This window comes from Photorhabdus kayaii, assembly GCF_025384895.1.
Lineage (GTDB): Bacteria > Pseudomonadota > Gammaproteobacteria > Enterobacterales > Enterobacteriaceae > Photorhabdus > Photorhabdus kayaii.
The window spans coordinates 1-55,940 of record NZ_JAJAFZ010000029.1 but is presented as its reverse complement, the minus strand read 5'-3'; the positions used below and the strand labels follow the sequence as shown (position 1 = coordinate 55,940).

Sequence of the window (55,940 nt, the reverse complement as noted above, 5' to 3'; positions counted from 1 at the left end):
ATCCAGTTGTTGTGTGATTTAGCCACATTGAAACTGGAACCCGGCAGTTTTGTGGACTGGCATTTGCGTCAACTGCACAGTGATGTGCTCTACTCGGTTGAAACAGCTCGGGGACAGGGCTATATCTATTGTCTGATTGAACATCAGTCCACTCCTGACCCGCTGATGGCCTGGCGGCTGATGCATTATGCCATGTCAGCTATGGCGGCTCACCTGAAAAAAGGCCATACTGAACTCCCGTTGGTGGCACCTCTGCTGTTTTATCATGGTGAGATTCGGCCGTATCCTTACTCAAACCGGTGGCTGGATTGTTTTACGCTCCCCGAACAGGCGGCTCGCTTATACCGTCAGGCGTTTCCGTTGGTGGACGTCAGTGTGCTCAGCGATGAAGAGATCCTGACGCATAAAGGGGTAGCCCTGATGGAGCTGGTGCAAAAACATATTCGCTGCCGGGATATGCAGGAATGGCTCCTCCAATTGGTGGAACTGTTGAATGCAGGGTATAATACAACCGAGCAGCGCAATGTGGTGTTACGCTATATTTTACTGAATGGACATACGCTGGATCTCTCACATTTTGTCCATCAACTGATTGAACAATCTCCGGAGCATGAAACGATGTTGATGACTATTGCAGAACAGCTTGAACAAAAAGGGCGCGAGCAAGGTATCAAGCAAGGTATTGAACTAGGCCGAGAAGAAGGCCGAGAAGAAGGTAAACTGGAAACGGCTCGTGCCTTATTACGGCATGGCGTGAGTTTGGACATTATTGTCACTAGTACCGGACTGAGCCGGGATAAAATTGAAATGTTAAAGCATTAAATTAATCTTCTCTTTCACAGTAAAATGCCGATATTCAAGATCGGCATTTTTGTTCTTATTCAGGATGATGGCTATACAAGGGACTTTTACGTTTTCCCGGCGAAGCTGAAACCGGTCAGACTGAAGTAACAATCTCCGGAGCATGAAACGATGTTGATGACTATTGCAGAACAGCTTGAACAAAAAGGGCGCGTGCAAGGTATCAAGCAAGGTATTGAACTAGGCCGAGAGGAAGGCCGAGAGGAAGGTCGAGAAGAAGGTAAACTGGAAACGGCTCGTGCCTTATTACGGCATGGCGTGAGTTTGAACATTATTGTCACCAGTACCGGACTGAGCCGGGATAAAATTGAAGCGTTAAAGCATTAAATTAATCTTCTCTTTTATAGCAAAATGCCGATATTCAAGATCGGCATTTTTGTTCTTATTAATAGCGTTTTGAAAGGCAGTAGGAAAAGGTTAATAAGGAAAAATAAGAAATATTATTATTCATGATAAAAGCAAAAACCTCGTTATTTTTAACGAGGTTTGTCAGCGGTTTGGAAGCCTCTAATGAGGCTTCTCGGTAGAGTTTTATTATCTTCTACCTTCATATTTACCGACATGATAATTTGATCCACAATTATCTAATTTTTTTATACCTTTAAAGTACCATGTAATCCCATTCTCTGTATATTTATTAGAAAAAGAAGATTGACCACCATTTTTAACAACATATTTAGTATATATACGCGTGCTATCGTTATAGGATATAGGTGAATTATAACAGTTGCTCCAATTAATATCTACGTTTGCTGATGCAACCCCAATTCCTCCAGTTAATGCAATACCTGATACTAATGCTCCGACTACCAATAATTTCTTGAACATAAAAATACCCTCTTTAATAGTTTTATAATTTGCATGATTTAATAACTTGCACATTAAGTGTATCGCTTTTATAAAATTTGTCAAAATTTTGAAGTTAAAAATATTTATTTTAATCTTGTTAATGTTAGGATTTTATTTTATAAAATAGGAAAGTATTTACTGAGGAATATAAAGCCATATGTAATAATACATGCTAAATCATCACATGGATTATATTTCAGTTTTAAAATCTGCTTATATTTTTCATTTTAGATTAGAAATCTAACTTCTTATTTACAAAAGCTCCTCCCTCAATATTAAGAGTCCTCTGTCAATTAGACAGTTTCTAAAAGGCACAACTAAACGGACAGAAAGGGCATTTCGCCCCTTCTGCTGCTTCTCGTGTGACCTTTAAGAGATCAGTGATGACGTCAGCATAGCCTGCGAAGCTGGACGGATTTGCGGTAGGTGGTCGCGGGCACCACCGGTATCAGGGAACGAAGCCATAGCCCCACTCAGCTTCACCAGGCTCGGCCCCTCTGTGTCCGGGACAGCGACAACGGCATGGGTTGTGATGACGGGTTGCTTGCTGGCCCAAGACAGTTCCATCAGACCTTCCTTGGTGTAATTCCATTGGGTAAATCCCTCGACCAGGTGGTCCACGTTGATCACCGACGAGGAACCTTCCAGCTCGATTTGCAGATGCCGATGGGACATAGCCTGACTGTCAAATACCTGACGCACTATCAGGGCCGTTCCGTTGCTGGAATCGGTTAACATCAAGTCGTCATCGTGGCGGTTCACCAGGATGCTTTCCGGATCAACCAACGGTAGGATCAGGCGGTCTAAGGCTTGGCCCTGGTCGTCGTTATCGATGACTATCGTACGGTAATGGGACCATATCGCCCGGCTGAGGCGGTAGGTATCGCTATCGGTGCCGCCATGCAGTACCACGCTGTCGACACCATCAATGAGCGGTGGCGTCAGATCGTCCTTGCTGTCCTCTACAACCCCGCCTTGAAGTAGAAGGGAAGAACCGATACGCTCCACGCTTGTGAACCTATTGAGCATCTGTGCACTGCCGTCCTTGATTTGGTACAGAGCTTGAGTCATCGGGCTGTACACATATGCCGTCTTTTCACCAGCGGCGATCCCCACAAAGCGCAGATTGTTCGAGACAGGGATTCCATTACCCCAAAATACCTGACCGCTGTCGATATCGAACCAGCCTAGTTCCTTGTTGTCCTGCAAGGTCAGTGTCCCTTTGGCCTGCCACTGGTCGGCGAGTTTGGTGAGCGCCTGTGGCAGTTGGGCTTGGTTGTTCTGCCGCCAGTCTTTGTCAACGCCAACTAACTGCAACTCGCCGTTATTGGTTCGTAGTAAGATCTCGCCCTTGACCGTGATCAGACGTATGCCGGTATCGACCTGTCGCGCTTCCTTGAGATGCAACTTAGGTGTCAACTCACTGGCAGTAGGAAGTCGCGCCGAGGCGCTAAGTATCAGATTGGCGCCGCCAAAAGCCGTGGTCAACGCCTTTTCGGTCATGGCTAGTTGACGATACAACTTGCCGCTTTCGGGCTCGAAAAGCAGTGCTGAGGGGCTATCCATTTCGAATCCCAGCAACTGCAACGATTTGCCCTGTAGTGCCGCTGAAGCCACCACCACTTGGCCGTTGTGGTACCACACTGGCAGTAGGTTTTTGCCGTCGGTGCCCTTGATCCCGAACACTGCCAGAGTGGTGCTGCCGTCGGTAATGTTAGCCAGATCTTGCCACCAGTGGGTACGCCCCTTGAGCCAATGCTCATTAACCGCTTCATAGTTAAGCTGTCCCTGCGCATCGAGCCGGGCCACACGCCCATCCTCGGTGATGGCGAGCAGGCTACCATTCAGGTTGACCAGATTAGCCAACGCTGGCGTGCTGATGCGTAATGCGCTGGGATGATTGGCATTGAGAACAGTCTGGCCGGGACCTTCCTGACGGAACAGAGCTTTCTGTTCCTTGCTGTAGAAGAAGAACACTTCCGTACCAGTGGGGAGGGGAATGCTGCCCGCCAACACGAGATCGGCCGGGATCGGCCAGGCACTGCGGGCCTGTTCGTGCGCTTCAAAATGCAAGGTCTGATCCGCCGGTGGCGCCAGATTCGGCTTGATCAGCATCAGCGTCCCATTGCCGGTGCGTATCCAGTAGCGATGCGCTACGCCAGCCGCATCCACGCCGAACACTGTGACCAGCGCCGCACTGGTCGGTTGTATCAGCCGTGCGCCCAGCGTATACGTCGGAGTTTCACGTTGAATGCTATCGTTCTCGTAGCCTTGGAGTATAGTTTTGAGCTCATCACTATGCAGGCCGGTACGGGCCGAAAGCTGGAGGAGCGCATCATCACCCACCGCACTGACCAACTCCATTCGGTCACCGAGGAGCCGATAGCTCAGTTCAGCTTCCTTCCCTTTTAGCTGATAACGGCGCGCCAGATAGACCGCATTCCCCTCTTGCCATAGCCGACAGATCTGGCCTGCACTCTGGTTGAACCAAGGCTCAAACTGAGCGTCGACCTGTCCCGTGGCGATGTCTACCCGCCATGCCGCCGCATTATCGGCGTCGTAGAAATAGGCATGGTCGCCCATCACTGCACCCAGTTGTGCATGCCTGGCTTGTTTGTGGGGGGTGTCGGTGAACAGCATGCGGTCTTTGGCTACGTCGTAGAACGCCCGGCCGACATTTCGCTCGTTGTATCTGTAGTTCTCCACCACCACGTACTGCCCGTGCAACTGATGCGCCTTGGCTAGATCGCTCAGATGCTGCTCGATGCTATGGCCCGGCACCTGCCACTTGCTCGCATCTTCGCTTACCACCTGAGTTGTCAAGTTGGAGAAGTCAACTTCGCGCACCTCGCCCTTGCAGTTGACTACCAGCACTTGCTCTTTCCGATCTGAATCGAGTTCGACCACCACTCCACCAACGACCAGCCGGTTCTTCGACACACTGATACTGTCACTGGCGAGCTGGCTGCTGTCGATGATCCAGCGTGACGGCGCACTGCCGACCAGATTATGCGGGACATCGCTCGTGAGCTTCACGCTGGCGCTTTCGTTCAGCCCGATAAGGTACTCGCCACCGGCACCCTTGATCTCGTAATGCAGGTAGCCATGCAATTCCTTGGGTAGCTCGGGCACTATCAGTTGCCGGTTGCGCTGGTCGAGCACCACTTCGATTGGTGTCGCCATATATTCCTGATGAATCCTACGAATCGTCACCTCCCCTGGAAAGATGTAGAAGTCGTAGTCGAATCGTTTATCCTCTTCAAGCCTGCGGATCACATCAAAACCGGCATCGTGACGTGTAGTTGCGCTAGGGAGCTGCATGTATTCGTAACTGATGAAGGACTTTGGGGTACCGGGCAGGATCAGCACATTGCTGTCGCTGTGGTCGAGTTTGTGGGAAACGTCCTTGTAACCGATTCCACTGCGCACCTCGATTGCTTGGCTGCGGTCATGGACCATCTTTGGAAAGTCGCCGATCCAGAAGAAATAATTGATTCTTCCTGAACCGGTAAAGCCCGAATGGGTGCGGTAAATGTACTGACTGTCGAAGTCGATCTGATTCTTGCGCAGATCCAGGGTTTTAATCACAGCCCCAGCCAAGGGCACCAGCACTTTCTTTTCGTTGTCATACCGATATCCATTGCCTTTATAGGCATTGTCGAGCGTGTTGAAGTAATGGCCTACCGCCTTGGCATCCTCGGCAACCGCACCAAAGGCTTGCGCCAGTGCCGTAAAGCCCACTGCGAGCCCGCCAAGGATCACTCCTCCAGAACCGAGCACAGCGCCCGCTGTTGAGGCACCGACCAAACCAGCCCCCACCCCGGCTGTACCAGTGACGAAGCTAGCCGAGTCGAACGCAAGCTGGGTACCGAACACCGCCTTCTGACCATCGTTCTCAGCGTGGGCCAGCTCATAAGCATCCAGGCCGACCATAGCGCCGCCAAACAGTACGCCTGCGCCTTCATTGACGGTGTGCCCCAGGATGGAGGTAAAGTCCTTGAGTGAAGTTTCGGCGGCCACCACTTCGCCGCGCAACGCCGTACGCACCAGTTCGCTGACTTTAGTCACGTCCTGTACGCCACTGTGAGCCATCTGGACAAAGTTGATGTAGCTGTGGACCTTGAGTGCGGTGGACAGATCAGGCGAAGCGATCCCACGTGCCGCGTCGTTGCGGTTCTTGTCGGCAAACCATTGGATCAATGTCTGTATCGCAAACCCGGCGTTTAGCCCATCAACAACTGGAGCTGCTTCGCCGATACCGCCTTTGGGCTGTATCTGGCCGTGTTCGAGGGTGAAATGTTGGCCTAGGGTGAGCACATGTTCATCGATAAAGCGGCGGAATTCGATAAAGGTGGCATCACTGCTGCTCACCCAACGGGTCTCCTCGGGTTGGTCGCGATTGATGAACTGGATTCGATAGTGGCCTTTGCCTTGGTCCTCGGTATTGCCAATCACTGGCATCCAGCGCTGATCAAGGTTGTTTTCTTGGGCGATCCGTGTACTGGCCTCGGCGAACCTTGATCCCCACTGTTCGGCATCGAGGATCGCCAATGCAGTGTGCAACCGGGTGTCCTTGGCAATCCGTACTTGGGTGTTAACCGCCTGCTCAACCTGCCGCCGTTGCTCTATGACCGTGGTTAGTTCATCGGGACGAGTCAGGTCGGCCACGTTCAGGTCGTTACCCACTGGCACCTTTGCCATCTTGCTGGCATCGATCTCCACCAAGTTGAAGATAGGGGCTAACTCGCTGCCAAGCGAACCGTAGTGGGCGGCCAGTTTGCGTCCCACCAAGTGATTCTTCATGGCCTGGAAGAAGCTGCTTGTACTGTTGAAGGCAAAAATACCGACATTCGGATCATAGAAATAGTAACGGCGTCCTTCGAGTCCGACCGTACTTCCCACCATCATCGAGTGATTTGGGGTATTGAGCGCGAACGTTGAGGTCTTGGTCGTCTTTTTCAGCAGGGAAACCGCTTCGGACAATTTGACTTTCCCGCGCACCGTTGACGCCTGTACGGCCTCAACGTTATCGGAGTGCAATTTGATCAGACTGTTTTTCAGCAGCGTGGAATTGTTTGCGTGGGGATCGGCGGCAGCCAGGAAGAGTTTTTCCACCAGACTGTTGATACCCGCTTCGCCGCTGTTAGCCAGCGCCACCGCCATCGCTCTGACCAAGGGGTAGCAACGGCCGCCGGACTTGTCGCCGACCAGCGACAGGTAAAAGTCCTGTGGCACCAGACGGTCGAAGCTACTACCGGCGCGATGAAAACCCTCGCTGTACACTGCCGTCCACTTCAATACTTTGTCGATGTACTCTGCCTGGCTGGTTTCAGTAATGTGAGCACTCAAGGCACCTTGCTGCTCAGAAGTGAGCTGGCCTTTGAGAAACAGGATCTTCATCTCCAAGGCTGACATCCTATCGTACATCCCAGGGATGCTAATATCGCGGAAGTTACGCTGACCATCGGTAAACGTGGTGCCATACACACGATGTTGGTAAGCTTCGGCGATCGCATAACGCTCGCCCACGCTACTGGTATGCTCCGGTCCACCGTTCTGGATGGGCGTATTGTCGATCCGCACTACGGCAGCCATGCCGTCCTTGGACTTGATCTGCTGCCATAACCAGCTTTGTTCGACGAAGCCCGCTTCACGCAGAACCGTATCGTATTGCGCCTTGTAATACTCCAGAGTGATATCAATCTGTTTTATCTGTTGGTCGATCAGGTTGTGCTGAGAGGTATTGCGTTGCTCTTCATAGAGTTTGCTTCGTTTGTCTACTAGCTGCTTGATATCCGCGTTGATCCTATCGTCAACCTCGGCATGTAACTGAATCCACGCGGCAATTGCTGGATGATCAGGAGAAAATTCACCCTCTGTGTATACACCATCGGTGATCCCTTCGACTGACACCCCGAACTGGGCAGCGACTTTCTTTAGTTGTTGATGAACCTGCTCGCGGTAAGTGGCGAATTGAGCTTGGTTGCGTTTAACCACTTGGCTGTCCGCGATCTGGATCGAGAGCGGTTCTTCACCGCCGCGCAGCTTTGTCCAGCTCATCTGGCCGTCTTGCTGATACTCCTGGCGCTGGAACACCAATTGCCATTCACCATTGACATACTGCATGTACGCCACGGCGAGGCTTTTGGTGGTAGCAGCTACCCGGTAATCTTTGTAGTCCACTGCCATCACCACGTTATCGTATAGCAGCGAACTGTTGACTCGGCCGTCGTGATAGACCCGGTAGGTATTGGCATCAAGGCTGGTCACCACCACCGAACCGCCCGATAGCGTTCCAGTAAATAGAAAGCTCTCCGCGATCTCATGCTTAGGAATGTCTACGTAGGCTGGTGATGCATTGGCCTGGTCGGCGCTGTCGTAGTTGAGAAAATACGCTGGTATGTTGTTAACGCTTGTTGCTACATCATCATTAGCACCTCGATCGGTGTATTCGAGCTCGTACAAGCCTGATCGGATTTTCACTAGCTGGGCGTTCCCTTCCGCCGGGAGACTCCCCGACTTGATTAATGTCTCGGCACTGATGGTGTTGGATTTGGCGAATAACACAGGATCGGCGGTGAACTGATGGATGTCGGCGCTGCTCTGACGAGGCTCAAAACCGCCACTCATGGGCACCAGCTTCCCCTTGAGCTCGCTATCCCGTAGTGCTTGTGAGAGCAACGCCGGAATGTGTACATCGTACCCGCGCATCTGCAAGGTATACGTCAGGGCTTTCTCGATTGGAATATCGGTAAGTAAGGACTGTGTACCCGCTGCGGCAATCAGTTGTGCTCGGGACTGACCGTGACTGCTCGATCCACCCTCGGCTGTTTCAGAGTAGGAAATGCCTTTGCCCACGCGATACATACCAGTCGGGGTGTGTTCGACAAAGGCTGTCGCCGGTAACAGTTCGCTAAGCTTTGAGCTGATGGTTTGAGCATGCTCGACCCCGGCTCTGGAAAGGTAGATCACGGCTTGGTCGGTACGGCTGCCCAGATTTTTCGGCCCCATGATCTTGGCCTGTTCCAGCCAGCCGCGATTGTCATCATTGAACAACTGGGGCAACGCCCGGGCAAGTAAGTTGAAATGCGCCTTGTTAACGTTGATGGTCAGCCGCGCACCAAGCTTGCCGCGGACGTCATAACGTTGCGCAAAATCCTTGGGCAGCATCCGGAAAGCTTCGGCATTGCCTAGGGCGTCATCTGTTTGCGAAGATAGCGCTGTTTTCTCATTGCCTTGTACCAAGATGTCGATTGTTGTGATGCGTGTCGCCAGTGTCTTGATATAACTGACAAATGCCAGTTGCTCGCTTTTGTCGAGGCTACTGATGCCGACCGGTCTGTCATTACTGTAGCGCCAATAAGCGTTGCTCTCCAGCGCCCGTTCCAGCATTTTCTGTTGCTGGAGCAATTCAGGACTCCATTTGCGACCATTTTCACGGAACCCCTTCTTGATCTCTTGGACCAGCATTTGGATTTTCGGTTTGCTCCTCATCTCTCTAAAGGTCGTTTGCGCAGACGTGAGCAGCGATTGATAGCTGTTACTGGGCATAATGGTTCTCCTTAGGAAAATCCTACTTTGGTATTTATGGGTTGCAACATTGCAAGAATGGTTATGGCGGACACGGTTGGCCGCCTGTGATCTAAGAATCCTTCATCTGCAAGGTCCACAGTCGGGCATAAAGCCCGTTCAAGGCGAGCAGTTGCTCATGGCTGCCCTGTTCGATCACTTGACCTTGGTCGATCACCAGAATTCGATGGGCATGGCGCAGGGTATTAAGGCGATGGGCGACGCTGATCACTGTGCGGCCCTGTGCAATGCGTTGTAGGTTGGTCATTACCGCCGCTTCCGACTCGTAGTCCAGGGCGCTAGTGGCTTCATCCAGTAGCAATATTCCCGGATTGGTCAGTAGTGCTCGGGCTAGGGCGATGCGTTGGCGTTGCCCCCCGGAGAGTTGACCGCCACGCTCGCCGACTTGGGTCTCATAGCCTCGGTCCAGCGCCTTGATAAAACTGTCGGCACCGGCCAAAGTCGCGGCTTCATACACTTCCGTATCGCTGGCCTGGGGCCGACATAAACGAATGTTCTCGGCGATGCTGCCAGCAAACAGCACGCTTTCTTGCAGCACGACGCTCATGTTGCGGCGCAGTGCCACCGGATCCGCGATTGCCAAATCTATCCCATCCACCAACACCTGGCCGTGCTGAGGTATATAGAGGCGCTGCAACAGCCGAGCCAAGGTGGATTTGCCCGAGCCGGATGGCCCTGTGATACCGATGAATTCGCCGGGATGAATCTCGATATTGAGGTTGCGTAACACCTCCTGACTATCCTCGTTGTAACGAAAACGTACGCCTCTGAAACTCACCCCTCCCTGTAGCTTGGGTACGGAGGCCAGGCCGCCACTGCCACTTTCCCCCTCCTCATCAAGAATGTCGCCAATCCTGCGCATCGAGATCAGGGTATGCTGGAAATCCTGACAGACTTGGGCCAGACGCAGAATCGGCTGGGTCACGTGTTCCGAGAGCATGTTGAAAGCGACCAGCTCCCCTGGGCTGAGTTTGCCCTCCATGACTAGAGTAACGCCCCACAGTAGTAGCAGGGCGGAGGTTAGCTTCTGGATGAGATCGATTCCCTGACCAGCCAAGATCCCCACCACTTTGGCGCGGAATGAGGCGCGGACGAAGGCAGATAGCTGCCGCTCCCAGCGGTGTAGGAAGCCAGCTTCGGTGGCGTTGGTTTTGATGGTTTCAATGCCAGTGACTGACTCGGTAAGGAAAGCGGTGTTGTCGGCCCCTAGCTCGTACTCTCGCAATACCCGGGCACGCAGTACGGGCCCGACACCTAGCCAGAACAGGAAGTAGAGCACGAGAGAACCGAGCACCAGCCAAGTTAGCTCGGTGGCGTAGGAGAACATCACGGCGACAAACAGGCCGACGAAGGCCAAATCCAGCACCATAGTCAGCGCTGAACCGGTGAGAAATTGGTGGATCTGGTTCATCTCGCGCACCCGGGCGATGATCTCACCGGTCTGACGCTGTTGGAAATAGCCCATAGGCAAGGCCATTAGGTGCTGATAGAGGCGGCCGGAGAGCTCGGAGTTGACCTTGCTGGCGAAGTTGGTGAATAGCCAGGAACGAAGGAAACCATAGACGGGTTCGAACAAAGCCAGAGCCAACATGGCGATTCCTAGCACTTGCAGGCTCGATAGGCTGCGGCTGACCAGCACCCGATCGATCACGTTCTCGAACAGTATGGGGGTCACCAAGGCGATCACCTGTAGCATCAGAGACACTAGGATTACGTTCCTAAACTGGCTGACATGTTTGCGGATGGAAGGCACGAACCAGACGAAGCCAAACCGCTGCCGTTTCTGCGGTTCGGTCGCCTCCGCCAGCAGCACAGCGCTGCCTTGCCAATGGCTAGCGAAGAGGGTTCGGGGATAGCGACATATCTTACCCACGCTTGGCTGATACAAGGTAATGAACTCGCCTTCGACTCTCTCTAGCACCTGCCAGCCCTGTTCCGTATCCAGCAGGATAGGAAGGGGCAGGGTATCGAGACGGCTCATATCTGTGGAGATGTGGCGTGCCCTCAAGCCGATCCACTGGGCGCAGCGGCATAAGTCCTGGCTATCTGAGACCCCTTGGGGGCGTCCGAGACGGTGGCTTAGTTGTTCCGGTTCCACCGCCAAGTTGAAATGGCGGGCGGCATGGGTCAGGGCCAGGAGGCCGCCATCCGCTACCGCCTTAGACGCGTCGACGATGATCGGTTCCGACAGAATAGATTCGATGGTTGACATTATCGTTCCCTCAATGCTTCGGACTGGTACTGTTGTAGTGGGCTGAGTAGGTAGTCGATCACCCGCCGATCACCGGTACGGATTTCCGCGGTGACACTCATGCCTGCCTGTAGCGGTACCTCATGCTGGTCCACTGCGATAGAGGAGCGCTCCATCTGGATCAGGGCGGGGAATACCAGACCTAGCTGCTCATCCTTGACCGCATCCTTGGAGACGTGGGCGACCTTACCCCGTATAGTGCCATAGCGGGTATAGGGAAAGGCGTCGACCTTAATTTCCACCAGCTGACCGGCGTACACGAACCCCACATCTTTGTTCAACACCATCACTTCGGCTTCCAGAGAGGTATCATCGGGCACGATAACCATTAGTTGCTGGGCCGATTGCACTACGCCTCCCAAGGTGTGGATCGCTAGCTGCTGCACTACGCCGTCAACCGGTGCCCGCAGGCTTTGCAGCCGCCGCCTCTCGCCAGCCTTTATCAACTGTTGTGTCATGACCGCGATAGCGGTCTGAGTTTCGTTTAGCTGGTCGTAATATTCCCGGCGGGTCTTGGCCAGGTAGCGGTCCCGGCTCTCTTTCAGTACCTGATATTGCTCCTTGAGGACGGTCAGCTCGGCATGCTGTTGAGAAAGGGTGCGTTCGATTTCCAGCTTCTCTTTCTCTTGCTCCAGTAGCTCGACTTTGGGCAATAGCTGGCTGGCAGCTAAGGTACGACTGGCTTCAAGGCGCACTTTGATATTGGTCATCAGCTTTTCCAGCGCGGTGATATCGGCGTTACGTGCACTCTGGCTCGCTTGGTTGACGCTCATCTCGCTGTCCAGGCTTTCTAGATTGGCGACCACCTCTTTCCAGATACTGATCAGGTGCTCTCTGGCTAGCTCGACCTGTGCCTGTGGCATACCTTCCTGTACGGCGAAATGCTCAATGGGGGTATCGGTTAGCAGGGCCTGTAGTCTAGCCATCTCCAGCCGCTTGAAGTTAAGCTGCTCCTGTAGCTCCTTTAGCTCGGCCTCGACTCCTATGGGGTTGAGTTTGATCAGCAGATCCCCAGTCTTCACCCTTTGTCCGTCACGCACGTGAATCGCCACAATCTCGCCGGCTTCAAGGGATTGGATCACTTTAGAGTGGCTGGACACCAGCAGCCTGCCTGTCGCGTTGGCATGGATGTCTAGGCGACCGATGATGGACCAGAGTAGAACCACCAACAGAAACAGGGTCAGCGCCATTGCCGTGCACCTTGCCCAAGGCGCGGGAGGTCGTTCAACGATCTCCAGGTAGCCGGGCTGAAACTCGTACTCGTCGCGGGTGCGCTTCGTCGTTTTGGGCGCGTTACGCTCCCGCTGCCAAGCCCGGAGGACGGTTTTTAGGTGTTTCTTGAATGACATGGCTCCGTCTCCTTTCGTAATTCCTGTTGCATCTGCCACAGCCTGGCGTAGCAGCCGCCCTTGACCAATAGTTGGTGATGGTTGCCTGATTCGGTGATAAGGCCCTGCTCCAAAGTGATAATGCGATCGCAGTGACGCACCGTGGACAGGCGGTGGGCAATGATGATGACGGTGCGCCCTAGCGCGATCTCGGCCATGTTGGCCTGGATCAGCGCTTGGGATTCGTCATCGAGGGCACTGGTCGCTTCGTCGAAGATCAATATTTTGGGGTTAGCCATCAGAGCGCGGGCGATGGCAATGCGCTGGCGCTGTCCTCCCGATAGGGAACTGCCGGCCTCGGCCAGTACCGTGTCATAGCCCAGAGGTAATTGCAGGATAAAGTCATGTGCGCCGGCCAGCTTGGCGACGGCCATCACGTTCTCCAGCGAGGCGGAGGGGTCCTTAAATGCTATGTTGTGGCGTACGCTACGGTTGAACAGGTAGTTCTCCTGTAGTACCACCCCAATCTGGCTGCGCAGGTAGCCGGGGTCCAGTTGGTGTAGGGGAGTGCCGTCGATCAAGATCTCCCCCTCGTCCGGAGCGTAGAGCTTCTGTAATAAGCGGGCCAGCGTACTCTTACCCGAACCGGAGGGACCGACTATGCCCAGGTTCTCGCCGGACCTGATATGCAGGGTAACCCCCTGCAACACCGGGGCTTGATGGGGCTGGTAGCGGAACACTAGGTTGCGTATTTGCAGATCACCGGAGAGTGGCTGCTGAGGACGGATGTTCCCCTGCTCCTGTTCGACGGGCAGGTTGAGTATGTCACCGAGCTTGTCGACGGCGACCCGGGTTTGGACAAACTGTTGCCACAGGTCGATCAGTTTGGTGATGGGTTGGTTGATGTGGGACACCATCATGTTGAAAGCGATCAGTTGACCTATGGTGAGTTCCAGAGAGATCACCATGTTGGCGCCCAGCCAGATGATCCCGACGCCGGTCGTCTTCTGTAGTAGCATAACCGCGTGGCTGATGAAGCTGTTGAGGGTCTGAGTGCGGAAACCGGCTTCGACCATGCTCGCGGTTTGGGATTCCCAGCGCCGTTGCATCCTGGGTTCTACCGCTAGGCTCTTGATGGTTTCAGCGCCGCTGACGGACTCGTTCAAGAATGAGGTATTGAGGGCAGCCGTTTGGAACTGTTGTTCGATGCGTTGTTGCAGTGGTTTGGAGCTCAGCCAAGCTAGCAGAAAATAGAGGGGCAATACCGCCAGTACCATACAGGTTAGGGACGGCGATAGCCAGGCCATGACCCCGAAGAAGACGAAGGTGGAGGCGAGGTCCACGCTCAGGGTTAGCATGGAGCCGGTCAGGAAGTCACGAATGCTATCAAGCTCCTGCACCCGGGTGATGATAGCGCCCACTTGACGGTGTTTGAAGTAAAGCAGGGGCAGGCCGAGTAGGTGCCGGAACAGCTTGATCCCTAGGGTGATATCGATGCGGTTGGCAGTGTGGGCAAAGAGGTATTCGCGTAGCCCCCGGAGCACCACCTCGAACAGCCCGACCACTGCCAGCACTATCACCAATACGTCTAGGGTCGACAACGCTTTGTGCACCAACACTTTGTCCATCACCACTTGGAAAAACAGAGGAGTGATTAGGGCAAGTAGCTGAAGCATCAGGGAAAAAAGCAGCACCTCGCCGAGGAGGTGGCGATGGTGGATAAACGCGGGTATAAACCAAGAGACATCGAATCTGAGGGAAGCTTCCCCTAACCGGATCACCTCTCCGCTCCATCTGGCTGCTAGCTCGTTGATGGAGAGTATTTCGGGTGAAACGGCATAAGGAGATTGGATCAGGGCCTGATCAGTGGAAAGGCGCGCTAATACAATAAATCCCCCCTGTTTGTCGCGAAAGGCTAGGGGCAGCAGCTTGGGAGTCATTTTGGGGAATTTTAAACGGCATAATGCCAGATCAACATCATGTGCCTTGCCGTACTCTTTTATCGCAGGTTTCAGTTTGTTATGGGGGAGCAGAGGCTGTGGTTCCTGAGCCTCACCTTTAGCTAATTGCAACAATAATCGGCAACAGTTAAGCGCAGATGACAATGTATCTGCATCGGCGGATATATTTTCCCTATTCATTGTAATTTTCCCTTACGGGATTCCATTCTCACGTTGTTAATATAGAAAAGCCTTTCCGCAAGATGATGTATTGCAGAGTCAACTAATAATAATCGGTATTAAGAGCATAGGCTTTAATTTAAATATATGTCATTTTCATAGGTGGGCGCAAGCTAAAGCTAATAATAATTGCGGTCAATTAATCAATATTATCCTAAAAATGTTAATTGGGTGTTGCTAATTTATTGTTATTAATCTGGGCATGGTATTCAGTTTATGAATATATTGAATTGATGCCAGATATATCCGTTTTTATTTTTTTTGGAGAGAAAGAAGTTAATAGAAAAATATGGGATATAATTGTCATGAATGATATTTTTCAAATTTTTAACAAATTTATTAAAGTCATGAATGACCCTTTACCACCCACTCAGAATGTGAAGAGCATTCTCCAGACATTTACCTCCAGTGACTCATTCTGGTGTAAGCGCCTTGCTGTTTTGCAATCCCTTAGTTACCTTTCGAAACAGGCCGGAGGGTGAACAGAACCCAACTGGGTATTATATCCCGCAAATTTGTGAGCTGATGTGATCCCAAAAATTGGGAGCAGATCGAGCGTTATCAGTGACTTTGTATCAGAATTTTCTCCCGCTATTTCTTTTGTGCCGGATGAAAAGTCAGTGCCTTTAAATATCGATCTGTCGTTAGGTTGGGCACAGGTAATATCTGATACTTTGCTTAAGTTAATCGCTATTCCGGGTGACCACTTTAGTTTATTTATAGGTTATTTAGTCAAGTTTTGCTATTGGAATTTAATCTAATCTTATTTTATTTTTTATGAATTTTCTTTGCTATATATAAAAATATGTTTCATTGTTATTATCATTAATTATTAATAATAATTAATGTAAAGTTTATAAATAAATAGACATATATTTTCATTGTTAATATTGATCAATATAATGTCTATATATTTCTCTGCTGTCTGGAAATTAAACAATATCGAAATGAAATTATAAATTGATAAATGTCTCAGGGCATCAAGTAAATTACCTTGTAGAACGATTTACTTGGGTGATATTGTCTTGTAATTAATGATTTATTGCATATCTTATTGTTTTATAGCAATAATATTTATTGTAAGATAGTATGTAATAAAGCTATTTCTAGTTTTAAATTATTTCTATATGATATTAAATATAATCACATTTATATCGACTTTATAATCTTATTATTATAAAAAAATATAATGGATTTAATTTGAATTTGTATTGGTTCGTTTACGGTATTTACATTAATGATATTATTTATTTGTTGAAAAATAGTGTGTTATGAATTACTTTTAACCCAGCCTTATATTTTCAAATAATTGAATATATAGGATGGTTTGTAAATGTTGAATAAGTTATACCCTATGGATTTCAAGATGCATCGCGGCGGCAAGGGAGCGAATCCCCGGGAGCATAGATAACGATGTGACCGGGGTGAGTGAGTGCAGCCAACAAAGAGACAACTTGAAAGATGACGGGTATACATTTGTAATTGAACTATTAGTTAATTATTAAGATAAAGAATTTATTTTATAAGTAATTATCAAAGTAAACTTTTTTGATAATTTATTTATTTTATCTTTGTAAATATATCATTTGTTTTTGAAATAATTTCAATTAGATATTAATAGAGAATAGATAACATACAATGGTGATTTGGTATTTATGCATAATTAAATGCAGTTGACGGTTACATTTTAAATGATGGAATTCAATATTAGCCAATTAAAATTGCAGTCAATTAATCGAACTTATCTAAAAAACGGGAACAAAAATGGAATGTCTTATTCCGGAGCATAAAATAAATTATTTATTCCGTTGTCAGGAAAATTAATGTCAAGAAATTGTTAATTGCTTGTTGTTGACGGGGCTATAGCATCCCGTATCTGAATATTTTGAATTGATATCAGATGTGTCCGTTTTTATTTCTTGGGGGCAAGAAGTGAGAAAGAAATATTGGTGATGGTTGTCAGAAATGACAGTTTTCAAATTTCTAACAGATTCGTTGAGGTAGTAAATGAAAGATAGTATCGCTCAAGCAGGAAGTGATTTTAAAGTTGAACTCCTCTCTCAGACGTCAGAAAATATAACCAACGTAAATGACACTTTACCACCGACTCAAAATGTAAAGAATATTCCCCAGACGTTGACATCCAGTGAATCATTTTGGTGCGAACGTCTTGCTGCTTTGCAACCCCTCCAATTACCTTTTGAAACCGCCGGAGAGCAAATAGAACCCAGTTGGGTAATAAGCGACTGGCAGCTCCCGTTGCCAAAAAACGGTGAAGAGGAACCATTACAAACATTGTTGCAGGCATTCGTTATCTACCTTGCGCGTTTGACTCAGCAGACGGTATTCCAAATCGGTTGGTGCGTGGATGGGGTAAACGATAAGTCGGCAGATTTGGCACCGGTGGTGCCAATGGTCGTTGAGATGGAGTTTGATAAGCCCTGGCATGTGGTAGCGAATTGGCTGGATGGTGAGCTGGCCCGGTTGGCCCGGCACCGCACATTTAGTCGAGATCTCCTCGCGCGCGCTCCTTCATTGTGGGCTATTCCGGCGTTGACAAGCCACCGGCCGTGGCGAATTGCCATTGCTGTCATAGCGGAGGATAGACCGTGTGATCATACGGTGCCGGGCGAATTGCTGACGCTCCAAATCAATGTGCAGGGCGGTTTTCGCTGGATTTACGATGAAAATCGCCTGAGCACGGAAGTGATTCTGCGCATGGGTGAACATTTACAGATGCTGGCAGCGTCAAAAAGGCAGGGAGAGGAAATTCCTATTTGGCAGCTTAATGTGTTATCTGAGGCTGAACGTACCTTGCTACTGGAAACTTGGAACGCCACGGAAACCCCTTATCCTGACCCGGTATGTATTCATCAATTGTTTGAACAACAGGCAGAGCAAACCCCACACGCCACGGCGTTGGAATATCAAGAACAGACCCTCAGTTATGCGGAATTGAATATTCGTGCTAACCGGCTGGCTCATCAATTGATTAAGCTGGGCGTCACACCGGACCGACGGGTAGCGATTTGTGTGGAACGTTCCCCGATGATGGTGGTGTCATTGCTGGCCGTGCTGAAAGCCGGTGGGGCTTATGTGCCGTTGGATTCAACTTATCCGCGGGAACGTCTGGCATATATCCTGAGCGATAGTGCACCGTCAGTGGTGCTGGTTGATAAAGCTGGCCGGGCGGCGCTGGGCGAACAGGCGTTGGTAGGAGTGACGGTACTTGATCCCAATATCCAACTTGACCAGCCCGACAACAATCCGCAGATCCCGGCATTAACACCACAGCATCTGGCCTATGTGATTTACACCTCCGGCTCAACCGGACAGCCGAAAGGGGTGATGGTGGAACAGCAGGCGATTTATCAACGTTATCTGGGTTTTAATGACACCTATGCCGTCACCGCACAAGACCGGCTATTACAATTTGCCGCGTTTGCGTTTGATGTTTCAGTGGAGGATTTCTTCTCGTCACTATGCAACGGCGCCACACTGGTTATCCGGGATGATAGCTGGCTGGCTTCGATACCGGAATTTATTGCCTTAACCCGACAATATCGTATTACGGTGATGTCACTGCCGACTTTATTCTGGTCTGAACTGGCCGCTAGAGATAATGGATTGCCGCTGCCGGATTGTCTCCGGCTCATCATCATTGGGGGTGAGGCGGTGAAAAAGAGTGCCATTCAGGACTGGTTTAGACAAGCAGGCCATCGGCCTCGGCTGTTGAATGGTTATGGCCCGACGGAAAACACCGTGACGGTGACCTATAAGGAGGTGTTATCCCCAGAGGATGCCCGTTCTATCGGCAGACCGGCTAAAAATGCCCGTATCTACCTGTTGGACAAATATGGCGAACTGGTCCCCGCAGGTTGTGTAGGTGAGATGTATATTGGTGGCGTGGGGGTGGCACGAGGTTATCTGAACCGGCCGGCGTTGAGCGTGGAACGTTTTATGTTGGATACTTTTAGTCCGGTATCCGGCGAACGGATGTATCGCTCTGGTGATTTGGCCCGCTACCTGCCGGACGGTGACCTCGAATTCCTGGGCCGTAACGATGAGCAGGTTAAAATTCGCGGTTTTCGAATTGAACTGGGGGAAATTGAAGCCCGATTGACGGAACACCCGGCGGTACAAGAGGCAGCGGTGCTGGCATTGGATGGCGATCAGGGCAAACGGCTGGTGGCTTATGTGGAGGCGAAAGCGAATGAGAGATTGGCTGCTGATCTGCGTGAATACCTGAGTGCCATTTTGCCTGACTATATGGTGCCGGTGGCCTTTGTGCGTCTGGATAGCTTCCCGCAGACCCCAAGTGGAAAGTTAGATCGCCGGGCGTTGCCTGCGCCCGGGGAAGACGATTTTGCCCGTCAGATTTATGAAGCCCCACAAGGGAAGGCTGAAATCACTCTGGCGGACATCTGGCGTGAGTTATTGGGCATTGAACAAATAAGCCGGCATGACAGTTTCTTTGCGTTGGGCGGTCATTCCCTACTCGGCGTGCAGATGATTGAGCGCTTGCGCCACCTGGGTTTGACACTGACGGCGCGTGATCTGTTCCAGTCTCCGGTGCTGTCAGTGTTGGCGCAAACGTTGGGACAGCATCAGGCTGTGATAGTCCCGCCTAACGTCATCACGCCGACAACTACGGCGCTGACGCCGGAGATGTTGCCGCTGATTGATTTGAGTCAGACTGACATTGACCGCATCGTCGAGCAAGTGCCGGGCGGGATAACCAATATTCAGGATATCTATGCGTTGTCGCCGTTGCAGGACGGTATCTTGTTCCACCACCTGTTGGAACAGGCAGGCGACCCCTATCTGGTGCTCTATCCGGTGGCCTTTGCCAACCGGTCTTTGCTGGAACGTTATCTGGCGGCGGTACAACAGGCGGTTGATCGCCATGACATTTTGCGGACGGCGTTTATTTGGCAAGGATTATCCGTTCCGGCGCAGGTGGTTTGGCGTCAGGCACGGTTGCCCGTGACAGAACTGACGCTAGACCCGGCGGACGGTCCAGTCATTGATCAGTTAACCCGGCGTTTTGATCCTGTTCAATATCGTCTTGACTTGAGTCAGGCGCCGCTACTGCATTTTGTTATCGCTCAGGAAGCCGATGGCCGCTGGTTCTTACTGGAATTGCAGCATCATTTGATTGGCGACCATGAAACGATGGAAGTGATGCACCGTGAAGTGCAGGCCTATTTTACCGGACAGGGGGAGAATCTGCCTGCGCCGGTGCCGTTCCGTAATCTGGTGGCTGAGGCCCGGTTGGGAGTGAGTCAGGAAGCGCATACCCGTTTCTTCACCGATATGTTGGCGGCAGTGGATGAGCCAACGTTGCCGTTCGGGTTAACGGGCGTGCATCGTGATGGATCTCAGAAGACGGAATCCCACCGGATGTTGGTTCCTGAGCTAAATGACCGTCTGCGCACTCAAGCTCGACGTTTGGGCGTCAGTCTGGCGGCGTTGTGTCATTTGGCTTGGGCACAGGTATTATCGCGTACCAGCGGACAGGAGAAAGTGGTGTTTGGTACCGTCCTGTTTGGGCGCATGGCTGTGGGGGAAGGAATGGGGTTGTTTATCAATACCCTACCGCTGCGGCTGGATATCGATGAAACCCCAGTACGGGACAGTGTGCGGGAGGCGCATCTGCGGCTGGCTGAATTGTTGGAGCATGAGCATGCTCCATTGGCCTTGGCTCAACGATGCAGTGGAGTTGACAGCGGTACGCCGCTCTTTAGTGCCCTGTTGAACTATCGTCATAATGAGCAGCCAGATCCTTTGGATGAAACAATGGCTGGGATTGAATTCCTGGGCGAACAGGAGCGAACTAACTATCCGTTTGTGCTGTCGGTAGAGGACGGTGGCTCTACGCTGGGGCTGACCGCTCAAGTCGTGCGGCCGTTTGATTCGGAAAGCCTATGCGATTATATGCAACAGGCACTGGAGAGTCTGGTGGAAGCGCTGGAGCAAGCGCCAGAAATGCCCGTTCGGGTATTGGAGATCCTGCCGGAAGCGGAGCGTACCTTGTTGCTGGAAACTTGGAACGCGACGGAGACCGTCTATCCAGATCAGTTATGTGTCCATCAGTTGTTTGAACAGCAGGTGGAGAAAACTCCAGCGGCGACAGCGCTGATAGCAGGAGATAAAACGCTAAGCTATACGGAACTGAATACCCGTGCTAACCGGCTGGCTCATCAGTTAATCGAACAGGGAGCTTGTTCCGGTGATCATATTGCGCTCCTGTTAGAGCGCTCGATAGAACTGGTGGTGGCCCAGTTGGCTATTCTTAAAGTCGGCGCCGTTTACGTACCGGTTGATCCCAGTATGCCGGATGAGAGGAAAAACTGGCTGATAAGTGATTGTTCCGCCCGGTTGCTGCTCACCGATACACAGGCTGATATTCCGGCTAACCTGACTGTTCCGCTGTTGCGTCTCTCGGATGAATCAGACACGGACGGAAGAGAGGAAGAGTGCCTCAACCCTGATTTGCCGTGTTCCAGCACCGAGTTAGCGTATATCATGTACACCTCCGGTTCTACCGGTACACCTAAAGGGGTCTTGGTACCGCATCGTGCGGTGGTCCGGCTGGTCATCAATAATGACTATGCTGAAATCGGACCGGATGACCGAGTTGCCTTTACGGCTAATCCGGCTTTCGATGCTAGTACGTTTGAAGTCTGGGCACCGTTGCTCAGCGGCGGGGCGTTAGTGGTTATTGACCGCGCCACGTTATTAACACCACAGGAGTTAGTACCGGTTTTACAGGCTCACCGCATCACAGTGCTGTGGCTCACTATCGGGTTGTTTAACCGACTGGCGGCAGAGTTATCTCCGGTTCTGCCGCAGATAAAGATTCTGATTTTCGGGGGAGATATACCCGATTTACAGGTGATCGCTCAGGTTCTAAATAATCGCCCGCCACAACAACTCTTGCAGGCTTATGGTCCCAGTGAGGGAACCACTTTTACCACTATGTATCCTATCGTGGCATTAACGCAGGGAGTGACCCGTATCCCCATTGGCCGACCGATAGCCAATACACGTATTTATCTGCTGGATGCTTACGGTCAGCCGGTGCCGACAGGTGCGATCGGTGAGATTTATGTGGGGGGAGATGGGGTTGCTTGTGGCTATCTTAATCGCCCTGACCAGACTGCGGAACGTTTCCTGACAGATCCATTTAGTGATCAACTGGATGCGCGTATGTACCGGACCGGGGATTTAGCCCGCTATCTGCCGGACGGTAATCTGGAATTTCTGGGCCGCAATGACCAACAGGTTAAAATCCGCGGCTTCCGCATTGAACCGGGAGAAATTGAGAATCGTCTGGTGGAGCATCCGGCGGTGCGTGAGGCGGCTGTGTTGGCGCTGGGTGATGGATCGGACAAACGGCTGGTGGCCTATGTGGCGGCGGAAGCCCATGAGGGGCTGGCGATTACTCTGCGTGATCACTTGAGTGCCATTTTACCTGATTATATGGTGCCGTCAGCTTTTGTGCGTCTGGATGCTTTCCCGTTAACCCCGAACGGTAAGCTGGATCGCCGGGCGTTACCGGCACCGGACGAAGAGGCGTTTGCCCGCCAGATTTATGTTGCGCCACAAGGAGAGATGGAAATGGCGCTGGCGGCGATTTGGCGTGAATTACTGGGGATTGAACAGGTCAGTCGGTATGACAGCTTTTTTGCGTTGGGCGGCCACTCGTTGCTGGCTGTGCGGATGGTTGAACACCTGCGTCACTTGGGGTTGACGTTGGCAGTGCGTGACCTGTTCCAGTCGCCAGTGTTGTTTGAATTGGCGCAAACATTGGGGCAGCACCCGGTTATGGTGGTGCCATCGAATGTGATTACGTCAGCGACGACGAAAATCACCCCGGAAATGTTGCCGCTAATTGATCTGACTCAGGCTGAGATTGACCGTATCGTCGAGCAGGTGCCGGGTGGGATGACTAATATTCAGGATATCTATGCTCTGTCACCGTTGCAGGACGGTATTTTGTTCCACCATTTATTGGCAAACGAAGGTGATCCCTATCTGGTGGTCAGCCAGATGGCTTTTGCTGACCGGTCTCTGCTAGATCGTTATTTGGCGGCAGTGCAACAGGTGATTGATCGCCACGATATTCTGCGCACTGCCTTTATCTGGCAAGGGTTGTCAGTGCCGGCACAGGTAGTCTGGCGTCAAGCATCCTTATTAGTGACTGAATTGACGCTGGACCCGGTTGATGGGCCGGTTAGCGATCAACTGGCTCGACGTTTTGATCCCCGTCATTATCGTCTCGATTTGGGTCAGGCACCGCTGTTACGTTTTGTGGTGGCGCAGGAGACCGATGGCCGCTGGTTCTTACTGGAATTGCAGCATCACCTGATTGGTGACCATACCACAATGAAAGTGATGAACCGTGAAGTGCGGGCGTACCTTGCCGGGCAAGGGAATAGCCTGCCTGACCCGGCTCCTTTCCGCAATTTGGTGGCTCAAGCCCGGCTAGGGGTGAGTCAGGAAGCGCATATCCGCTTCTTTACTGACATGTTAGCGGAGGTGGATGAGCCTACGCTGCCGTTCGGACTGGCGGATGTGCATCGTGATGGCTCTCAGGAGATAGCATCCCATCGACTGCTGACGGCCAGCTTGAATGACCGTCTGCGTAGCCAAGCCCGACGTTTGGGGGTCAGTCTGGCGGCGTTGTGTCATCTGGCCTGGGCACAGGTACTGTCGTGTACCAGTGGTCAGGAGAAAGTAGTGTTTGGCACTGTACTATTTGGGCGCATGGCGGCGGGAGAAGGGGCTGACAATGGTATGGGGCTGTTTATCAATACCCTGCCGTTACGGCTGGATATGGATGATACGCCGGTACGCGATAGTGTACAGGCCGTACATACCCGGCTGGCGGGATTGTTGGAACATGAGCATGCTTCACTGGCGTTGGCTCAGAGATGCAGCAGGGTTGCCAGCGGTACGCCACTTTTTAGTGCCTTAATGAACTACCGACATAATGATCAGCTTGATCCTTTGGATGAAACGATAGAGGGGATTGAATTCCTGGGCGAACAGGAGAGCACTAACTATCCCTTTGGAATGTCGGTGGAGGACGATGGCGCCACGCTGGGGTTGATTGCTCATGTGGTGCAACCGTTTGATCCGGAAAGCTTGTGCAGTTATATGCAGCAGGCGCTGGAGAGTTTGGTAGAGGCCCTTGAGCAGGCACCAGAGACGCCGGTACGAACACTGAACATCCTGCCGGAAACCGAACGCACGTTGTTACTGGAAACCTGGAACGCCACGGAGAATCCGTATCCTGACGCGTTATGTATTCATCAGTTGTTTGAACAACAGGTGGAGAAAACCCCTGATGCGACGGCGCTGGTGTATCAAGAGCAGACGCTTAGTTATGCCGAATTAAATGCCTGCGCCAATCGCCTTGCTCATCAACTGATTGCGTTTGGCGTAACACCGGATCAGCCGGTAGCCATTTGCGTGGCTCGCTCCCCGACTATGGTGGTGGCATTGTTGGCGGTGCTGAAAGCCGGTGGGGCCTATGTGCCGCTGGATCCAACTTATCCGGGGGAGCGTCTGACGTATATCCTGAATGATACTGCCCCATCAGTGGTATTGGCTGATGCGACCGGACAGGCTGCACTGGGCGACGAGGCGCTGGTCGGGTTGACGGTACTCGACCCGAATATCCAGCCTGACCTGCCGGATAGTAACCCGCAGGTCCCGGCGTTGACGCCACAGCACTTGGCTTACATCATTTATACCTCCGGTTCAACCGGGCAGCCGAAAGGGGTGATGGTAGAACATCAGGCGGTGTATCAACGTTATCTGGGTGTTCATGAACTCTATGCCGTCACCGAGCAAGACCGGGTGTTGCAATTTGCTGCTTTTGCGTTTGATGTTTCAGTGGAAGAGTGCTTCTCGTCATTATGTAACGGAGCCGCGCTAGTTATTCGCGACGATAGCTGGCTGGCTTCAATGGCGGAATTTATTGCCTTAGCCCGGCAAAACCGTATCACGGTGATGTTTTTGCCGACTCTGTTCTGGTCTGAACTGGCGGCCAGAGATAACGGGTTGCCGCTGCCGGATGGTCTCAGGCTGATCATCATTGGCAGTGAGGCGGTCAAAAAGAACGCCATTCAGGATTGGTTTAGGCAGGAAACCTACCAACTCCGGCTATTGAACGCGTATGGCCCGACGGAAAATACCGTGACGGCGACCTGTAAAGAAATATTATCCCCGGCAGATGATCGTTCTATCGGTCGGCCGATTAGGAATACTCGCGTCTACTTACTGGATAGAAACAGGCAACCCGTGCCATTGGGCTGCGTTGGAGAAATGTATATTGGCGGTGTGGGGGTGGCACGGGGTTATCTGAACCGGCTGGCATTGAGCGAGGAACGTTTTATACCGGACCCCTTTAATCCGATGTCCGATGCCCGGATGTATCGCACCGGAGATTTAGCTCGTTATCTGCCGGACGGTGAATTGGAATTCCTGGGGCGTAACGACCAACAGGTTAAAATTCGCGGCTTTCGGATTGAACTGGGGGAAATTGAAACTCGGCTGGTGGAACACCCGGCGGTGCAAGAGGCGATGGTGCTGGCGCTGGATGACGGGCAGGACAAACGGCTGGTGGCCTATGTGGCGGCGGAAGCGAATGAGGGTTTGGCGGTTGATTTGCGTGAACATCTGAAAGCAGTTTTACCTGACTATATGATACCGGCAGCCTTTGTACGTCTGGATAGCTTCCCGCAGACGCCGAATGGCAAGCTAGATCGCCGAGCGTTGCCGGCACCGGGGGAGTCGGCGTTTGCCCGTCAGGTTTATGAAGCCCCGCAAGGGAAGATAGAAACGATGTTAGCGGCTGTCTGGTGTGAATTACTGGGCGTTGAGCAGATTAGTCGATATGACAGCTTCTTTGCATTGGGCGGTCATTCACTGCTCGCCGTACGCATGATTGAACGATTGCGGCGTATCGGTCTGGGGATATCGGTACAAACACTGTTCCAACATCCAACACTCTGTGTTCTGGCGCAGTCTCTGGTTCAGCATGATGAAATCCGGGTGCCTGACAACCGTATTACACCGGATACGACGGTATTGACACCGGCGATGTTGCCGCTGATCGATTTAACTCAGCCTGACATTGATCGTATCGTCGGACAAGTCCCGGGCGGGATGGCGAATATTCAGGATATCTACGCGCTGTCGCCGTTGCAGGATGGCATTTTGTTCCACCATCTGCTGGAGAATGAAGGTGATACCTATCTGTTAATTAGCCAGATGGTTTTTGCTGACCGGGCGCTGTTGGATCGTTATTTGGCGGCGATTCAACGGATAATTGATCGACACGATATTCTGCGTACCGCCTTTATTTGGCAAGGATTGTCAGTGCCGACGCAGGTGGTCTGGCGTCAGGCCCCATTGTCAGTGACGGAACTGACACTGAACCCGGCTGATGGCTCAGTCAGTGACCAGTTAACCCGGCGTTTTGATCCGCGTTATTATCGTCTTGACCTGAGTCAAGCCCCGTTACTGCGTTTTGTTATCGCGCAGGAAACGGATGGTCGTTGGTTGTTACTGGAACTGCATCATCACTTGATCGGTGACCATGAAACGATGGAAGTGATGCACCGCGAAGTTCAGGCGTATCTGATGGGTGAGGAAGAGAGCTTGCCGGTGCCGGTTCCTTTCCGCAATTTGGTGGCGCAGGCCCGGCTGGGTATCAGTCAGGAAGAGCATACCCGCTTCTTTACCGAGATGCTGGCGGAGGTGGATGAACCTACGTTGCCGTTTGGATTGACGGAGGTACATCGTGACGGTTCGCAGGTGACGGAATTCCATCGGATGCTGACGAGTACGCTGAATGACCGTTTGCGTAGTCAGGCTAGGCGTTTGGGGGTCAGTCTGGCGGCGCTGTGTCATCTGGCTTGGGCACAGGTGTTGTCTTGTACCAGCGGTCAGCCGAGTGTCGTGTTTGGTACGGTGCTGTTTGGGCGTATGCAGGCGGGGGACGGTGCTGACAATGGCATGGGATTGTTTATCAATACCTTGCCGTTGCGGCTGGATATCGATGAGACTCCGGTACGGGACAGCGTACAGGCCGCCCATACCCGACTGGCCGGATTATTGGCGCATGAGCATGCGTCACTGGCACTGGCTCAGCGTTGCAGCAAGGTTGCCAGCGGTACGCCACTCTTTAGTGCGCTGTTGAACTATCGGCATAATGCTTTGTCGGCAACGTCAGATGAACTGATCAGTGGTATTGAATTTCTTGGTGGACAGGAGCGAACCAACTACCCATTTGTGCTGTCGGTGGAGGATTTTGGTGAATCTCTGGGGCTGACGGCTCAGGTCGTACAACCGTTTGATCCGGAAAGCCTATGCGGTTATATGCAACAGGCGCTGGAGAGTCTGGTAGAAGCTTTGGAGCAAGCGCCGGAGACACCGATACGGGGGTTGAACATCCTGCCTGAAACGGAACGCAGGTTGTTGCTGGAAACTTGGAACGCCACGGAAACCGCCTATCCTGATGCATTATGTATTCATCAGTTGTTTGAGCAGCAAGTGGAGAAGACCCCAGAGGCGACGGCGCTGATAGCGGGCGATAAAACCTTAAGCTATACGGAGCTGAATACATGCGCTAACCGACTGGCTCATCAGTTAATCGAACAGGGAATTCGTCCGAATGACCCTATTGCGCTCCTGTTAGAACGCTCGATAGAACTGGTGGTGGCCCAATTGGCGATTCTCAAAGCTGGCGCTGTTTACGTGCCGGTTGATCCCAGTATGCCGGATGAGCGGAAACATTGGCTGATAAGTGATTGTTCCGCCCGGTTGCTGCTTACTGATACACGGGCTGATATTCCGGCTAACTTGACTATTCCGCTGTTGCGTCTCGCGGATAAGAAAAGTACGAACAGAGAGCAAGATCATGTCAACCTTGATTTGCCGCGTTCCAGCGCCGAATTAGCGTATATTATGTACACCTCCGGCTCTACCGGCACACCCAAAGGGGTTTTGGTACAGCATCGTGCTATGGTCCGGCTGGTCATCAATAATGGCTATGCCAACATCGGACCGGAGGATCGGGTTGCCTTTACAGCTAATCCAGCTTTCGATGCCAGCACGTTTGAAGTTTGGGCACCGTTGCTTAATGGGGGGGCTTTAGTGGTTATCGACCGCGCCACTTTATTGACACCGCAGGAGCTAGTGCTGACTTTACAGGAGCACCGCATCACAGTTCTATGGCTGACTATCGGGTTGTTTAACCGGTTGGCGGCAGAGTTATCTCCCATTCTTCCGCAAATTAAGATCCTGATTTTCGGGGGAGATATACCCGATTTACAGGTGATTGCTCAGGTTCTGGATAATCGTCCGCCACAACAACTCTTGCAAGCCTATGGTCCGAGTGAAGGAACCACCTTTACCACCATGTATCCTATCGAGGCGTTACCGCAAGGAGCGAGCCGGATACCTATTGGCCGGCCGATAGCGAATACGCGTGTTTATCTGCTGGATGCTTACGGTCAGCCGGTACCGCCAGGTGTGATCGGTGAGATTTATGTCGGTGGTGATGGGGTCGCCCAAGGTTATCTCAATCGCCCTGAGTTAACCGCCGAACGTTTCCTTGTCGATCCGTTCAGTGATACCCCGGATGCCCGCATGTACCGAACTGGGGATTTGGCTCGCTATTTGCCGGACGGTAATCTGGAGTTCATGGGCCGTAATGACCAGCAGGTTAAAATTCGCGGCTTCCGCATTGAACCGGGGGAAATTGAGGCGCGTTTAGTAGAGCACCCGGCGGTGCGTGAAGCGGCTGTGTTGGCGTTAGGTGATGGGCCTGACAAACGGCTGGTGGCTTATATAGCGGCACTCGCGGATGACGGGCTGGTGAATAGCTTGCGTACTCACCTGAGTAAAATTCTGCCTGATTATATGGTGCCGGCAGCCTTTGTGCGTCTGGATGCGTTTCCGTTGACGCCGAACGGTAAGCTGGATCGTCGGGCGCTACCGGCACCGGACAGTGAAGCCGTTGCCCGTCAGGTTTACGTCGCGCCACAAGGCGAAACGGAAATGACGCTAGCGGCGATTTGGCGTGAATTACTGGGGATTGAACAGGTTAGTCGATATGACAGCTTCTTTGCGTTGGGCGGCCATTCACTGCTCGCTGTACGCATGATTGAACGCTTGCGTCATTTGGGGTTGACATTGGCGGCGCGTGATCTGTTCCAGTCGCCGGTGCTGTCAGATTTGGCCCAAACGTTGGGACAGCATCAGGCCATAATCGTGCCAGCTAACGTCATCACCCCGGCAACCACGGCGTTGACACCGGAAATGTTGCCACTGATTGATCTAACTCAGTCAGAGATTGACCGTATCGTCGGGCAAATGCCGGACGGAGTTGCCAATATTCAGGATATCTATGCCTTATCGCCGTTGCAGGACGGTATTCTGTTCCATCACTTATTGGCAAACAAAGGGGACCCCTATTTATTAACCGGTCAGATGGTCTTTACTGAGCGGACTTTGCTGGACCGTTATCTGGCGGCGGTGCAACAGGTGGTAAATAGACACGATATCTTGCGTACCGCCTTTATCTGGCAAGGGCTGTCAGTGCCCGCCCAAGTAGTTTGGCGTCAGGCATCCTTGTCGGTGACTGAATTGACACTGAACCCAGCCGATGGATCGGTTAGCGGACAATTGGCTGAGCGTTTTGATCCCCGTCACCATCGTCTAGACCTGAGCGAAGCACCGTTATTGCGCTTTGTGGTAGCACAGGAGACGGATGGCCGTTGGACGGTACTGCAATTGCTGCATCATCTGATTGGCGACCATACCACGCTGGACGTGATGAACCGTGAAGTACAAGCTTATCTGGACGGACTGGAGGGGAGCCTGCCAACACCGACACCTTTCCGCAATTTGGTAGCGCAGGCCCGGCTGGGGGTGAGTCAGGAAGCGCATATCCGCTTCTTTACCGAAATGTTGGCGGAGGTGGATGAACCTACATTGCCGTTCGGATTGACGGAGGTGCATCGTGATGGCTCCCAAGTGACGGAATCGCAGCGGATGTTGGCACCTGAGCTGAATGACCGTTTACGCAGTCAAGCCCGGCGTTTGGGGGTCAGTCTGGCGGCTTTATGTCATCTGGCTTGGGCGCAGGTGTTGTCGCGTACCAGCGGACAGGAACAGGTGGTGTTCGGTACCGTAATATTTGGACGCATGGCGGTTGGGAAAGGGGTTGACAGCGGCATGGGGCTGTTTATCAATACCTTGCCGTTGCGGCTGGATATGGATGATACGCCGGTGCGAGATAGTGTACAGGCAGTACATAGCCAGTTAGCGGGATTGTTGGAACATGAGCATGCCTCACTGGCGCTGGCTCAATGTTGTAGTGGTGTGCAGGATGGCATTCCACTGTTTAGCGCCCTGTTGAACTACCGACATAATGATCAGCCAGATCCTTTGGATGAAACGATGGACGGTATTGAATTCCTTGGTGCGCAGGAGTTTACCAACTATCCGTTTGCCTTGTCGGTGGAGGATTTTAGTGACGCACTGGGGCTGACTGCTCAAGTTATCCAACCGTTTGAGCCGGAACGGGTATGCGGCTATATGCAACAGGCATTGGAGAGCTTGGCGGCGGCATTGGAACAGACCCCGGAAACGCCGGTACGGACATTGGACATCCTACCTGAAATTGAAAGTACGTTGATGCTGAAAACGTGGAATGCGACGGAAACCTCGTATCTTGAACGGTTATGTATTCATCAATTGTTTGAACAACAGGTGGAGCAAACCCCTGACGCCACAGCGTTAGTATATGAGGAGCAAACTTTCAGCTATGCTGAATTAAATGCCCGCGCTAACCGGCTGGCCCATCAGCTAATTGCGCTAGGTGTAGAACCGGACCAGCGGGTGGCGATTTGCGTGGCACGTTCACCGGCGATGGTGGTGGGATTGTTGGCGGTGTTGAAAGCTGGCGCAGCTTATGTGCCGTTAGATCCGGATTATCCGGGTGAACGTCTAACGTATATTTTGGCTGATGTTTCACCGGTTATTTTGTTGGCTGATGCTGTCGGGCGTACAGTGTTGGGCGAGAATGTGCTTACCGGTCTGACAGTGCTTGATCCGAATACATTGCTTGACCAGCCAGACAGCAATCCACAGATACCGGAATTAACCTCGCGGCATCTGGCGTATGTGATTTACACCTCCGGCTCGACTGGCACACCAAAGGGCGTGATGGTTGAACATAGACAACTGGTCAGTCAAATTACTTCGCTGAACATGAAATGGTCGCTTAACGCATCTGACCGTCTATTGCAATTTTGCAACCCTTCTTTTGACGTTTGCGCGTCAGAAATATTTTGCGCAATAACACAGGGGGCACAATTAGTCTTAAGGACAAATCAGTGGCTCTTGAGTGCGCAGGCGTTCTGGCGTCTGTGCGAGTCTTATAAAATTACCTACATGGCGATACCAGCCCAATTCTGGCGGGTAATATCAAATGTTAATAAAGGCGATATCTATCAGGGCTTAAGGATTATTTGCATTGGTGGTGAAGCGATACCTGATCATGAGTTACAACGTTGGCTATCGACTCACGGTGAATACCCTGTTCTGGCGAATTGCTACGGCCCTACAGAAGCCACGATTACCACGACGACATCTTGCCTAAACGAGGGGATGGGGCAGGCCAATATCATAGGCCGTCCGCTACCGAATACACGTGTCTACCTGCTCGACGTTCAGGGGCAGCCAGTACCGTTAGGCGTTGTGGGGGAATTGTATATTGGGGGCGCGGGTGTCGCACGGGGTTATTTCAACCGTGCTGAACTGACTGCGGAATACTTCCTGACTGATCCGTTTAGCGATAATCCAAATGCACGGATGTATCGAACCGGAGATCTGGTTCGCTACTTGCCGGATGGCAATCTGGAATTCCTGGGACGCCATGATCAACAGGTGAAAATTCGTGGCTTCCGGGTTGAACCGGGTGAAATTGAGGCCCGGTTGGTGGAACATCCTGCGGTAAGTCAATCTGTGGTGCTGGCGTTGGGTGAAGGGCAGGACAAACGCTTAATTGCTTATGTGGTGGCGCAAGCGGATGAGAGGTTGGCGAATAGCCTGCGTACCCACCTGACTGCCATTTTACCTGACTATATGGTGCCGTCAGCCTTTGTGCGTCTGGACGCTTTTCCATTGACACCGAACGGTAAATTAGATCGTCGTGCGCTACCGGAGCCGGACAATGAAGCGTTTGCTCGTCAGGCTTATGAAGCGCCACAAGGCGAAACGGAGACCGTATTAGCCGCGATTTGGTGTGAATTGCTAGGGATTGAGCAGGTTAGCCGGTATGACAATTTCTTCGCGTTGGGCGGCCACTCACTGCTTGCCATGCGAATGATGAATCTTGCTGCCGGTCGGGGTTTGATTTTTACATTGAATGCTTTGTTCCAATTCCCGGTGTTGTCCGAATTGGCAACTAAAATCACCTCAGATTTATTGTCTCAGCCGCGAAGCAGCGCTATATCGGTGCGACCTGATGGAACAGGATTGCCACTGTTCTTTGTTCCCAGTGGCATGGGTGATTATTCTTATGTCTTCGGGCTGGCTCAACATATCCCGTCGGGCTATCCGATTTATGCGCTGCCTTGGCCATCCATCAGTGAAGAACCGATGTTAACGATGGAAGAGCAGGCAGCCAGAATGATCACCTTGATGAAAGCGGTACAAGCGGTAGGCCCGTATCGGATAAGTGGCTACTCTTCCGGTGGGGTATTGGCTTATGCCGTTGTCCAGCGGCTTTTGAGTGCCGGTGAAATGGTCAATTTCTTGGGGTTAATTGATACGCCTGCGCCTCATTATTTTGGGAAGGAGGCTATGCAGCCCAAATACCATTGCTTTACTGAGCTGGCCCGGCAATCAGGGGAGGAATGCAAAGAAAAGATTGCAGCATTGTACCGGCGAATTGATGAGTTGAATTTGGTGCAGTTTATTGAAGCAGCACAAGAATTGGCGTTATATCCCGTCAATCTGCGTGCTGATGTGATCGCAAAACATTGGGAGCAGATCGAACGTTACACGCAAATCGTTGCCGATTATGAGCCGCCAGCATTAGCAATAACGCTGCATCAGTTCTATGCGGTAGAACCTTCTCCTGCTGTTTCTTTTGTGATGGATGAAAAGTCGGAGTCCGTGAATATAGAGCCGTCGTTAGGTTGGGAGCGGGTCATGCCTGATACTTCACTTAAGTTGATTGCTACTCCGGGTAACCATTTTAGTTTATTGGAAGATAATGAGAATAAAACCGCTTTAGCTCAGGCTGTTAATAGGATGATGGCAATCAGTTGTGATGAGGGGGCTTCGTAATACTGATATATTAAGGAAGTACTCAATTATTTAGTTCTAGTGTGATAATCCGGTATGTATTTATTATACCGGATTTTTTATGCATTAAAATAGAATAAGGGAAGTTATCATTCCTATATGAGTTATTTTTTTAGGTTTCTTTGTTATTATTGTTGCTATTTTATATTTTGTGATCTCAAACGGATTTTATTGTTGATTTTATTTTGTTTTGTTGATTGCTTTGGTATCAAAATTATATTTTTAATTTTGCCATTATTATTGGGAATATTTATTGTAATAGATAATTATGAGAAGATAATTGAAGATGTGATCATGGTAATGTGTTTTTGGGTGATGATATAGGCTAATTTAATTAGCCTTAATTTCATGAACTCGCTTTAGAATATATTGAGTTTATTTTAAAGGCTTGTGATAATTAAAAGCCTTATTTATTAGGGGTAATTGTTTAGCGCTAATTGTTTAGAGGTAATTGTTTATACTCTATGGATTTCAAGTTGCATCGCGATGGCAAGGGAACGAATCCCCGGGAGCATAGATAACTATGTGACCGGGGTGAGTGCAGCCAACAAAGAGGCAACTTGAAAGATGACGGGTATATGTTGGGAGGAGTATGTAATTGAATAATATTAAGCTTTATCCCAGTTTGCACCAGGTGTTGGTAAATATCGCTTGGCGTCAGAAAAATAACATCACAAAACGATCTCATTTGAATACATCTCGTTACAATCAATATCTTATTGGGTTAATTATTATATATGTCACATTATTTTATTATTGTGAAATAATATGTGGTGATATTAATTTTACGTAGTAAAGTTTCTTTACGGTATTGAATGCAATAATATCATTATAGGAACAAGGAGAGGGTGTTTTATTTTTTTTAATTAAGATTGATTATTTGTTCGGTTATTAGGGGAATTAGCATAAAAAATGACTAATTGGTCATTGTTAATCGAGCGATGGCACGGTTTTTTAATATTTTGAATTGATGTTGGATACGTCCGTATTTATTTTTTTTGGGGTAAGAAGTAAGAAAGAAATATTGGTGATGGCTGTCGGGTATGACAGTTTTCAAATTTCTAACAAATTCGTTGAGGTAATAGATGAAAGGTAACATTGCTACAGATGGAAATGTTCTTAAAGACGAAGTCCTCTCTCAGATGTCATGTGAAAATATAACTCATAATAAGTATGATACATCGATTCCATCACGAGAATGTGTTGTGGTAGGAGGAACAACCCTGGCGGTGTTTTGCGCCGAGCAAATTCTGGCGGCTGGACATACCATACAAGCAGTGCTACCTACTGATACTGTTCTACAAACGTGGGCTGCCCAGCAAGGGATTGCTTGTGTGAACTCGGTTGATGCATTACAGGAACAAATCACATTACAGCCTGTCGATTGGCTTTTCTCAATCGTCAACCCAATCATCCTGCCGATGTCGCTCATTGAACAAATTCGTGGCGGGGCTTTTAATTATCATAATAGTCCCCTGCCACGCTATGCGGGCAGTCATGCAACCTCTTGGGCGTTGTTAGCGAGGGAAACACATTACGCTATCTCCTGGCACTGTATTGAAGGCGGTGTGGATGTCGGCGATATTGCCGTGCAATGGCCGGTATCGATTGAAGAACAGGATAATGCTTTCTCGTTGAATCTGAAATGTTACCAAGCTGCTCAGAAAGGATTTGTTGAACTACTGAAGAATCTGGGGCGCGACGCACTGGTGACTTACCTTCAGGATCTTTCGCAACGGAGTTTTTATGCTCAGTCACGTCGCCCCGACTGGGGGGGATATTTATGTTGGGAGCAGTCGGGAGAAGTTCTGTCAGCTTTAGTGCGGGCATTAGATTTTGGGGAGAATTATTTAAATCCATTGGGTTGCCCGAAACTGTTACTGAGGCAGGGCCCGGTACAAATTTCCTGGCTTCAGCGGTTGAACACGTGCTCTGAGGGGGGACCCGGTACGTTGATTAGTGTGGAGGAGGATGCCTGGCAGGTGACGACTGGTAGTGAGGATGTGCGGATTGGGGGATTCGCCACCCTTGAAGGTCATTTGTTGTCTGCCAGAGAACTTGCCGATATATCGGAACTTAGGCCAGGCAAACAGCTTCCTTTGCTCTCCTCACAACAAGCGCAGAATGTAAAAAATACCCTTCAAACACTCGCACCCAGTGAACCATTTTGGTATGAGCGTCTTGCCTCGTTGCAACCACTCCAGTTGCCTTTTGAAATGATGGGGAAACAAGCAGAACCCCGATGGGGAATCAGCCCTTGGCAGCCTCCATGGCTAAAAAATGCTGGAGAAGATCCATTACAGACACTGTTGCAGGTATTCGTTATCTATCTTGCGCGCTTGACTCAGCAGACTGAACTCCAAATCGGCTGGTGTGTGGATGGGGCAGAAGATAAACCAAATATATTGACCGGGTTGTCATCGGTGGTGCCGATGGTTGTTGAGGTGGCGTTTGATAAGCCGTGGTCTGTGGCAGCTGACTGGATTGATAACGAGCTTGTCCGATTGGCGCGGCACCGCACATTTAGTCGTGATCTTCTTTCCCGTTCTCCTTCACTGCGGTCTATCCCGGCATTAAGAACAAGCCGACCGTGGCAGATCGCCATTTCTGTGATACAGGATGACAAACCCTGTGATCAGACGGTAGCCGGCGAATTATTGACGTTCCAGATAAATTCGCAGGGCGGTTTTCGTTGGATCTATGATGAAAATCGCCTGAGCCAAGAAGTTATTCTGCGGATGAATGAACATTTGCAGGTGCTGGCGTCATCAAAAAGGATGAGTGATGAAACCCCCGTGGGGCAGCTTAATTTGTTGCCTGAGGCTGAACGTAGGTTGTTGCTGGAGACCTGGAACGCTACTAAAACCACGTATCCTGAGGCGTTATGCATTCATCAGTTGTTTGAACAACAGGTGGAGAAAACCCCAGAGGCAATGGCACTGATAGCGGGAGATAAAACTTTCAGTTATATGGAACTGAATACCCGCGCCAATCGGTTAGCTCGTCAGCTCATTGAACTGGGGGTGTGTCCCGGTGATCATGTTGCGTTTCTGCTAGCGCGTTCGATGGAACTGGTCGTGGCACAATTGGCGATTCTCAAAGCCGGTGCTGTTTACGTGCCGATAGATCCCAGTGTGCCGGATGAACGGAAAAACTGGTTGATAAGTGATTGTTCCGCCAAATTGCTGCTCGCCGATACACAGGCGGATATTCCGACTAACCTGGCTGTGCCGCTGCTTCGTCTCTCGGATGAGACAGACTCGGGCGGCGAAGAAGATCGCATCAATCCTGACTTACCGCGTTCCAGCGCCGAGTTAGCGTATATCATGTACACTTCCGGTTCTACCGGGACACCCAAAGGGGTTTTGGTACCGCATCGTGCGGTAGTCCGGCTGGTTATCAATAATGGCTATGCTGAAATCGGACCAGATGATCGGGTGGCTTTTGCCGCTAATCCGGCGTTTGATGCCAGCACGTTTGAAGTCTGGGCGCCGTTGCTGAATGGTGGCGCATTAGTGGTTGTTGATCACGCCACTTTGCTGACGCCGCAGGCGTTTGTACAAGCTTTACAAATTCAGCAAATAACGATTTTGTGGTTGAGTGTCGGGTTGTTTAACCGGCTGGCAGCAGAACTGTCACCGGTTTTGCCGCAGATAAAGCTTCTGATTGTCGGCGGAGATGCCCTTGATCCCCATGTTATCGGTCAGGTACTGAACACCAGTCCGCCGCAACAGCTATTAAATGGCTATGGGCCAAGTGAAGGCACCACCTTTACGGCAACATATCGAATCAATGCAGTCGCACCGGGAGCGACCAATATCCCGATCGGTCGACCGGTAGCCAACACGCGGGTTTATCTGCTGGATGCCTATGGTCAGCCGGTGCCGTTAGGGGGGGTCGGAGAGATTTATGTGGGTGGAGATGGGGTGGCCTGTGGTTATCTTAATCGGCCTGAATTGACCGCCGAGCATTTCCTTACCGATCCGTTCAGTGATAACCCGGATGCTCGCCTGTACCGTACTGGAGATTTGGCGCGTTATCTGCCCGACGGCAATCTGGAATTCTTGGGCCGAAACGATCAGCAGGTTAAAATCCGCGGCTTCCGCGTTGAACTGGGGGAAATTGAAGCCCGGTTAGCAGAGCACCCAGCGGTGCGTGAAGCGGTGGTGTTGGTACGAGGGGAAGGGCAGGATAAACGGCTGGTGGCCTATGTGGTGGCGGAAGCCCATGACGGGCTGGCGAACAGTCTGCGTGCTCATCTGCAAGCTATTTTGCCTGACTATATGGTGCCGTCAGCCTTTGTGCGGCTGGATGCGTTTCCGTTAACGCCGAACGGTAAATTGGATCGTCGTGCACTACCGGCGCCTGACAGTGAAGCCTTTGCCCGTCAGACTTACGAAGCGCCTCAGGGAGAAACAGAAATTGCGCTGGCGGCGATTTGGCGTGAATTACTGGGAATTGAGCAGATAAGCCGGTATGACAGCTTTTTTGCTCTGGGTGGTCATTCGCTACTCGCGATACGGGTGGTTGAACGCCTGCGTCACTTGGGATTGACACTGACGGCGCGTGATCTGTTCCAATCGCCGGTGCTGTCAGATCTGGCTCAAACGTTGGGACAGCATCAGGCTGTGATCGTACCGCCTAACGTTATTACGCCAGCAACTACGGCCCTGACTCCGGCGATGTTGCCGCTGATTGATTTGACTCAGGCTGACATTGACCGCATCGTCGGGCAGGTGCCGAGCGGGATCGCTAATATTCAGGATATCTATGCTCTGTCGCCGTTGCAGGACGGTATTTTGTTCCACCACTTACTGGCAAACGAAGGCGACCCATATCTGTTGACAGGACTGATGGCCTTTGCTGATCGGGCGCTGTTGGATCGTTATCTGGCGGTGGTTCAACAGGTGGTTGATCGCCACGATATCCTGCGTACCGCTTTTATCTGGCAAGGATTGTCAGTTCCAGCGCAGGTGGTCTGGCGTCAGGCGACCTTGTCAGTGACGGAACTGACATTAAATCCGGTTGATGGTCCGGTCAGTGAGCAGTTAATCCGGCAGTTTGATCCGCGTCATCATCGTCTCGACCTGAACGAAGCGCCGTTATTGCGTTTTGTGGTGGCGCAGGAAACCGATGGCCGTTGGATACTGCTGCAATTGCTGCATCACCTGATTGGCGACCATGAAACGATGGAAGTGATGCACCGCGAAGTCCAGACGTATCTAATGGGTCAGGAGGAGAGCTTGCCTGTCCCGGTACCTTTCCGTAATTTGGTGGCTCAGGCTCGGCTGGGGGTGAGTCAGGAGGAACATACTCGTTTCTTTACCGAGATGTTGGCAGAAGTGGATGAACCGACACTGCCATTTGGGTTGACAGAGGTGCACCGCGACGGCTCACAGGTGACGGAATCCCACTGGATGTTGGCACCTGAGTTGAATACCCGTCTGCGCGGTCAGGCTCGGCGTTTAGGGGTCAGTCTGGCGGCATTGTGTCATTTGGCTTGGGCACAGGTGTTGTCGCGTACCAGTGGTCAGGAACAAGTGGTGTTCGGCACCGTGCTGTTTGGGCGTATGCAGGCAGCGGATGGCGCCGACAACGGCATGGGGTTGTTTATTAATACCTTGCCATTGCGGTTGGATATCGATGAAACCCCGGTACGGGAAAGTGTACAGGCTGCCCATGCACGATTGGCCGGATTATTAGCGCATGAGCATGCGTCACTGGCGCTGGCTCAGCGGTGCAGTGGGGTTGCCAGCGGTACGCCGCTCTTTAGTGCCCTGCTGAACTATCGGCATAATGCCTTATCGGCAGCATCAGATGAACTGATTGGCGGTATTGAATTCCTTGGCATACAAGAGCGAACTAACTACCCGTTAGTGCTGTCGGTGGAGGATTTTGGCGATGCACTGGGACTGACCGCGCAGGTCGTGCAACCGTTTGAGTCGGAACGGGTATGCGGCTATATGCAACAGACGCTGGAAAGTCTGGTGGAGGCCCTTGAGCAAGCCCCGGATATGGCTGTTCGGGCATTGGAAATCCTGCCGGAAGCGGAACATACGTTGTTGTTAAAAACTTGGAACGCCACAGAAACCGCCTATCCTGAAGCGTTATGTATTCATCAGTTGTTTGAACAGCAGGTGGAGAAAACGCCTGATGCGATAGCATTAGTGTATGAAGAACAGACCCTCAGTTATGACGAATTAAATGCCCGCGCTAACCGGTTGGCTCGTCAGCTCATCGAACAAGGGGTATGTCCCGGTGATCATGTCGCGCTTTTGCTCGCTCGATCAGTAGAACTGGTGATGGCCCAGTTGGCAATTCTTAAAGCCAGCGCTGTTTACGTGCCGATAGATCCCAATGTGCCGGATGAGCGGAAAAACTGGCTAATAAGTGATTGTGCAGCCAAGTTACTGCTCACCGATACGCGGGTGGATATTCCGGCGGATATGGCTGTGCCGCTGTTTCGTCTCTCAGATGAGACAGATACGGACAACGAGGAAGATCGCCTTAACCTTGACTTACCGCGTTCCAGCACTGAGTTAGCGTATATCATGTACACCTCTGGCTCTACCGGGATACCTAAAGGCGTATTGGTGCCGCATCGTGCGGTGGTCCGGCTGGTGATCAACAATGGCTATGCTGAAATCGAACCCGATGACCGAGTGGCCTTTGCCGCTAACCCGGCTTTCGATGCCAGCACGTTTGAAGTCTGGGCGCCGTTGCTTAATGGTGGCGCGTTAGTGGTTGTTGATCACGCCACTTTGCTGACGCCGCCAGAATTTGTACAGGTTTTACAAGTTCAGCGAATTACTGTTCTGTGGTTGAGCGTCGGATTGTTCAACCAGCTAGCAGAGGAATTGTCTCCTGTTTTGCCGCAGATAAGGCTCCTGATTGTCGGCGGAGATGCCCTTGATCCGCATGTCATCGGTCAGGTATTGCGCACCAGTCCGCCACAGCAGCTATTAAATGGTTATGGGCCGAGTGAAGGCACCACCTTTACGACCACATACCGTATCAATGCAGTCGCACCGGGAGCGACCAACATCCCGATTGGCCGACCGGTAGCCAACACGCGGGTTTATCTATTGGATACTTATGGTCAGCCGGTGCCGCTGGGGGTGGTCGGAGAGATTTATGTAGGTGGAGATGGGGTGGCTTGTGGTTATCTTAATCGGCCTGAATTGACCGCCGAGTGTTTCCTTGTCGATCCGTTCAGTGATAACCCGGATGCCCGTATGTACCGCACCGGAGATTTGGCGCGTTATCTGCCGGACGGCAATCTGGAGTTCTTGGGCCGTAATGATCAGCAGGTTAAAATCCGCGGTTTCCGCATTGAACCAAAGGAAATTGAGGCCCGGTTAGCCGATCACCCAACGGTGCGTGAAGTGGCGGTGTTGGTACAGGGGGAAGGTCAGAATAAACGGCTGGTGGCCTATGTGGTGGAATCAGCGGATAACGGGCTGGTGGACAGCCTGCATACTCACCTGAGCACTATTTTACCTGACTATATGGTGCCAACGGCCTTTGTGCGGATGGATGCTTTTCCGTTGACGCCAAACGGTAAGTTGGATCATCGGGCGTTACCGGCGCCGGACAATGAAATTGTTGCCCGTCAGGTTTACGCTGAGCCCCAGGGAGAAACAGAAATAGCGCTGGCGGCGATTTGGCGTGAATTATTGGGCATTGAGCAAATAAGTCGGTATGACAGCTTTTTTGCCTTGGGTGGTCATTCGTTGCTCGCTGTACGCATGATTGGACGCTTGCGTCACTTGGGATTGACACTGACGGCGCGTGATCTGTTCCAGTCGCCGGTGCTGTCAGATCTGGCGCAAACATTAGGACAGCATCAGGCTGTGAAAGTGCCGCCTAACGTCATTATGCCAGCAACCACAGAGTTGACGCCGGCAATGTTGCCGCTGATTGATTTGACTCAGGCTGATATTGACCGCATCGTATTGATTTGAGGGAAGCACCGCTATTACGTTTTGTGGTGGCACAAGAAACTGATGGCCGTTGGATTCTGTTGCAACTGCTGCATCACCTGATTGGCGACCATGAAACGATGGAAGTGATGCACCGTGAAGTGCAGGCGTATCTGGCAGGTCAGGAGGAGAGCCTGCCTACACCGGCGCCTTTCCGTAATCTGGTGGCGCAGGCCCGGTTGGGGATGAGTCAGGAAGAACATACCCGTTTCTTTACTGACATGTTAGCCGGGGTGGATGAACCCACGTTACCGTTCGGGTTGACGGAAGTGCATCGTGATGGCTCGCAGGTGGTTGAATCTCACCGGATGTTAGCGCCTGAGCTAAATAACCGTTTGCGCAGTCAGGCCCGACGTTTGAGTGTTAGTCTGGCGACCTTGTGTCATCTGGCTTGGGCACAGGTGTTGTCGCGTACCAGCGGGCAAGATCAAGTGGTGTTCGGCACGGTGCTGTTTGGGCGTATGGCGGCGGGAGACGGGGCTGACAATGGCATGGGGCTGTTTATCAATACCTTGCCGTTACGGTTGGATATGGATGAGACCCCGGTACGGGAGAGTGTGCAGGTTGCCCATACCCGATTGGCCGGATTATTGGCGCATGAACACGCATCACTGGCGCTGGCCCAGCGTTGCAGCGGCGTGCAGGGTGAGATCCCCCTCTTTAACAGCTTGCTGAACTATCGGCACAATACTTTGCCGGTAACGTCAGATGATTTGATGAACGGTATTGAGTTTCTTGGCGCACAGGAGCGGACCAACTATCCGTTAATGCTATCGGTAGAAGATTTTGGTGATGCTCTGGGGCTGACGGCTCAAGTAGTGCAGCCGTTTGAGCCGGAAAGCTTGTGCGGTTATATGCAGCAAGCGCTGGAGAGTTTAGTGACAGCGCTGGAACAGGCCCCGCAAATGCCGGTACGACAGTTGGAAATTCTGCCGGAAGCGGAGCGTACCTTGTTGTTAACAACTTGGAATGCCACGGAAGCCGCTTATCCTGACCAGTTGTGCATTCATCAATTATTTGAACAACAGGTGGAGCAAACCCCTGACGCGACAGCGTTAGTGTATGAAGAGCAGACCTTCAGTTATGGCGAATTAAACGCCCACGCTAACCGGCTGGCTCATCAGTTGATTGCACTCGGTGTTGTCCCTGACCAGCGAGTGGCGATTTGCGTGTCACGTTCACCGGCGATGGTGGTGGGATTGCTGGCGGTCATGAAAGCGGGCGGGGCGTATGTGCCGCTAGACCCGGCTTATCCCGGCGCGCGTCTGGCGCATATTTTGCATGATGCTGCCCCAGCTGTGGTGCTGGCGGATAAGGCTGGCTGGGTTGCACTGGGCGAGGAAGCGCTGACCGGACTCGTGGTGCTGGACCCGAATACCTTGCCTGAACAGCCGGACAGTAACCCACAGGTATCTGCGCTGACTTCGCGGCATCTGGCCTATGTGATTTATACCTCCGGTTCCACGGGAGTACCCAAAGGGGTGATGATTGAGCACCGTAATACGGTTAACTTCCTGCACTGGGCACAGCAGGCTTTTGAAACGGAAGCGATCCGCGAGGTGCTTTTCTCAACGTCGATGAATTTCGACCTGTCCATTTTCGAATGTTTTATGCCGTTGTCCCGTGGCGCGGCGATTTATCTGGTGGAAGATGCGCTGTCATTGATGCAGCATGCCCTGCCGGTGACCTTGATCAACTCCGTGCCGTCTGCGATGAAACCGTTATTGCAAGCTCAGGCGCTGATGGCGTCGGTCCATACTGTCAATCTGGCGGGAGAGCCGCTTAAAGGCGCTTTAATTAAACAGATTTTCCAGGAAACACAAATAGAGCGGCTATGCAATCTCTATGGGCCTTCTGAAACGACAACCTATTCTGCCTGGTTGCCGATACAGCGAGGTGACCGGATTATTGAAAGTATCGGGCGTCCGATAGCCAACACCAGCCTTTACTTACTGGACGAGTATGGTCAACCGGTGCCGTTGGGCGTGGTGGGGGAAATTTATATTGGGGGAGCGGGCGTGACGCGTGGCTACCTCAATCGCCCTGACTTGACGGCGGAACGTTTCCTTATCGATCCGTTTAGTGATAAACCGGATGCCCGCATGTACCGCACCGGGGATTTAGCCCGTTACCTGCCGGACGGCAATCTGGAATTTCTGGGCCGTAACGACCAGCAGGTTAAAATTCGCGGTTTCCGCATTGAACCGGGGGAAATTGAGGCCCGGTTGTTGGAACATCCGGCGGTGAGTGAATCTGTGGTATTGGCACAAGGTGACGGGCAGGAAAAACGGCTGGTGGCCTATGTGGTGGCGGAAGCTCATGAAGGGTTGATTAATAGCTTACGTGAACATCTGGGCGCTCAGTTGCCTGATTACATGGTGCCGACGGCCTTTGTACGGCTGGATGCATTGCCATTAACGCCGAACGGTAAACTGGATCGTCAAGCGCTGCCGGCGCCAGACAATGAAGCCGTGGCCCGTCAGGTTTATGAAGCGCCTCAGGGAGAAATGGAAATGGCTCTGGCGGCGATTTGGCGTGAAGTTCTGGGTGTTGAACAGATCAGCCGGCATGACAATTTCTTTGCCTTGGGCGGCCATTCGTTGCTGGCGGTGCGGGTAATGAACCGGGTAGCCGCTTTAGGCGTCGAACTGCCGCTGACTACCCTGTTTAAGTCCCCTTCATTGAGGGTATTTGCTGAGGCTATGCAGACTCGGTCTGGTCAACCGGATAATATTTTGCCGATATCCCGCGAGGAGACGTTACCGCTGTCATTTGCGCAACAGCGCTTGTGGTTCCTGGCGCAGCTTGATGGGGTCAGTGAAACTTATCATATCCCGATGGCCCTGCGCTTGTCTGGTCAATTGGATATCGCGGCCTGGCAAAAGGCGCTGGATACCTTGTTTGCCCGTCATGAAGCATTGCGTTCTGTCTTTATCTCTATTGATGGTCAGCCACAAGTGCGGCTGTTGGAACCGGATAGTGGCTTACTGTTATCTCAATATGACCTGCGCGGCGTTTCGGATGCTGATGAAGTCCTTGAGCGCCTGAGCACGGAGGAGGCCCACGCGTCATTTGACTTCGAAAGTGGCCCGCTTATTCGCGCTGCTCTCATCCGGATCACCGATGACGAATATCAATTTTTACTGACGCAGCATCATATTATTTCCGATGGCTGGTCTGCCGATATATTGATGCAGGAACTGAGCACGCTCTATACCGCGTTTATAGCCGGGCAACCGGCTTCGTTACCGTCATTGGCGATTCAATACCCGGATTATGCCGCCTGGCAGCGTCAGTGGCTGTCGGCTGAAAGGGTTCATATTCAATCCGACTATTGGCGTGCAATGCTGGCTGACGCGCCGGTTCTGCTGGATTTGCCCACTGATCGGCCTCGCCCGCCGGAACAGTCGTTTGCCGGCGATGCCGTGCCGGTTAACCTGGATGTGGAATTAACGGCAGCCCTTAAGCGCCTGAGTGAGCAGCAGGGCGTCACCTTATTCATGACGCTGTTGTCAGCCTGGTCCGTGGTTCTGTCACGTTTGTCAGGTCAGGACGATGTGGTGATTGGCACGCCAAGCGCGGGCCGTGGTCGTCGGGAAGTGGAGCCGTTGATTGGCTTCTTTGTCAATACGCTGGCGTTGCGCATGGATTTATCGGGTGAGCTGACGGTGAGTGAATTGCTGGCGCGAGTCCGACAAACCGCATTGACGGCGCAGGAGCATCAGGATTTACCGTTTGAACAGGTGGTGGAAATCGTGCAACCACCACGCCGGTTGGCGCATACCCCGTTGTTCCAGGTGATGTTTGCCTGGCAGAACAATGAGAACTCAGAATGGGGATTACCGGGGCTGGCCGTCTCACCGGTCGATCAAGCCGTTGATATTGTCAAGTTTGATCTTGAACTGGGCTTGTCGGAGGAGGAGGGCAGGATTGTTGGGGAGCTGAGTTATGCTACCGCCCTGTTTGATCCGGCAACAATGGAACGGCAAGTGGGATATCTGTATGCGGTGCTGCAAGCGATGGCGGTTAACCCTCAACAGCCGATCGGGGAAATTGATATCCTAGCCCCAGCGGAGCGCAAGCTATTGCTGGAAACTTGGAACGCGGCGGAAACCGCCTATCCTGAGGCGTTATGCATTCACCAACTGTTTGAACAACAGGTGGAGAAAACTCCAAAGGCCACGGCGCTGGTGTATCAGGAGCAAACCCTCAGTTATGCCGAATTAAATGCCCGCGCTAACCGGTTGGCCCATCAGCTTATCGCATTGGGTGTCGTACCTGACCAGCCGGTGGCGATTTGTGTGTCGCGTTCACCGGTCATGGTGGTAGCGCTGTTGGCGGTATTGAAAGCCGGTGGCGCCTATGTGCCGCTGGACCCAACCTATCCGTTAGAACGTTTGGCGTATATCCTGAATGATACAACGCCGTCAGTGGTGTTGGCTGATGCGACTGGACGGGCGACATTAGGTGATGAAGCGTTGAGCGGGCTGACGGTATTTGATCCGAATACCTTGCCAGACCAGTCGGACTACAATCCGCAGGTAGCTGCGTTGACGCCACAACACCTGATTTACATCATCTATACCTCCGGCTCAACCGGGCAGCCGAAAGGGGTGATGGTGGAACATCAGGCGGTGTATCAGCGTCATTTGGGCTTTAATGAGACCTATACGGTGACGGCGCAAGATCGGATGTTGCAATTTGCTTCTTTTGCATTTGACGTTTCAGTGGAGGAATGTTTCTCGACATTATGCAATGGCGCCACGTTGGTCATGCGTGATGACAGTTGGCTGGCGTCTATGTCGGCGTTTATTGGCTTAGCCTGGCAGCACCGTATCACAGTGATGTCTCTGCCGGCATTATTCTGGTCCGAACTGATTGCCAGAGACAACAAGGCATTACCGCTACCGGATTGTCTCCGACTCATTATCATTGGTGGAGAGGCGGTTAAGAAGAGCGCCATTCAGGATTGGTTTGTACGGGAAGTCCACCGGCCCCGACTGTTGAACGCCTATGGGCCGACGGAAAATACCGTAACGGCGACTTGTAAGGAGGTTTTATCCCCAGCCGATGATTGCTCTATCGGCCGACCGCTTAAAAATACCTGCGTTTACCTGTTGGATAAATACGGTCAGTTAGTCCCGTTAGGCGGCGTTGGCGAAATGTATATTGGCGGCGTGGGTGTGGCGCGAGGCTACCTTAACCTGCCGGAATTGAGCGCGGAACGTTTTATACCCGATCCTTTTAGTTCAGAACCCGGCGCACGGATGTATGTTACTGGGGATTTGGCCCGCTATTTGCCGGATGGCGACTTGGAGTTTCTGGGTCGTAACGATCAGCAGGTCAAAATTCGCGGCTTCCGGGTTGAGCTAGGGGAAATTGAAACCCGGTTGGAAGAACACCCGGCGGTGCAAGAGGCGGCAGTGCTGGTATGGGAAGATGAGCAGGGCAAACGGCTGGTAGCCTATGTGGCGGCAGAAGCGAATGAAGGGTTGGCAACCCGTTTGCGTGAATATTTGAGTGCGGTTTTACCTGACTATATGGTCCCGGCAGCCTTTGTGCGGCTGGAGACTTTACCGCAGACCCCAAATGGCAAGTTGGATCGTCGGGCGTTGCCGGCACCGGGGGAAGAGGCGTTTGCCCGTCAGATCTATGAAGCCCCGCAAGGGAAGATAGAAACGATGCTGGCGGCTGTCTGGTGTGAGTTGCTGGGCGTTGAACAGATTAGCCGGCATGATAATTTCTTTGCCTTGGGCGGTCACTCGTTACTGGCGATGCGAGTGGTGAATCGGGTAACTGCTTTAGGTATTGAACTGCCGCTGACTACCCTGTTTAAATCTCCATCATTAAGGGATTTTGCGGAGGTCATGCAGGCCCGGATGGGGCAGTCGGACACGCTCCTGCCGTCCATTCTGCCGATATCCCGCGAGGGGGCGTTACCGTTGTCATTTGCGCAACAGCGCTTGTGGTTCCTGGCGCAGCTTGAGGGGGTCAGTGAAACTTATCATATCCCGATGGCCCTGCGTTTATCTGGACAACTGGATATCGTGGCTTGGCAAAAAGCGCTGAATACCTTATTTGCCCGTCATGAAGCGTTACGCTCTGTCTTTATCTCTATTGATGGTCAGCCGCAAGTGCGGTTGTTGGAACCGGATAACGGCTTACTGTTATCTCAATATGACCTGCGTAGGATTCCAGATGCTGATAGAGTCCTTGAGCGTTTGAGCGTGGAAGAGGCTCATGCATCATTTGATCTTGAAAGTGGCCCGCTTATCCGCGCGGCTCTCATCCGGATCACCGATGACGAATATCAGTTTTTGCTGACTTTGCACCACATTATTTCCGATGGCTGGTCTGCCAATGTGCTGATACAGGAACTGAACACGCTCTATATGGCGTTTATGGACGGACAACCCGATCCCTTGCCGCCGTTGGCGATTCAATACCCGGATTATGCTGCCTGGCAGCGTCAGTGGCTGTCGGTTGAGCGTATTCAGGCTCAATCTGACTATTGGCGTGCCATGTTGGCTGACGCGCCGGTTCTGTTGGATTTGCCTACGGATCGGCCTCGCCCGCTGGAGCAGTCATTTGCCGGCGATGCCGTGCTGGTTGATCTGGATGTGGAATTAACAACGGCCCTGAAACGTCTGAGTGAGCAGCAGGGCGTCACCTTATTTATGACGTTGTTGTCAGCCTGGGTGGTGGTTCTGTCACGTTTGTCAGGTCAGGACGATGTGGTGATTGGCACACCGAGCGCGGGCCGTAGTCGTCAGGAAGTGGAGCCGTTGATTGGCTTCTTTGTCAATACGCTGGCATTGCGCATGGATGTATCGGGTGATCTGACCGTGACTGAGTTGCTGGCGCGAGTTCGACAAACCGCATTAGCGGCCCAGGAGCATCAAGATTTACCGTTTGAACAGGTGGTGGAAATTGTACAGCCGCCGCGCCGGTTGGCGCATACGCCGTTGTTCCAGGTGATATTTGCCTGGCAAAACAATGAAAGCACGGACTGGGAACTGCCGAAGCTGGCCGTCTCACCAGTCGATCAAGTCGTTGATGTTGTCAAGTTTGATCTTGAACTGGGCTTGTCAGAAGAGGAGGGCAGGATCGTGGGGGCGTTGAGTTATGCCACGGCCCTGTTTGATTCAGAGACAATGGAGCGGCAGGTGGGATATCTGCATGCGGTACTGCAAGCGATGGTGGCTAACCCTCAACAGTCGGTCAGGGAAATTGATCTCCTTTCTCCGGCGGAGCGCACGTTATTGCTGGAAACCTGGAACGCCACGGCAACCGTCTATCCTGAGAGGTTATGTATTCATCAGTTGTTTGAACAACAGGTGGAGAAAACCCCTGACGCGACAGCATTAGTGTATGACGAACAGACCCTCAGTTATGCCGAATTAAATGCCCGCGCTAACCGGTTGGCTCGTCAGCTCATTGAACAAGGGGTGTATTCCGGTGATTATGTTGCGCTCTTGCTAGCACGCTCAATGGAACTGGTGGTAGCCCAATTAGCGATTCTCAAAGCTGGTGCCGTTTACGTGCCGATAGATCCTAGTGTGCCGGATGAGCGGAAAAACTGGCTGATCAGTGATTGTTCAGCCAAGTTGTTGCTTACCGATACGCGGGCGGATATTCCGGCTAACTTAACTGTGCCGCTGCTTCGTCTCTTGGATGAGACAGATACGGTTCACGAGCAAGATCGTCGCAACCTTGACTTACCGCGTTCCAGCACCGAGTTAGCGTATATCATGTACACTTCCGGTTCTACCGGCACACCTAAAGGGGTTTTGGTGCCGCATCGTGCGGTGGTTCGGTTGGTTATTAATAATGGCTATGCAGAAATTGGGCCGGAGGATCGGGTAGCCTTTGCCGCTAATCCGGCGTTCGATGCCAGTACGTTTGAAGTCTGGGCGCCATTGCTCAATGGTGGCGCGTTAGTGGTTATCGATCACGCCACTTTGTTGACGCCGCAGGCGTTTGTACAGACTCTACGGGGTCAGCGAATGACCGTTCTGTGGTTGAGTGTCGGATTGTTTAACCAGCTAGCAACGGAGTTGCTTCCGATTCTTCCACAGATAAAGCTCCTGATTGTCGGCGGAGATGCCCTTGATCCCCATGTTATTGGTCGGGTACTGAACACCAATCCGCCACAACGGCTATTAAATGGCTATGGGCCAAGTGAAGGCACCACTTTTACGACCACATACCGTATCACTGCATTAACATCGGGAGCCGCCCGCATTCCTATCGGTCGGCCGGTAGCCAACACGCGGGTTTATCTGTTGGATAAGTATGGTCAGCCGGTGCCGTTGGGGGTGACCGGAGAGATTTATGTGGGAGGTGATGGGGTAGCCTGTGGTTATCTTAATCGGCCTGAATTAACCGCCGAAAGTTTCCTTGTTGATCCGTTCAGTGATCAACCGGATGCCCGCATGTACCGCACCGGGGATTTGGCGCGTTATCTGCCGGATGGCAATCTGGAATTCCTGGGCCGTAATGACCAGCAGGTTAAGATCCGTGGTTTCCGTATTGAACCGGAGGAAATTGAGATCCGGTTGGCCGAGTACCCAACGGTGCGTGAAGCGGCGGTGTTGGCACGCGGCGAAGGGCAGGAGAAACGGCTGGTGGCCTATGTGGCGGCACCTGCGGATAAGGGGCTGGTGAACAACTTACGTGCTCATCTGAATGCTATTTTGCCTGACTATATGGTGCCGTCAGCTTTTGTACGGCTGGACGCTTTTCCATTGACGGCTAACGGTAAGTTGGATCATCAAGCGTTGCCGGCACCGGACAATGACGCCTTTGTCCACCAAGTTTACGCCGCGCCTCAGGGAGAAACAGAAATCGCGCTGGCAGCGATTTGGCGTGAATTACTGGGCATTGAGAAAATAAGTCGCCATGACAGCTTTTTTGCCCTAGGGGGCATTCGTTGCTCGCGATACGGATGGTTGAGCGCATGCGTCACTTGGGATTGTCACTGACGGCGCGTGATCTGTTCCAGTCGCCGATGTTGTCAGACTTGGCGCAAACGTTAGGGCAGCATCAAGCTGTGATCGTGCCGCCTAACGTCATTACGCCGACAACGACAGCGTTGACGCCGGCGATGTTGCCGCTGATTGATTTGACTCAAGCCGACATTGACCGCATCGTCAGGCAAGTGCCGGGCGGGGTGACCAACATTCAGGATATCTATGCCCTATCGCCGTTGCAGGACGGTATTTTGTTCCACCACTTACTGGCAAACGAAGGCGATCCCTATTTGTTAGCCGGCCAGATGGTCTTCGCTGATCGGACTCTGCTAGACCGTTATCTGGCGGCGGTACAACAGGTGGTTGATCGTCACGATATTCTGCGTACCGCCTTTATCTGGCAAGAGTTGTCTGTGCCGGCTCAGGTGGTCTGGCGTCAGGCGCCTTTATCGGTGACTGAATTGGATTTAGACCCGGCGGATGGGCCGATTGGTGAACAACTGGCTCAACGTTTTAATCCTCGTCGTTACCGTCTTGACCTGAACCAAGCACCGTTGATGCGGTTTATGGTGGCTCAGGAGACTGATGGTCGTTGGATTGTACTGCAATTGCTGCATCACCTGATTGGCGACCATACCACGTTGGACGTGATGAACAGCGAGGTTCAGGCGTATCTTGCCGAACGGGAAGACAGCCTGACTTCCCCGGTCTCTTTCCGTAATTTAGTGGCTGAAGCCCGGTTGGGGATGAGTGAGGAGGAACATACCCGTTTCTTTACCGAGATGTTGGCGGAGGTGGACGAACCCACGCTGCCATTCGGATTGACGGAGGTGCATCGTGATGGTTCACAGGTAACGGAATCTCACTGGATGCTGGCGCCAGAATTGAATGACCGTCTGCGTGGTCAGGCCCGGCGTTTGGGGGTCAGTCTGGCGGCGTTGTGTCATTTGGCTTGGGCGCAGGTGTTGTCGCACACCAGCGATCAAGAGCAAGTGGTGTTCGGTACCGTGCTGTTTGGGCGCATGGCGGCGGGAGAAGGGGCTGACAACGGGATGGGGCTGTTTATCAATACCTTACCGTTACGGCTGGACATTGATGATACACCGGTACAGGAGAGTGTGCAGGCCGCCCATACCCGGCTGGCCGGATTACTGGAACACGAACATGCTTCACTGGCGTTGGCTCAGCGTTGCAGTGGCGTACAAGGTGAGATCCCTCTCTTTAGTAGCTTGCTGAATTATCGGCATAATGCATCTTCGACAACATTGGATGAACTTGTAAATGGCATTGAATTCCTTGATGCGCAGGAGCGAACCAATTATCCGTTAGTGCTGTCGGTGGAGGATTTTGGTAAATCCTTGGGGTTAACCGTTCAAGTTGCCCAGCCGTTTGAACCGGAACGGGTATGCGGCTATATGCAACAGGCACTGGAGAGTTTGGCAGTCGCGTTGGAACAGACCCCGGAAACGCCGGTACGGACATTGAGCATTCTGCCGGAAACGGAGCGCACACTGTTGCTGAAAACTTGGAACGCCACGGAAACCGCCTATTCTGAGACATTGTGTATTCATCAATTGTTTGAACAGCAAGTGGAGCAAACCCCTGACGCGATAGCGTTAGTGCATGAAGGTCAGGCTCTCAGTTACGCTGAATTAAATGCCCGAGCTAACCGGTTGGCCCATCAGCTTATTGCGCTGGGCGTAGAGCCGGATCAGCGAGTGGCGATTTGCGTGTCACGTTTACCGGCAATGGTGGTGGGGATATTGGCAATACTGAAAGCCGGTGGTGCCTATGTGCCGCTGGACCCAGTCTATACCGGGGAGCGTCTGGCGCATATTCTGACCGATGCCGCGCCGGTTATTTTGCTGGCGGATAACGCCGGGTGTGCTGCGTTGGGTGAGAAGGCACTGGCGGAACTCACCGTACTTGACCCAAATGCACTGTTCAACCAGCGGGACTACAACCCGCAAATACCTGCGCTAACTTCACGACATCTGGCGTATGTCATTTATACCTCGGGTTCGACCGGGACACCGAAAGGCGTGATGTTGGAACATCGTGGTGTCTGTAACTACCTGTTATGGGCGCGGGGTGATTACCTAACCGAAAAGCAATGCAATAGTATTGTTTCATCATCGATAGCCTTTGATGCCACGGTCACCAGTCTTTACCTGCCTTTACTGTGTGGCGGCAAGATCCATTTGCTCCGTGACGGGCAGGAGCTGGCTGAATTGCTTCCCGCATTGTTGTCAATGGAATCGGGTGCTTTGGTTAAAATTACTCCTGGTCATCTTTCGGCAATGGGGCAGAAATTGAAAACCGAGGGACGAGAATGTCCTGCGCATTGCTTTATCGTGGGTGGAGAGGCACTGCCTGGTTCCACTATTGCACTTTGGCGAACATTATCGCAAGGATCACGCATCATCAACGAGTACGGCCCAACCGAAACCGTCGTGGGTTGTACCGTGTTTGATGTCAATCACCTGAGCTGTTTTGCCGATAACGTACCGATTGGCCGCCCAATATCCAATATCCAAATTTATATTCTCGATACCCACGGGGAACCTGTCCCAATGGGTGTCACGGGTGAACTTTACATTGGGGGAGTTGGTGTCGCTCGCGGCTACCTGAATCGGCCGGAATTGACGGCGGAACGTTTCTTGGTTGATCCATTTAGTGATCGACCGGATGCCCGCATGTACCGCACCGGGGATTTAGCTCGCTACCTGCCGGATGGCAACCTGGAATTCCTGGGCCGCAACGACCAGCAGGTTAAAATCCGAGGATTCCGCGTTGAACCGGGAGAAATTGAGGCTCGATTGGTGGAACACCCGGCGGTGAGTGAATCTGTAGTATTGGCATTGGGGCAAGGTCAAGACCAACGACTGGTTGCCTATGTCGTGGTGCCGGCGGATGAGGGGCTGGCTAATAACCTGCGTACTCACTTGAGTGTAACTTTACCTGACTATATGTTGCCATCCGCTTTTGTGCGTCTGGATGCTTTCCCGCTAACGCCGAACGGTAAGCTGGATCGCCGAGCACTGCCGGTTCCGGACAGTGAAGCTTTCGCCCGTCAGATTTATGAAGCGCCACAAGGAGAAGCGGAAATTGCATTGGCGGCTATCTGGTGTGAATTGCTGGGGGTTGAGCAAATCAGCCGGCATGACAACTTCTTCACGTTGGGCGGGCATTCACTGCTTGCCATGCGAATGATAAATCTTGCCGCTGGTCGGGGTTTAGTTTGCACATTGAATGCCGTGTTCCAATTCCCGGTGCTGGCTGAACTGGCTGCGAAAATCACCTCAGACTTGTTGTCTCAGCCGCAAAACAGCGCCATATCGGTACGACTTGATGGGACAGGGCTGCCGCTGTTCTTTGTTCCGAGCGGCATGGGGGATTACTCCTATGTCTTCGGGCTGGCTCGACATATCCTGTCGGATCACCCGATTTATGCGTTGCCTTGGCCGTCTATTAATGAAGAACCGATGACAACGATGGAACAGCAAGCGGCGAGAATGATCACCTTGATAAAAGCTGTTCAACCGGAAGGCCCTTATCGGCTATGTGGCTACTCTTCTGGTGGAATCTTGGCTTATGCGATTGCCCAGCAGCTTTTGCATGCCGGTGAAATGGTCAATTTCCTGGGGTTGATTGATACACCTGCGCCTCACTATTTAGGGGAACAGATCATACAACCTAAATATCGGTTCTTTATTGAACTGGCCCGGCTGTCGGGGGAGGAGCATGTGGAAGAGATTGCGGAGTTATACCGGAGAATCGATGAGTTGAATTTTGTGCAGTTTATTGCCGCGGCACAAGAATTGGCGTTATATCCTGCAAATCTGAGTGCTGATGTGATCGCAAAACGTTGGGGGCAGATCGCGCGTTACGCACAAATAGTTGTGGATTATGAGCCGCCGGCATTAGCAATAACGCTACATCAGTTCCATGCGGTAGAACCTTCCCCCGCTATATCTTTATCTTTTATGACGGATGAACAGCCAGAATCCGCGAGCATAGAACCATCGTTGGGTTGGGCGCAAATAATGCCTGATGCTTCGCTTGAGTTGATTGCGATACCGGGTAACCATTTTAGTTTATTGGAGGATGATGAGAATAAAACCGCTTTAGCTCAGGCTGTTAATAGGATGCTGGCAATCAGTTGTGATGAGGAGACATCGTAATACTGATATAGTCAGGAGTTTTGAATAAGTTAACTTTGATATGATAATCCGGTGTGTTTCTTAATACCGGATTATCTTTCTTGTTTATCTTTTTTCCCCAAGGTGCATAAGCATTAATAAAAACAAAGCCGATTTTCATTTTTCACTGATAGCTTTATGGTGGGCAGGTTTTAAACTGTTTTTAAAAACATTGTTTTAATCTCTGATTTTAATCGGTATCAGGTTTTAACCGTTGTTTTTATCACGTTTACTACCTGATTTTTATTCAGTTTAATCATCATGGCATATCGTGTTTTACATTTAACAAACATTAATCGTACCCGCTTTTTATCTTTGCTGAGGCTATTTAGACTGATAATATTACAGATACCCATTTATATATTCTTTTTCGGATAATCAATGCGCTGTTTAGAAATTAAATCCTGCCACATTAACCGTTTTATCCCCTTTTTTATTGCGTTATGTTTATAGCTTGCTGAGTCAAATAACAGTGAGAAAACCCATTAATCTCAACAGGTCGGGTAATATTATTTTACCTACTGATTTCTTTTTGGCTCTCTGTGTAATGGTTAATAGCATTTGATTAAATATAATTAACTGCCTTTATAAAAAGTACATCTATACCCTATGGATTTCAAGATGCATCGCGACGGCAAGGGAGCGAATCCCCGGGAGCATAGATAACTATGTGACCGGGGTGAGAGAGTGCAGCCAACAAAGAGGCAACTTGAAAGATAACGGGTATATTGCGTTAAATCCATATTTTCCTTTTATATAAGTCTTTAATCTCTCTGTATACTCACTTTTAAATCATCATAGCAGGGAATAAATCTTTTTATTTACTCTGTACTTTTTAAAAAGCGGGCATTAATGGGATACCTGCTTTTTAAATCCTCAGATGAGTTAATTACCGATAAAAAACACTTGCATTCACTAATAACTGGAAATACAAGTCAAAAGAGAAAGTTAACCATGTTAAAAGAGATGGCATCGGTAAAACCATTATCATTCCTGGAGGGCCTGTTTTTTTAAAGCAAAAGCGGGTTTTCATTGCGGAGTTTTTATCAACCTGACGTTTTTTCGTTTCTTGATACGCAGTTAACTTGCCCACTTTCATTAAACTGATGTTAAGGTTTTCTCTTTTTCCGGTATTTAACGCTTCAACGTTAAAGCCAGAGCAGATAACCGAGAGGCTAATAATATTTAAGCTCAATGCCTGATTATTTCGTCATGTTTAATACTGCTCATTTAGTCAACCTAAAGGTTTATCGATTTTCTTTAATGATTGACTCGGTTTTTCATCAACGCTTTACAACTCATGCAACACCGCTTATTTAAACACAT

Annotated in this window: 11 protein-coding genes and 2 pseudogenes; 7 read left to right on the top strand and 6 right to left on the bottom strand. The window is 51.5% G+C overall.

All coding sequences use genetic code 11. From position 1 onward, the window contains the following. Both LGZ98_RS12515 and LGZ98_RS12510 read left to right on the top strand, forming a co-directional pair. Nucleotides 1-822, top strand: an 822-nt coding sequence (locus LGZ98_RS12515; RefSeq protein ID WP_262978140.1) for an Rpn family recombination-promoting nuclease/putative transposase, incomplete at its 5' end; no start/stop codon positions are given. Between the two features lie 129 nt (nucleotides 823-951). Next, nucleotides 952-1,188 (top strand): annotated as a pseudogene (locus tag LGZ98_RS12510) (ISNCY family transposase); the annotation flags it as partial. Nucleotides 1,189-1,395: 207 nt separating this feature from the next. Here LGZ98_RS12510 and LGZ98_RS12505 read toward each other — a convergent pair. From LGZ98_RS12505 to LGZ98_RS12485, 5 genes are all read right to left on the bottom strand, one after another. Further along, nucleotides 1,396-1,689, bottom strand: a complete 294-nt coding sequence (locus LGZ98_RS12505; protein WP_113044146.1) for an LCI fold-containing protein — start codon at nucleotides 1,687-1,689, stop codon at nucleotides 1,396-1,398. Between the two features lie 390 nt (nucleotides 1,690-2,079). Beyond that, nucleotides 2,080-9,261, bottom strand: a complete 7,182-nt coding sequence (locus LGZ98_RS12500; protein WP_262978139.1) for a TcdA/TcdB pore-forming domain-containing protein — start codon at nucleotides 9,259-9,261, stop codon at nucleotides 2,080-2,082. 91 nt (nucleotides 9,262-9,352) lie between these two features. Next, complete coding sequence (locus LGZ98_RS12495; protein ID WP_113044135.1) at nucleotides 9,353-11,512, bottom strand: type I secretion system permease/ATPase; 2,160 nt, start codon at nucleotides 11,510-11,512, stop codon at nucleotides 9,353-9,355. Next, complete coding sequence (locus tag LGZ98_RS12490; RefSeq protein ID WP_262978138.1) at nucleotides 11,512-12,900, bottom strand: HlyD family type I secretion periplasmic adaptor subunit; 1,389 nt, start codon at nucleotides 12,898-12,900, stop codon at nucleotides 11,512-11,514. The genes LGZ98_RS12495 and LGZ98_RS12490 overlap by 1 nt, the downstream gene beginning before the upstream one ends. After that, nucleotides 12,879-15,020: a peptidase domain-containing ABC transporter gene (locus tag LGZ98_RS12485; protein ID WP_113044133.1), complete on the bottom strand. Its 2,142-nt coding sequence runs from the start codon at nucleotides 15,018-15,020 to the stop codon at nucleotides 12,879-12,881. The genes LGZ98_RS12490 and LGZ98_RS12485 overlap by 22 nt, the downstream gene beginning before the upstream one ends. Before the next feature lie 2,046 nt (nucleotides 15,021-17,066). Between LGZ98_RS12485 and LGZ98_RS12480 the strand changes: the two genes are divergently transcribed. The 5 genes and pseudogenes from LGZ98_RS12480 (at nucleotide 17,067) to LGZ98_RS24250 (ending at nucleotide 54,596) form a co-directional block, all read left to right on the top strand. Further along, nucleotides 17,067-33,440 carry a non-ribosomal peptide synthetase gene (locus tag LGZ98_RS12480; protein ID WP_262978137.1) on the top strand — a complete coding sequence of 5,458 codons (16,374 nt, stop codon included), beginning with the start codon at nucleotides 17,067-17,069 and terminating at the stop codon, nucleotides 33,438-33,440. 441 nt (nucleotides 33,441-33,881) lie between these two features. Continuing rightward, nucleotides 33,882-34,022, top strand: a complete 141-nt coding sequence (locus LGZ98_RS12475) for a hypothetical protein (RefSeq protein WP_262978136.1) — start codon at nucleotides 33,882-33,884, stop codon at nucleotides 34,020-34,022. Between the two features lie 521 nt (nucleotides 34,023-34,543). Then, nucleotides 34,544-47,301 (top strand): annotated as a pseudogene (locus LGZ98_RS24435) (amino acid adenylation domain-containing protein); the annotation flags it as partial. Between the two features lie 6 nt (nucleotides 47,302-47,307). Next, entirely contained in the window at nucleotides 47,308-50,424 is a 3,117-nt protein-coding gene (locus LGZ98_RS24430; protein WP_449301183.1) for a non-ribosomal peptide synthetase, read from the top strand. Next, a complete protein-coding gene (locus LGZ98_RS24250) occupies nucleotides 50,373-54,596 on the top strand; it encodes a non-ribosomal peptide synthetase (RefSeq protein ID WP_390904680.1) in 4,224 nt (1,407 codons plus the stop codon). Before LGZ98_RS24430 ends, LGZ98_RS24250 begins: the two co-directional genes overlap by 52 nt. 907 nt (nucleotides 54,597-55,503) lie before the next feature. Here LGZ98_RS24250 and LGZ98_RS12460 read toward each other — a convergent pair. Further along, nucleotides 55,504-55,809, bottom strand: coding sequence for a hypothetical protein (locus LGZ98_RS12460; protein ID WP_228902707.1), 306 nt, complete (start codon nucleotides 55,807-55,809; stop codon nucleotides 55,504-55,506). Nucleotides 55,810-55,940 lie beyond the last annotated feature (131 nt).

What these genes read in the sequence shown, in the direction of transcription:
- LGZ98_RS12505 (WP_113044146.1), bottom strand. Translation starts at nt 1,689, where the DNA reads ATGTTCAAGAAATTATTGGTAGTCGGAGCATTAGTATCAGGTATTGCA.
- LGZ98_RS12500 (WP_262978139.1), bottom strand. Translation starts at nt 9,261, where the DNA reads ATGCCCAGTAACAGCTATCAATCGCTGCTCACGTCTGCGCAAACGACC.
- LGZ98_RS12495 (WP_113044135.1), bottom strand. Translation starts at nt 11,512, where the DNA reads ATGTCAACCATCGAATCTATTCTGTCGGAACCGATCATCGTCGACGCG.
- LGZ98_RS12490 (WP_262978138.1), bottom strand. Translation starts at nt 12,900, where the DNA reads ATGTCATTCAAGAAACACCTAAAAACCGTCCTCCGGGCTTGGCAGCGG.
- LGZ98_RS12485 (WP_113044133.1), bottom strand. Translation starts at nt 15,020, where the DNA reads ATGAATAGGGAAAATATATCCGCCGATGCAGATACATTGTCATCTGCG.
- LGZ98_RS12480 (WP_262978137.1), top strand. Translation starts at nt 17,067, where the DNA reads ATGAAAGATAGTATCGCTCAAGCAGGAAGTGATTTTAAAGTTGAACTC.
- LGZ98_RS24430 (WP_449301183.1), top strand. Translation starts at nt 47,308, where the DNA reads ATGCAGGCCCGGATGGGGCAGTCGGACACGCTCCTGCCGTCCATTCTG.